The sequence below is a fragment of the Klebsiella sp. MBT K-1 genome (assembly GCF_002556465.1).
Lineage (GTDB): Bacteria > Pseudomonadota > Gammaproteobacteria > Enterobacterales > Enterobacteriaceae > Klebsiella > Klebsiella grimontii.
In genome coordinates this window covers 115344-171975 of the sequence record NZ_PDEL01000006.1, presented here as the reverse complement: position 1 = coordinate 171975, position 56632 = coordinate 115344, and the positions used below count along the sequence as shown (strand labels likewise).

General features: G+C 57.9%; 52 protein-coding genes and 1 pseudogene (2 of these 53 only partly in view). 29 read left to right on the top strand and 24 right to left on the bottom strand.

What is annotated here, in order from left to right:
* The 3 genes in view from efeB to efeU are tightly spaced (at most 52 nt apart) and all read right to left on the bottom strand, a layout consistent with a single transcriptional unit that may run on beyond the window.
* Window positions 1-872, bottom strand: partial view of an iron uptake transporter deferrochelatase/peroxidase subunit gene (efeB, locus tag CMQ96_RS10635; RefSeq protein WP_098066788.1) — the 5' portion only. It extends 409 nt beyond the left edge of the window; only the first 872 of its 1281 coding nucleotides appear in the window; its start codon is at window positions 870-872; the stop codon falls past the left edge of the window.
* A 4-nt stretch (window positions 873-876) separates the two neighbouring features.
* Window positions 877-2004 (bottom strand): iron uptake system protein EfeO, encoded by a 1128-nt coding sequence (gene efeO, locus CMQ96_RS10630; RefSeq protein ID WP_024359574.1) that lies wholly within the window; start codon window positions 2002-2004, stop codon window positions 877-879.
* A gap of 52 nt (window positions 2005-2056) precedes the next feature.
* The gene (efeU, locus tag CMQ96_RS10625; protein ID WP_004131307.1) at window positions 2057-2887 is read right to left on the bottom strand and encodes an iron uptake transporter permease EfeU; all 831 of its coding nucleotides are present in this window, start codon (window positions 2885-2887) and stop codon (window positions 2057-2059) included.
* Between the two features lie 273 nt (window positions 2888-3160).
* Here efeU and CMQ96_RS10620 point away from each other — a divergent pair, with 273 nt between their 5' ends.
* On the top strand, window positions 3161-4345 hold the full coding sequence (locus tag CMQ96_RS10620; protein WP_024359575.1) for a NupC/NupG family nucleoside CNT transporter: 1185 nt from the start codon (window positions 3161-3163) through the stop codon (window positions 4343-4345).
* Window positions 4346-4414: 69 nt separating this feature from the next.
* Here the strand turns inward: CMQ96_RS10620 and CMQ96_RS10615 are convergent, their stop codons facing one another.
* Together CMQ96_RS10615 and putP are read right to left on the bottom strand one after the other, a co-directional pair.
* Window positions 4415-4849 carry a DUF3574 domain-containing protein gene (locus tag CMQ96_RS10615; protein WP_024359576.1) on the bottom strand — a complete coding sequence of 145 codons (435 nt, stop codon included), beginning with the start codon at window positions 4847-4849 and terminating at the stop codon, window positions 4415-4417.
* Between the two features lie 112 nt (window positions 4850-4961).
* Window positions 4962-6470 (bottom strand): sodium/proline symporter PutP, encoded by a 1509-nt coding sequence (gene putP, locus CMQ96_RS10610; RefSeq protein WP_004871280.1) that lies wholly within the window; start codon window positions 6468-6470, stop codon window positions 4962-4964.
* Between the two features lie 427 nt (window positions 6471-6897).
* On the opposite strand from putP, the gene putA reads away from it, so the two are divergent.
* On the top strand, window positions 6898-10860 hold the full coding sequence (putA, locus tag CMQ96_RS10605; protein WP_098066787.1) for a trifunctional transcriptional regulator/proline dehydrogenase/L-glutamate gamma-semialdehyde dehydrogenase: 3963 nt from the start codon (window positions 6898-6900) through the stop codon (window positions 10858-10860).
* 193 nt (window positions 10861-11053) lie between these two features.
* Window positions 11054-11449 carry a lysozyme inhibitor LprI family protein gene (locus CMQ96_RS10600; protein ID WP_004849815.1) on the top strand — a complete coding sequence of 132 codons (396 nt, stop codon included), beginning with the start codon at window positions 11054-11056 and terminating at the stop codon, window positions 11447-11449.
* On the opposite strand, the gene rutR is transcribed toward CMQ96_RS10600, so the two are convergent.
* Complete coding sequence (rutR, locus tag CMQ96_RS10595) at window positions 11446-12084, bottom strand: HTH-type transcriptional regulator RutR (RefSeq protein ID WP_004871292.1); 639 nt, start codon at window positions 12082-12084, stop codon at window positions 11446-11448. The two genes, CMQ96_RS10600 and rutR, sit on opposite strands and share 4 nt — an antisense overlap.
* Window positions 12085-12370: 286 nt before the next feature.
* On the opposite strand from rutR, the gene rutA reads away from it, so the two are divergent.
* The 7 genes from rutA to rutG are packed head-to-tail and all read left to right on the top strand — an operon-like array spanning window position 12371 to window position 17792.
* A complete protein-coding gene (rutA, locus tag CMQ96_RS10590; RefSeq protein ID WP_064342450.1) occupies window positions 12371-13462 on the top strand; it encodes a pyrimidine utilization protein A in 1092 nt (363 codons plus the stop codon).
* Window positions 13462-14172 (top strand): pyrimidine utilization protein B, encoded by a 711-nt coding sequence (gene rutB, locus CMQ96_RS10585; RefSeq protein WP_098066786.1) that lies wholly within the window; start codon window positions 13462-13464, stop codon window positions 14170-14172. Before rutA ends, rutB begins: the two co-directional genes overlap by 1 nt.
* A complete protein-coding gene (gene rutC / locus CMQ96_RS10580; RefSeq protein ID WP_004871301.1) occupies window positions 14165-14557 on the top strand; it encodes a pyrimidine utilization protein C in 393 nt (130 codons plus the stop codon). The genes rutB and rutC overlap by 8 nt, the downstream gene beginning before the upstream one ends.
* Complete coding sequence (rutD, locus tag CMQ96_RS10575; RefSeq protein ID WP_024359580.1) at window positions 14554-15357, top strand: pyrimidine utilization protein D; 804 nt, start codon at window positions 14554-14556, stop codon at window positions 15355-15357. Before rutC ends, rutD begins: the two co-directional genes overlap by 4 nt.
* Complete coding sequence (locus CMQ96_RS10570) at window positions 15354-15944, top strand: malonic semialdehyde reductase (protein ID WP_024359581.1); 591 nt, start codon at window positions 15354-15356, stop codon at window positions 15942-15944. Before rutD ends, CMQ96_RS10570 begins: the two co-directional genes overlap by 4 nt.
* 9 nt (window positions 15945-15953) lie before the next feature.
* The gene (gene rutF, locus CMQ96_RS10565; protein WP_024359582.1) at window positions 15954-16448 is read left to right on the top strand and encodes an NADH-dependent FMN reductase RutF; all 495 of its coding nucleotides are present in this window, start codon (window positions 15954-15956) and stop codon (window positions 16446-16448) included.
* A 21-nt stretch (window positions 16449-16469) separates the two neighbouring features.
* A complete protein-coding gene (rutG, locus tag CMQ96_RS10560; protein ID WP_004131289.1) occupies window positions 16470-17792 on the top strand; it encodes a pyrimidine utilization transport protein G in 1323 nt (440 codons plus the stop codon).
* A gap of 231 nt (window positions 17793-18023) precedes the next feature.
* Here the strand turns inward: rutG and CMQ96_RS10555 are convergent, their stop codons facing one another.
* Window positions 18024-18197, bottom strand: a complete 174-nt coding sequence (locus CMQ96_RS10555) for a general stress protein (RefSeq protein WP_004131287.1) — start codon at window positions 18195-18197, stop codon at window positions 18024-18026.
* A gap of 374 nt (window positions 18198-18571) precedes the next feature.
* Between CMQ96_RS10555 and wrbA the strand changes: the two genes are divergently transcribed.
* Both wrbA and CMQ96_RS10545 read left to right on the top strand, forming a co-directional pair.
* Window positions 18572-19168, top strand: a complete 597-nt coding sequence (gene wrbA, locus CMQ96_RS10550; protein ID WP_004131278.1) for an NAD(P)H:quinone oxidoreductase — start codon at window positions 18572-18574, stop codon at window positions 19166-19168.
* Window positions 19169-19187: 19 nt separating this feature from the next.
* Window positions 19188-19415: a YccJ family protein gene (locus CMQ96_RS10545; RefSeq protein ID WP_004131277.1), complete on the top strand. Its 228-nt coding sequence runs from the start codon at window positions 19188-19190 to the stop codon at window positions 19413-19415.
* Between the two features lie 147 nt (window positions 19416-19562).
* Here the strand turns inward: CMQ96_RS10545 and agp are convergent, their stop codons facing one another.
* Both agp and CMQ96_RS10535 read right to left on the bottom strand, forming a co-directional pair.
* Window positions 19563-20810: a bifunctional glucose-1-phosphatase/inositol phosphatase gene (agp, locus tag CMQ96_RS10540; protein ID WP_004131275.1), complete on the bottom strand. Its 1248-nt coding sequence runs from the start codon at window positions 20808-20810 to the stop codon at window positions 19563-19565.
* 139 nt (window positions 20811-20949) lie between these two features.
* Window positions 20950-21174, bottom strand: coding sequence for a hypothetical protein (locus CMQ96_RS10535; RefSeq protein WP_049131429.1), 225 nt, complete (start codon window positions 21172-21174; stop codon window positions 20950-20952).
* Between the two features lie 271 nt (window positions 21175-21445).
* On the opposite strand from CMQ96_RS10535, the gene CMQ96_RS10530 reads away from it, so the two are divergent.
* Window positions 21446-21568: a small membrane protein gene (locus CMQ96_RS10530; protein ID WP_004131271.1), complete on the top strand. Its 123-nt coding sequence runs from the start codon at window positions 21446-21448 to the stop codon at window positions 21566-21568.
* A gap of 122 nt (window positions 21569-21690) precedes the next feature.
* Here CMQ96_RS10530 and CMQ96_RS10525 read toward each other — a convergent pair.
* Together CMQ96_RS10525 and puuA are read right to left on the bottom strand one after the other, a co-directional pair.
* Window positions 21691-23081: pseudogene (locus CMQ96_RS10525) on the bottom strand (APC family permease).
* 349 nt (window positions 23082-23430) lie between these two features.
* Window positions 23431-24849 carry a glutamate-putrescine ligase gene (puuA, locus tag CMQ96_RS10515; protein ID WP_098066785.1) on the bottom strand — a complete coding sequence of 473 codons (1419 nt, stop codon included), beginning with the start codon at window positions 24847-24849 and terminating at the stop codon, window positions 23431-23433.
* 224 nt (window positions 24850-25073) lie between these two features.
* Between puuA and puuD the strand changes: the two genes are divergently transcribed.
* The 4 genes from puuD (at window position 25074) to CMQ96_RS10495 (ending at window position 29425) form a co-directional block, all read left to right on the top strand.
* Complete coding sequence (gene puuD, locus CMQ96_RS10510) at window positions 25074-25826, top strand: gamma-glutamyl-gamma-aminobutyrate hydrolase (RefSeq protein ID WP_162685309.1); 753 nt, start codon at window positions 25074-25076, stop codon at window positions 25824-25826.
* A gap of 25 nt (window positions 25827-25851) precedes the next feature.
* A complete protein-coding gene (puuR, locus tag CMQ96_RS10505; RefSeq protein WP_004849766.1) occupies window positions 25852-26409 on the top strand; it encodes an HTH-type transcriptional regulator PuuR in 558 nt (185 codons plus the stop codon).
* A 245-nt stretch (window positions 26410-26654) separates the two neighbouring features.
* Window positions 26655-28142 carry an aldehyde dehydrogenase PuuC gene (puuC, locus tag CMQ96_RS10500; protein ID WP_024359584.1) on the top strand — a complete coding sequence of 496 codons (1488 nt, stop codon included), beginning with the start codon at window positions 26655-26657 and terminating at the stop codon, window positions 28140-28142.
* A 2-nt stretch (window positions 28143-28144) separates the two neighbouring features.
* Complete coding sequence (locus tag CMQ96_RS10495; protein WP_098066784.1) at window positions 28145-29425, top strand: FAD-binding oxidoreductase; 1281 nt, start codon at window positions 28145-28147, stop codon at window positions 29423-29425.
* Here CMQ96_RS10495 and CMQ96_RS10490 read toward each other — a convergent pair.
* On the bottom strand, window positions 29422-30399 hold the full coding sequence (locus CMQ96_RS10490) for a LysR substrate-binding domain-containing protein (protein WP_162685308.1): 978 nt from the start codon (window positions 30397-30399) through the stop codon (window positions 29422-29424). The two genes, CMQ96_RS10495 and CMQ96_RS10490, sit on opposite strands and share 4 nt — an antisense overlap.
* An 82-nt stretch (window positions 30400-30481) precedes the next feature.
* Between CMQ96_RS10490 and CMQ96_RS10485 the strand changes: the two genes are divergently transcribed.
* Window positions 30482-31591: a tartrate dehydrogenase gene (locus tag CMQ96_RS10485; RefSeq protein ID WP_098066855.1), complete on the top strand. Its 1110-nt coding sequence runs from the start codon at window positions 30482-30484 to the stop codon at window positions 31589-31591.
* Window positions 31592-32002: 411 nt separating this feature from the next.
* Here the strand turns inward: CMQ96_RS10485 and ptsP are convergent, their stop codons facing one another.
* Entirely contained in the window at window positions 32003-34504 is a 2502-nt protein-coding gene (ptsP, locus tag CMQ96_RS10480) for a phosphoenolpyruvate--protein phosphotransferase (protein WP_098066783.1), read from the bottom strand.
* Window positions 34505-34812: 308 nt separating this feature from the next.
* Here ptsP and CMQ96_RS10475 point away from each other — a divergent pair, with 308 nt between their 5' ends.
* From CMQ96_RS10475 to CMQ96_RS10455, 5 genes are read left to right on the top strand one after another with little or no spacing between them, the layout of a single operon-like run.
* Entirely contained in the window at window positions 34813-35889 is a 1077-nt protein-coding gene (locus tag CMQ96_RS10475; RefSeq protein WP_004131253.1) for a PTS fructose transporter subunit EIIC, read from the top strand.
* A gap of 20 nt (window positions 35890-35909) precedes the next feature.
* Complete coding sequence (locus tag CMQ96_RS10470) at window positions 35910-36230, top strand: PTS fructose-like transporter subunit IIB (protein ID WP_004871348.1); 321 nt, start codon at window positions 35910-35912, stop codon at window positions 36228-36230.
* A 51-nt stretch (window positions 36231-36281) separates the two neighbouring features.
* Window positions 36282-38579, top strand: a complete 2298-nt coding sequence (locus CMQ96_RS10465; protein ID WP_098066782.1) for a formate C-acetyltransferase — start codon at window positions 36282-36284, stop codon at window positions 38577-38579.
* Complete coding sequence (locus CMQ96_RS10460) at window positions 38545-39420, top strand: [formate-C-acetyltransferase]-activating enzyme (RefSeq protein ID WP_024359590.1); 876 nt, start codon at window positions 38545-38547, stop codon at window positions 39418-39420. The genes CMQ96_RS10465 and CMQ96_RS10460 overlap by 35 nt, the downstream gene beginning before the upstream one ends.
* A 15-nt stretch (window positions 39421-39435) precedes the next feature.
* Window positions 39436-39777, top strand: a complete 342-nt coding sequence (locus tag CMQ96_RS10455; RefSeq protein ID WP_004871359.1) for a PTS fructose-like transporter subunit IIB — start codon at window positions 39436-39438, stop codon at window positions 39775-39777.
* 125 nt (window positions 39778-39902) lie between these two features.
* On the opposite strand, the gene CMQ96_RS10450 is transcribed toward CMQ96_RS10455, so the two are convergent.
* Window positions 39903-40670: a phytanoyl-CoA dioxygenase family protein gene (locus CMQ96_RS10450; RefSeq protein ID WP_049130919.1), complete on the bottom strand. Its 768-nt coding sequence runs from the start codon at window positions 40668-40670 to the stop codon at window positions 39903-39905.
* A 251-nt stretch (window positions 40671-40921) separates the two neighbouring features.
* Here CMQ96_RS10450 and CMQ96_RS10445 point away from each other — a divergent pair, with 251 nt between their 5' ends.
* Window positions 40922-41755 carry a helix-turn-helix transcriptional regulator gene (locus tag CMQ96_RS10445; RefSeq protein ID WP_004871363.1) on the top strand — a complete coding sequence of 278 codons (834 nt, stop codon included), beginning with the start codon at window positions 40922-40924 and terminating at the stop codon, window positions 41753-41755.
* 1 nt (window position 41756) lies between these two features.
* On the opposite strand, the gene CMQ96_RS10440 is transcribed toward CMQ96_RS10445, so the two are convergent.
* Window positions 41757-42659, bottom strand: a complete 903-nt coding sequence (locus CMQ96_RS10440; RefSeq protein ID WP_004871366.1) for a GGDEF domain-containing protein — start codon at window positions 42657-42659, stop codon at window positions 41757-41759.
* 415 nt (window positions 42660-43074) lie between these two features.
* Here CMQ96_RS10440 and CMQ96_RS10435 point away from each other — a divergent pair, with 415 nt between their 5' ends.
* The 3 genes from CMQ96_RS10435 (at window position 43075) to CMQ96_RS10425 (ending at window position 46034) form a co-directional block, all read left to right on the top strand.
* Entirely contained in the window at window positions 43075-44148 is a 1074-nt protein-coding gene (locus tag CMQ96_RS10435; protein ID WP_004871369.1) for a helix-turn-helix transcriptional regulator, read from the top strand.
* 200 nt (window positions 44149-44348) lie between these two features.
* The gene (locus CMQ96_RS10430) at window positions 44349-44921 is read left to right on the top strand and encodes a hypothetical protein (RefSeq protein ID WP_098066781.1); all 573 of its coding nucleotides are present in this window, start codon (window positions 44349-44351) and stop codon (window positions 44919-44921) included.
* A 48-nt stretch (window positions 44922-44969) separates the two neighbouring features.
* Window positions 44970-46034, top strand: coding sequence for a hypothetical protein (locus CMQ96_RS10425; RefSeq protein WP_004871377.1), 1065 nt, complete (start codon window positions 44970-44972; stop codon window positions 46032-46034).
* A 130-nt stretch (window positions 46035-46164) separates the two neighbouring features.
* Here the strand turns inward: CMQ96_RS10425 and CMQ96_RS10420 are convergent, their stop codons facing one another.
* Window positions 46165-46461, bottom strand: a complete 297-nt coding sequence (locus CMQ96_RS10420; RefSeq protein ID WP_098066854.1) for a chorismate mutase — start codon at window positions 46459-46461, stop codon at window positions 46165-46167.
* A gap of 182 nt (window positions 46462-46643) precedes the next feature.
* The gene (locus tag CMQ96_RS10415; RefSeq protein WP_024359593.1) at window positions 46644-47192 is read right to left on the bottom strand and encodes a helix-turn-helix transcriptional regulator; all 549 of its coding nucleotides are present in this window, start codon (window positions 47190-47192) and stop codon (window positions 46644-46646) included.
* A 693-nt stretch (window positions 47193-47885) separates the two neighbouring features.
* On the opposite strand from CMQ96_RS10415, the gene CMQ96_RS10410 reads away from it, so the two are divergent.
* A complete protein-coding gene (locus CMQ96_RS10410) occupies window positions 47886-48587 on the top strand; it encodes an oligogalacturonate-specific porin KdgM family protein (protein WP_004871401.1) in 702 nt (233 codons plus the stop codon).
* 71 nt (window positions 48588-48658) lie between these two features.
* On the top strand, window positions 48659-50368 hold the full coding sequence (locus CMQ96_RS10405; RefSeq protein ID WP_064371672.1) for a pectate lyase: 1710 nt from the start codon (window positions 48659-48661) through the stop codon (window positions 50366-50368).
* Between the two features lie 55 nt (window positions 50369-50423).
* Here the strand turns inward: CMQ96_RS10405 and hpxK are convergent, their stop codons facing one another.
* The 7 genes from hpxK to hpxU form a co-directional block, all read right to left on the bottom strand.
* Window positions 50424-51686: an allantoate amidohydrolase gene (gene hpxK / locus CMQ96_RS10400; protein ID WP_049130922.1), complete on the bottom strand. Its 1263-nt coding sequence runs from the start codon at window positions 51684-51686 to the stop codon at window positions 50424-50426.
* Window positions 51683-52924, bottom strand: a complete 1242-nt coding sequence (locus CMQ96_RS10395; protein ID WP_064342443.1) for an alanine--glyoxylate aminotransferase family protein — start codon at window positions 52922-52924, stop codon at window positions 51683-51685. Before CMQ96_RS10395 ends, hpxK begins: the two co-directional genes overlap by 4 nt.
* A gap of 10 nt (window positions 52925-52934) precedes the next feature.
* On the bottom strand, window positions 52935-53675 hold the full coding sequence (locus CMQ96_RS10390) for an amino acid ABC transporter ATP-binding protein (protein WP_004131222.1): 741 nt from the start codon (window positions 53673-53675) through the stop codon (window positions 52935-52937).
* Window positions 53656-54312 carry an amino acid ABC transporter permease gene (locus tag CMQ96_RS10385; RefSeq protein ID WP_004871411.1) on the bottom strand — a complete coding sequence of 219 codons (657 nt, stop codon included), beginning with the start codon at window positions 54310-54312 and terminating at the stop codon, window positions 53656-53658. The genes CMQ96_RS10390 and CMQ96_RS10385 overlap by 20 nt, the downstream gene beginning before the upstream one ends.
* Window positions 54312-54977: an amino acid ABC transporter permease gene (locus tag CMQ96_RS10380; RefSeq protein ID WP_004871413.1), complete on the bottom strand. Its 666-nt coding sequence runs from the start codon at window positions 54975-54977 to the stop codon at window positions 54312-54314. The genes CMQ96_RS10385 and CMQ96_RS10380 overlap by 1 nt, the downstream gene beginning before the upstream one ends.
* A gap of 9 nt (window positions 54978-54986) precedes the next feature.
* Complete coding sequence (locus tag CMQ96_RS10375) at window positions 54987-55772, bottom strand: transporter substrate-binding domain-containing protein (RefSeq protein ID WP_004871415.1); 786 nt, start codon at window positions 55770-55772, stop codon at window positions 54987-54989.
* A 214-nt stretch (window positions 55773-55986) separates the two neighbouring features.
* Window positions 55987-56632: the 3' portion of a MurR/RpiR family transcriptional regulator HpxU gene (gene hpxU / locus CMQ96_RS10370; protein WP_004849708.1), read on the bottom strand. It continues 194 nt past the right edge of the window; the window shows 646 of its 840 coding nt (coding positions 195-840); its start codon lies beyond the right edge, outside the window; its stop codon occupies window positions 55987-55989.

Sequence of the window (56632 nt, the reverse complement as noted above, 5' to 3'; positions counted from 1 at the left end):
TTCAGCGGCGTACGATCCCAGAACTCAACGTGGAACTGAATAATCCGCGCCGCCTGATAGCTGCCGCCCGTCGCCCACGCGGGCTCTCCCTGGTCGGCAGTTACCCACACCACCTTATCCATTAGCGCCTTATCGGTGCTCACCGGATTCGCGGTGCCGTCTTTGAAGCCCAGCAGGTTAACCGGCGTCTCTTTACCCTTGCTGCGCGCGGCGCTGTCGGAGATAAACCCTTCCCGCTTCCAGCGCACGCTAAGCAAATCCGGGGTGTGCTTAATCACGTCGCGCAGGGCGTGAATCACCGTATCCTGGGTGTTGGCGCAAATTTGCAGCAGCAGATCGCCGTGGCACAGCGCTGCATCCAGCGAATCGTTCGGAAAACGCGTCATCTTCTGCAGCGTCTTCGGCGCCTGATTAGCCAGGCCGAAACGCTCGTCAAACAGCGAATGCCCTACCGAGACGGTGATCGTCAGGTTATCCGGCGCGATCCACGGTCCGAGAATGCCTGAGTCCATCGGTGGCAGGCGCGGGTTCGGCGTCTCCGGCGCACGACCGCCTTTGGTCAGAAAGGCGATACGCCCGGTCAGCAGGCGAAACAGGCGCTCAAGGTCCGCTTTATCGCTGGCGAGCACGTCAAAAGCGACAAGCATCATCGACGCCTGCTGCGGCGTCAGCACGCCGGCCTGATGCGGACCGTAAAACGGCTGCGCTTCCATACGCGCGTTTGGCGACAGCGTGCCCGGAGAGCTGTTGTCTTTAGCCGCGTGCGCCACCGGACAGCCGCCGGTTATCGCCAGCGCGCCGCCAAGCGCGCCGATCCCTTTTAACAACCGCCGCCGGGACGGTTCATTAACATCATATTTTTGCTCAGCCATCGACTTAGTCCAGACCCAGGATCCCGCGCAGCTGGGCCAAATCTTCCGCCAGCGTGGTGATCGGGCCTTTCAGCGCGTTGCGATCGGCATCCGTCAGCTTGTCATAGGTCTCGAAGCCGTCTTTGGTGCGGTATTTGCTGAGAATGGTATCCACTTTTTTGAAGTTGGCGTCCACCTTCGCCAGCAGAGCGCTGTTCTCTTTCTGCAGCTGCGGACGCAGCAGGTCGACGATTTTCTGCGCGCCGTCAATGTTGGCCTGGAAATCCCACAGGTCGGTATGGCTGTAGCGATCTTCTTCGCCGCTGATTTTGCTGGCGGCCACTTCTTCAATCAGCCCGGCAGCGCCGCCGACCACTTTTGACGGCGGGAACGCCAGTTCGCTAATGCGTTTTTGCAGCTCGAGAACGTCGGCGTTCAATTGATCGGCATAGTTATCCATTCCCTTGACGCTGTTATCGCCAAACAGCGCTTTTTCCAGCCGGTGGAAACCGGTGAATTTCGGATCTTCGGCTTTTTTCTCGTAGTCATCCTCGCGGGCGTCAATGCTGCCATCGAGGTCGGAGAACAGCTCGGCGATCGGTTCAATACGTTCGTAGTGCTGGCGCGTCGGCGCGTACAGCGCTTTCGCCTTCTCGATATCGCCCGCTTTCACCGCATCGGTAAAGGCTTTGGTGCCGCTAACCAGCTCCGCGGTCTCGGCGGTAACGTAGGCTTTATAGGCGGTAATGGCTTCACCCAGGCTGAGCAGCGCATCGGCTTTGGCGGCATCTTTGGTCGCCTCGCCGGTCACCGTCAGTTTGCCTTTCGGGTTGGTCAGCAGACCGCAGGTCATATCATATTCGCCCGGCTGCAGGTTGGCCGTCAGCTTTTGCGTAAAGCCGGGAGCGATATTCTCCCGCTCTTCCACCACCATCACCCCTTTCAGAATCTCCCACTCCAACGCTTTCTGGCTGTGGTTCTGAATGATGAACTGGGTTTTACCCGCCTTCACGGTGACGTTCATCGGCTCGCACTGTTTGTCGGTGACGGTCACTTTGACCTGCGGAATATCGGCCGCCTGGGCGTAAAAAGCCGAGCTGAACAGCGCAGCGAGCGTAAGCTGCAGCGCATTACGACGAAAATGATTCATCATGACCATCCCTTTCGATAAGTATGTTGTCACTATTGCAATCCGCGATGCCCGACTACGCTGCCCGGGATGCGGTGGTTTTTTTTCCCGGCGGCGAGACGTACAGCGCCAGCGCCGGGATCAAATAGATAAAGTAGACCGCCACTTCGCTGACGGTCGGCGTTTCCTGATAGCCAAAGATCCCCTCCAGCAGCGTGCCGAATAGCGTGTGCGTCGAAATGACGTTGCTCAGGTCGAAGGCGACCTCCTGAAAATGGTTCCACAATCCGGCCTCATGGAAGGCGCGGATAGCTCCTGCGGCGAGGCCTGCGGCCACCAGTAAAATAAACAGGCTGGTCCATTTGAAGAAGACGCCGAGATTCATGCGGATACCGCCCCAGTAGATCAGGAACCCTAAAACGATGGCCGTCGCCAGGCCGAGCATCGCCCCAATGGGCGGCCAGATCCCGACATCCTGCTGGAAGGCGGCGAGCAGGAAAAAGACCGATTCCAGGCCTTCACGCGCGACGGCGAAAAAGACCATCATCACCAGCGCCCAGCCGTGATTGTTCCCGCGCTGGAGGGCATTATCGACCGCCTGCTCAAGCTGCTGTTTGACGTTGCGCGACACTTTACGCATCCAGAACACCATCCACGTCAGAATGCACACTGCCACCACTGCCACGATGCCCTCAAACAGCTCCTGTTCGCGCTGCGGAAACTCACCGGTGGTTTCGTTGATGAAGATGCCCAGGCCCAGGCACAGCGCCGCTGCAAGCAGCACCCCAATCCACATTACGCCAATCCAGCTGCCGCGCTGGGTGCGTTTCAGATAGCTGGCAATCAGGCTGACAATCAGCGCAGCTTCCAGGCCTTCACGTAACATGATGAGAAATGGGACAAACATGCCAACACCCTTAAATGTGAACCGCAGTCAACTGATGCAAAGATAGGTAAATATTTCTGATAGTGATTATCATTACAATAATCAGAAACACAAGTGAAATGTGGAGTGAATGATGACGATTTGTAAATTAATCGCGAACAAATAATGACTTGCGCGATTATCTCGCAGCCCTGGCCCCACGGGGCAGGAGAAGGGGATTTTTTGCGGTGGATATTTACCCGGCTGCGCAGCTGTGGCTAAATGGCGGCCTTATTGACCTGCGAAATAAACGACATGACTCAATTCTTGCACTTCCTGCTGGCGCTGGTGGTTATCCTCGCCCTTGCCTGGCTCGCCAGCTATGACCGTAAAAAAATCCGCATTCGCTATATTATCCAGCTAATTGTTATTGAAGTTGCCCTGGCTTTCTTTTTTCTCCACGCCGAAAGCGGCCTGTGGCTAGTGAAAAATATTGCTTCCTTTTTTGAATCCCTGCTCGGTTTTGCCGCCGAAGGCACCAATTTTGTATTTGGCGGCATGAGTGAAAAAGGGCTGGCGTTTATTTTCCTTGGCGTGCTGTGCCCCATCGTCTTTATCTCCGCGCTCATCGGTATTCTTCAGCACTGGCGTATTCTGCCGATTTTCATTCGCCTGATTGGCACCCTGCTGTCAAAGGTTAACGGTATGGGCAAGCTGGAGTCCTTCAACGCGGTCAGTTCGCTGATCCTCGGACAATCAGAGAACTTTATTGCCTATAAAGGCGTGCTCGGCGACCTCTCTTCACGCCGCCTGTTCACCATGTCGGCCACCGCGATGTCGACGGTTTCGCTCTCCATCGTCGGCGCTTATATGAGCATGCTCGACGCGAAATACGTCGTCGCCGCGCTGATCCTGAATATGTTCAGCACCTTTATTGTGCTGTCGATCATTAACCCGACGCGTCCGGGCAGCGAGGAGGAGATCAAGCTTGAAAAGCTGCATGAGTCCCAGAGTTTCTTTGAAATGCTCGGTGAATATATTCTGGCCGGTTTTAAAGTCGCGATGATTATTCTGGCCATGCTGATCGGTTTTATCGCCTTAATTAGCGCGATTAATGCCCTCTTCGCCACGATATTTGGCCTGAGCTTCCAGCAGATCCTCGGCTACGTCTTTTATCCGCTGGCGTGGCTAATTGGCATTCCGCTTAGCGATGCGCTGAACGCCGGGAGTATTATGGCGACGAAACTGGTGGCCAATGAATTTGTCGCCATGATTGAGCTGCAAAAAATAGCCGCCAGCATGACGCCGCGCGGGCTGGGAATTTTATCCGTGTTTCTGGTTTCCTTCGCCAACTTTGCCTCTATCGGCATTATCGCCGGGGCGATTAAAGGCCTGAACGAGCAGCAGGGGAATATCGTTTCCCGCTTCGGCCTGCGCCTGGTGTATGGCGCAACGCTGGTCAGCCTGCTCTCCGCCAGCTTCGCGGGGCTGGTGCTGTAAATACAGCGCGTTGGCCTGTTATCCCGGGTAAGGCGTTAGCCGCAACCCGGGAATGTCATCGGATTCAAGTTAAAAATGTACGCACACCGGCTGGTCAACGCGCATCACCGACTCCTGCGCAAAGCGTGATTTATAGGTAGTGCGCAGCGCCTCAATCCCTTCTTCGCTCTTCGCATCTTTACCGTGAATCAGCATCAGCGCTTTGCTCTGCTCGCGCGCCACGGTACCGTCATTGCCCAGCCACTGCCCGCGCGCGTCAAAGACCGTCAGGCCATCGCGAAAGCGCGGCGTCACGTCGCGGTCAACGAACTGCTGCCACTCCTGAGCGGTGATATCCTTCCCGGCCGGACGGCTTAAGCCGAAATAGAGCGTGGTTTGTACCATCGCGTTATCCGCCGGGCAAGCGCTAGCATCGACCGCCGGGGTGGTCTTCGCGGCAGGCGCTACGCAGCCGCTCAATAATCCTGCCAGCACCAGCGCCACTGCACCCTGTCTGAAACTCATTTCGCTACCCTCATTGTTATTTGTGCTGAGATATCAGCGTATTTTCAAACGATTAGCAAGAGGCATAAATAACAAAGCCCGCAGAGCGCGGGCTTGATGAGGCTGCAGAGGCTTACTCGGCGGTCGCGCGTACCGGCGGCGCGGAGTGATAATGGGCGTCCGCTTCGGCGAAGCGTCGCTGCATCTCAGAGGAAGGCGCTTTACCCAGCAGGCTGAAGACCACAATCCCCAGGCTACCAAAGATAAAGCCAGGGATGATTTCATACAGGCCCAGCCAGCCGAACTGCTTCCAGACGATGACCGTGACCGCGCCGATGATCATCCCGGCCAGCGCGCCGTTACGGGTCATTCGTGACCACATCACCGAGAACAGCACCACCGGGCCAAACGCCGCGCCAAAGCCTGCCCATGCGTAGCTCACCAGACCCAGCACGCGGTTCTCCGGGTTGGCTGCCAGGGCGATAGACACCAGCGCCACAACCAGCACCATAAAGCGTCCTACCCATACCAGCTCTTTCTGACCGGCATTTTTACGCAGAAACGCTTTATACAGATCTTCGGTAATCGCGCTGGAGCACACCAGCAGCTGGCAGCTCAAGGTCGACATCACCGCCGCCAGAATCGCCGACAGCAGGATCCCGGCAATCCACGGATTGAACAGAATCTGCGCCAGCTCGATAAATACGCGTTCGGCGTTCTGGTTGACCGCCCCGGCAACGCCCGGGTTGTTATTGAAGTAGGCAATACCAAAGAAACCGACGGCAACGGCGCCCGCCAGGCAGAGGATCATCCAGGTCATGCTGATACGACGAGCGTGAACGATGCTGTGGTGCGAGTCCGCCGCCATAAAGCGCGCCAGAATATGCGGCTGACCAAAATAACCCAGCCCCCAGCCCATCAGCGAAATAATCGCAACAAAGTTCAGGCCCTTGAGCATATCGACGTTCTCAATACTCTTTTGCTTAATCACTTCCAGAGAATCGCCAAAACCGCCGACGGAAATGACCACCATCACCGGCGTCAGGATCAGGGCGAATATCATCAGGCTGGCCTGGACGGTATCGGTCCAGCTCACCGCGAGGAAGCCGCCGACGAAGGTATAAATAATGGTTGCCGCCGCGCCGGCCCACAGCGCGGTTTCATAACTCATGCCAAAGGTGCTTTCAAACAGACGCGCGCCGGCCACAATCCCGGAAGCGCAATAGATGGTGAAAAATAACAAAATCACCAGCGCCGAGATAATTCGCAGCACGCGGCTTTGATCTTCAAAGCGGCCGGTAAAATAATCCGGCAGCGTCAGGGCGTTATTATTGACTTCGGTATGCACCCGCAAACGCCCCGCCACCAGCTTCCAGTTAATCCATGCACCTAACGTCAGGCCAATGGCAATCCAGCTTTCGGAAATACCGGAAATAAATATCGCCCCTGGCAGCCCCATCAGCAGCCAGCCGCTCATATCGGAGGCCCCGGCGGAGAGCGCCGTGACGAATGGGCCAAGGCTGCGGCCGCCGAGAATATAATCATCAAAGTTCTTCGTCGAACGCCAGGCAATAAAACCGATGAGTACCATGCCAAAAATATAAACAATAAAAGTCACCAACATGGGTGTGCTAATAGCCATGTAAAAATCTCCAGAATTTTTGTCGACAGCGTCCAAATTTGTCGTTTTATCCACTACCGGAACGGGGCAATGGCCTATTGGTTGTATTGGGCGACCGTATCCTGACGGAAGCTTTGTTTTTTCACAAACGATTTAACACAGCATTTACACGAAATGCTTCCGGGACCAAACTTCATTTTGTTATAGGTTGCACTCTCTCACGTTTTTAGCGGTTGCACCACGCAAAAGTGTTAAGTGACGCATAGAAATACCTTATTAGACAGGGGATAAATATCTGTTATTTTCGTCATTATTTTTAACAATCCCGGCGTTTTACTACCTGCCACACAATTCTCAATTAACAAGGTTGCACAAAGTTGCAACATGGTAGATATTTCTACGCAACCTCATCTTGGCACGAAGACGTTCTATTACAGGAGTTCCTGACATGGGCACCACCACCATGGGTGTAAAACTTGACGACGCGACGCGTGAACGTATTAAATCCGCGGCGAGCCGTATTGACCGCACGCCGCACTGGCTGATTAAACAGGCCATTTTCAACTATCTGGAAAAGCTGGAAAACGACGAGACGCTGCCGGAGCTGCCGGCGCTGCTGTCCGGCGCGGCCAACGAAAGCGATGAGGCCGGTAACCCGGCTGACGAACCTTATCAGCCCTTCCTCGATTTCGCCGAGCAGATCCTGCCGCAGTCCGTTTCCCGCGCGTCGATCACCGCCGCCTGGCGCTGGGCCGAAACCGACGCCGTACCGATGCTGCTGGAGCAGGCTCGCCTGCCGCAGACTCTCGGCGAACAGGCGCACAAGCTCGCGTATCAGCTGGCGGAAAAGCTGCGCAATCAGAAAACCGCCAGCGGCCGCGCCGGAATGGTGCAAAGCCTGCTGCAGGAGTTCTCGCTCTCCTCACAGGAGGGCGTGGCGCTGATGTGCCTGGCGGAAGCGCTGCTGCGCATTCCGGACAAAGCCACCCGCGACGCCCTGATCCGCGACAAAATCAGCAACGGCAACTGGCAGTCGCATATCGGCCGCAGCCCGTCGCTGTTCGTCAACGCCGCCACCTGGGGGCTGCTGTTTACCGGCAAGCTGGTCTCGACCCATAACGAAACCAGCCTGTCGCGTTCGCTGAACCGCATTATCGGCAAGAGCGGCGAGCCGCTGATTCGTAAAGGCGTCGATATGGCGATGCGCCTGATGGGCGAGCAGTTCGTCACCGGCGAAACCATCGCCGAAGCGCTGGCCAACGCCCGCAAGCTGGAAGACAAAGGCTTCCGCTACTCCTACGATATGCTCGGCGAAGCGGCGCTGACCGCCGACGATGCCCAGGCCTATATGGTCTCCTACCAGCAGGCGATCCACGCCATCGGCAAAGCCTCCAACGGACGGGGCATTTATGAAGGACCGGGCATTTCGATTAAGCTCTCCGCGCTGCACCCGCGCTACAGCCGCGCCCAGTACGACCGCGCGATGGAAGAGCTTTACCCGCGCCTCAAGTCGCTGACCCTGCTGGCGCGCCAGTACGATATCGGCATCAACATTGACGCCGAAGAGGCCGATCGGCTGGAGATCTCTCTCGATCTGCTGGAAAAACTCTGCTTTGAGCCGGAGCTGGCGGGCTGGAACGGGATTGGCTTTGTCATTCAGGCCTACCAGAAACGCTGCCCGTTCGTGATTGACTACCTGATCGACCTCGCCACCCGCAGCCGCCGTCGCCTGATGATTCGTCTGGTAAAAGGCGCCTACTGGGACAGCGAAATCAAACGCGCGCAGATGGATGGCCTCGAAGGCTATCCGGTCTATACCCGCAAGGTCTACACCGACGTCTCCTATCTGGCCTGCGCGAAAAAGCTGCTGGCGGTGCCGAACCTGATCTACCCGCAGTTCGCGACCCATAACGCCCACACCCTGGCGGCGATTTATCAGTTGGCCGGGCAGAACTACTACCCTGGACAGTACGAATTCCAGTGCCTGCACGGCATGGGCGAGCCGCTGTACGAGCAGGTCACCGGTAAGGTCGCCGATGGCAAACTGAACCGCCCGTGCCGTATTTACGCGCCGGTTGGCACCCACGAAACGCTGCTGGCGTATCTGGTGCGCCGTCTGCTGGAGAATGGCGCCAACACCTCGTTTGTTAACCGGATCGCCGACAGCACCCTGCCGCTGGACGAGCTGGTTGCCGACCCGGTCGCCGCGGTGGAAAAACTGGCCCAGCAGGAAGGTCAGGTGGGCCTGCCACACCCGAAAATCCCGCTGCCGCGCGATCTCTACGGCAAGGGGCGCAGTAACTCAGCTGGCCTGGATCTGGCCAATGAGCATCGTCTGGCCTCCCTCTCCTCCTCGTTATTAAACAGCGCGCTGCACAAATGGCAGGCGCTGCCGATGCTGGAGCACCCGGTGGCCGAAGGCGAAATGCAGCCAGTCATCAACCCGGCGGAGCCAAAAGATATCGTCGGCTACGTGCGCGAAGCCAGCGATGACGAAGTTCAGCAGGCGCTGACCAGCGCGGTTAACAACGCGCCAATCTGGTTCGCCACCCCGCCGCAGGAGCGCGCAGCGATCCTCGAACGCGCCGCGGTGCTGATGGAAGGCCAGATGCCGACCCTGATGGGCATCCTGGTACGCGAAGCGGGGAAAACCTTCAGCAACGCGATTGCCGAAGTGCGCGAAGCGGTGGATTTCCTCCACTATTATGCCGGCCAGGTGCGCAACGATTTTGACAACGAAACCCATCGCCCGCTGGGCCCGGTCGTCTGTATCAGCCCGTGGAACTTCCCGCTGGCGATCTTTAGCGGACAAATTGCCGCCGCGCTGGCGGCAGGCAATACCGTGCTGGCAAAACCGGCCGAGCAGACGCCGCTCATCGCCGCTCAGGGCGTGGCGATCCTGCTGGAAGCGGGCGTGCCGCCGGGCGTTATTCAACTGCTGCCGGGCCGCGGGGAAACCGTCGGCGCCGCGCTGACTTCCGACGAGCGCGTACGCGGCGTGATGTTCACCGGCTCAACCGAAGTCGCCACCCTATTGCAGCGCAATATCGCCAGCCGCCTGGACGCTCAGGGCCGCCCGACGCCGCTGATCGCCGAAACCGGCGGCATGAACGCGATGATCGTTGACTCTTCAGCATTAACCGAACAGGTGGTGATCGACGTTCTCGCCTCGGCGTTCGACAGCGCCGGACAGCGTTGCTCCGCCCTGCGCGTACTCTGCCTGCAGGATGATATCGCCGACCATACGCTGACCATGTTGCGCGGCGCGATGGCCGAGTGCCGGATGGGCAACCCGGGGCGTCTGACCACCGATATCGGGCCGGTGATTGACGCCGAAGCCAAAGAGAATATCGAGCGCCACATCCAGACGCTGCGCGCCAAAGGGCGCAAAGTCTTCCAGGCGGTGCGCGAAAACGGCGAAGATTCCCGCGAGTGGGCCAGCGGTACTTTCGTTCCGCCGACGCTCATTGAGCTCGACAGCTTCGACGAGCTGAAAAAAGAGGTCTTCGGCCCGGTGCTGCACGTGGTGCGCTATAACCGCAACGAGCTGGAGGGGCTGGTCGAACAGATCAACGCCTCCGGCTACGGCCTGACCCTCGGCGTACATACCCGTATTGACGAAACCATCGCTCAGGTTACCGGCAGCGCCAACGTCGGCAACCTGTACGTCAACCGCAATATGGTCGGCGCCGTGGTCGGCGTGCAGCCGTTCGGCGGCGAGGGCCTGTCGGGTACCGGTCCAAAAGCCGGCGGCCCGTTGTATCTGTACCGACTGCTTTCCAGCCGCCCGCAGAACGCCGTCGGGATCACCCTCGCCCGTCAGGACGCGGAGTACCCGCTGGACGCGCAGCTGAAGACGCTACTGGAAAAACCGCTGGTTGCTTTACAGCAGTGGGCGGCGGATCGCCCGGAACTGCAGGCCCTGTGCCAGCAGTTCAGCGAGCAGGCACAGGCCGGAACCCAGCGTCTGCTGCCCGGGCCAACCGGCGAGCGCAACACCCTGACCTTTATGCCGCGCGACCGGGTGCTGTGCGTGGCCGATAACGAGCAGGACGCGCTCACCCAACTGGCGGGCGTGACCGCCGTTGGCTGCGAAGTGCTGTGGCCGGACGCCCCTCTGCAGCGCGAGCTGGCGAAAAAGCTGCCGCGCGAGGTCAGCGAGCGGATCCACTTCGCCAAAGCGGAAACCCTGACGACCGAGCCTTTCGATGCGGTTATCTACCACGGCGATTCCGATCAGCTGCGGGAGCTGTGCGAACAGGTGGCGGCGCGCGATGGCGCGATCGTTTCGGTGCAGGGCTTCGCCCGCGGCGAGAGCAATCTGCTGCTGGAGCGCCTCTATATTGAACGTTCGCTCAGCGTCAATACCGCCGCGGCCGGCGGCAACGCCAGCCTGATGACGATTGGCTAAGACCGCTCCCCGGGTCGCGGCTAACGCCTTACCCGGGCTACCCCAACGCAGGCCGCGCGTACCCGTAGCCCGGGCAAGGCGCTCCGCGCCGCCCCCGGGAAAACGGACGGCACAACGTCAGCTAATGACACCAGGCGCAGGCTGTGGTTAATTAAGGCTCCCGGACGGGAGCTTTTTTTATGGGAGTTGACCAATGAAACGCACTTTACTCGCTTTTGCCGCGCTGCTGGCAAGCACCCATGCGCTGGCGGACGAATGCAGCAACGCCAGCAATCAAACGGAAATGAACCAGTGCACCGCCGAGCAGTACCAGGCTGACGACAAAAAATTAAATGAAACGTATCAGGAAGCGCTGAAGCGCGCCTCCGGCAAGCAGCAGGAATTGCTGAAAAAAGCGCAGCTGTCGTGGATTGCCCTGCGCGACGCCGACTGTCAGTTCCTCGCCTCCGGCGCTGAGGGCGGCAGCGTACAGCCGATGCTGATCAACCAGTGCATGTCCGATAAAACCGTCGAGCGCGAGTCGTTCCTCGCCTCGCTGCTGCAGTGCGAGGATGGCGATCAGAGCTGCCCGCTGCCGCCCGCCAATTAACGCACGCGGATCCCTTCAATAATCATCCGCTGGACGTTATCAACGGTTTGCTGAAAAAACGCCTCATCGCGCAGCGTCGCGCCGGTTACCGCCTCAACCTGAGTGGCGAAATCGGCGTAATGCTGTGTGGTCGCCCAGATCATAAAGATCAGGTGCTGCGGGTCAACCGGCGCCAGCCTGCCGCTCTCGACCCAGCCGGAAATAATCGCCGACTTTTCATCCACCAGCGCTTTCAGATCGCCGGTCAGTTCACCCATCAGCAGCGGCGCGCCCTGCAGCATCTCCAGGCAGAACAGCCTTGACGCCTGCGGGTGATCGCGGGACACCTCCAGCTTGAGGCGAATATATTCGCCGATAGCCACCAGCGGGCTGATATCTTCGCGAAAGGCCTTCAGCGGCGCCAGCCAGATAGCCAGAATCTGCTGCAGCACGGCAATATACAGCGCCTCTTTCGACGGGTAGTAGTAGAGCAGGTTCGTTTTTGATACCCCGGCCAGCTCGGCGACCTGCTCAAGCCGCGTACCGTGGATACCAAACTGCGAGAACGCGTCCAGCGCGGCGGCCAGGATCGCCTCTTTTTTCGCGCTCACCGCCAGTGAACGTTTGCCGATCTTTTTCACGCTGCCCTGTGCCATTCATCATCTCCTTCTTTTCACGCCATCAGCATAGCAAAAGCCCAGCGCCGACACGACTCTCTGCACCCTGATTGCGCACGACTGCGGTTTTTTCGTGCACCGATTTTGACCATTCAGTCCACTTTTATTGCTGCTATTTTCGGCAACCATCCAGTAACACCCTAATAACATTAACCTTTGTAAAACTGGCATCGCCTTTGCTTTATCTTTCAGGCGAGGTGATTGAGGGAGATGCAGGATGCAGCGCCGCGCGCCTTCTTGTTCAACGACATGCAGAGAGGTAGGTATGAAAATTGGTGTCTTCGTTCCGATTGGTAATAACGGCTGGCTGATTTCCACCCATGCTCCCCAGTACATGCCAACGTTTGAGCTGAATAAGGCCATCGTGCAAAAAGCCGAACACTACGGCTTCGATTTCGCGCTGTCGATGATTAAACTGCGCGGCTTCGGCGGCAAGACCGAATTCTGGGATCATAATCTGGAGTCCTTCACCCTGATGGCCGGACTGGCGGCCGTCACTTCGCGCATTCAGATCTACGCCACCGCCGCTACGCTGACGCTGCCCCCGGCGATCGTCGCCCGCATGGCCTCGACCATCGACTCCATTTCCGGCGGCCGCTTTGGCGTCAATCTGGTGACCGGTTGGCAAAAACCGGAATACGAGCAGATGGGCATGTGGCCGGGCGACGACTACTTCGCCAGCCGCTACGACTATCTCACCGAATATGTCCAGGTGCTGCGCGACCTGTGGGGAACCGGACGCAGCGACTTTAAAGGCGACTACTTCACCATGAACGACTGTCGCGTCAGCCCGCAGCCGTCGCAGCCGATGAAAGTGATCTGCGCCGGGCAAAGCGACGCCGGTATAGCGTTCTCCGCCCAGCACGCGGACTACAACTTCTGCTTCGGCAAAGGGGTCAATACCCCTACCGCCTTCGCCCCCACCGCCGCGCGCATGATGCAGGCGGCGGAAAAAACCGGCCGCGACGTCGGCTCCTACGTCCTGTTTATGGTGATCGCCGACGAGACCGACGAGGCGGCCCGCGCCAAATGGGAACATTACAAAGCCGGCGCCGATGACGAGGCGCTGGCGTGGCTTACCGAACAGAGCCAGAAAGACACCCGCTCCGGCAGCGATACCAACGTGCGCCAGATGGCCGACCCCACCTCGGCTGTCAACATCAATATGGGTACCCTTGTCGGCTCTTACGCCAGCGTCGCCCGCATGCTCGACGAAGTGGCGGCGGTTCCCGGCACCGACGGCGTGCTGCTGACGTTTGATGATTTCCTGATCGGAATCGAAGCCTTTGGTCAGCGTATTCAGCCGCTGATGCGCTGCCGCGACCATATCGCCACCATGACTCAAGAGGTTGCCTGATGATTACCCTACCCGCTCGCCCGGAATCCCTGACCTTCGCGCCGCAGCAGAGCGCGCTGATCATCGTCGATATGCAGAACGCCTACGCCAGCCAGGGCGGCTATCTCGACCTCGCCGGATTTGACGTTTCCGCCACCCGACCGGTTATCGACAATATCAACCTCGCCGTGGCCGCCGCGCGCGCCGCCGGGATGCTGATTATCTGGTTCCAGAACGGCTGGGACGACCAGTACGTAGAAGCAGGCGGCCCCGGCTCGCCGAATTTTCATAAATCCAACGCGCTGAAAACCATGCGTAAGAACCCGGAGCTGCAGGGCAAGCTGCTGGCGAAAGGCGGCTGGGACTACCAGCTGGTCGATCAGCTGAAACCGCTGCCCGGCGATATCGTGTTGCCAAAACCGCGTTACAGCGGCTTCTTTAACACCGCGCTCGACAGCATCCTGCGCAGCCGCGGCATCCGCCATCTGGTGTTTACCGGTATCGCCACCAACGTCTGCGTGGAATCAACCCTGCGCGACGGCTTCTTCCTCGAATATTTCGGCATCGTACTGGAGGACGCCACCCATCAGGCCGGTCCGGCGTTTGCCCAGCAGGCGGCGCTGTTCAATATTGAAACCTTCTTTGGCTGGGTCAGCGATGTCGCCAGCTTCTGTACCGCCCTTGAGCCCGCCGCGCCGCACGCCTTTACCGAGGAGAAACGTTATGCCTAAACAGGTGATTATTCCGCCAGGCACCACCACGCCTATCGCGCCGTTTGTCCCCGGTACGCTGGCCGATGGCGTGGTTTACGTCTCCGGCACCCTGCCGTTCGATAAGCAAAACAACGTGGTGTATATCGGCGACCCAAAGGCGCAAACCCGCCACGTGCTGGAAACCATCAAGAGCGTTATCGAGACGGCGGGGGGCAGTATGGAGGATGTGACCTTCAACAGCATTTTTATCACCGACTGGAAAAACTACGCCGCGATTAATGAGGTCTACGCGGAGTTCTTCCCCGGCGACAAACCGGCGCGTTTCTGCATACAGTGCGGGCTGGTGAAGCCCGATGCGCTGGTGGAGATCGCCACCGTCGCCCATATCGGGAAACCGGCATGATGAAGCTGAACATCTCCCCGGCGCCTTATCCGGGCGCGCCGGCGGTGGTTCTGAGCGCCGGGCTCGGCGGCGCGGGCGGCTACTGGCTACCGCAGCGGGCGGCGCTCGAACCGCACTATCAGCTGGTGAGCTATGACCATAACGGCACCGGCGAAAACGGCGGCCCGCTGCCGACAGGCTACAGCATGGCCGCCATGGCGCAGGAGCTTTACGCGGCGCTGCAGGCGGCAGGGATTGAGCGTTTTGCGCTGGTCGGCCACGCCCTGGGCGCGCTGATTGGCCTACAGCTGGCGCTGGATTATCCCGCAGCGGTAAGCGCCCTGGTGCTGGTAAACGGCTGGCTGACGCTCTCCCCGCATACCCGCCGCTGCTTCCTGGTGCGCGAACGCCTGCTGCACGCGGGCGGCGCGCAGGCATGGGTGGAGGCGCAGCCGCTGTTCCTCTACCCGGCGGAGTGGATGGCCTCGCGCCTGCCGCGGCTGGAGGCCGAAGACGCGCTCGCCATCAGTCATTTCCAGGGCAAAGAGAATCTATTGAAAAGACTGAACGCCCTCAAGCAGGCCGACTTTTCACGCCGGGCGGCAGCGATAACCTGTCCGACGCTGATCATCAGCGCCGCTGACGATCTGCTGGTCCCGGCCTCCTGCTCCCGGGTGCTGCAGGCGGCAATCCCCGGCAGCCAGCTGGCGGAAATGGCCTGGGGCGGCCACGCCTGCAACGTCACCGATACCGCCGCCTTTAACCCTATTTTATGCGACGGGCTTGCCGCGATGCTGCCCGTCCCCCAGGAGAACCTATGAGCGAAGCCATTAGCCCGGCCGCCTGCGCCGCGCTGTTTACCGAGGCCCGAACCCACAACGGCTGGCTGGATAAGCCGGTCAGCGACGAGCAGCTGCGTGAAATCTACGACTTGCTGAAAATGGGGCCGACCTCCGCCAACTGCTCCCCGGCGCGCATCGTCTTCGTGCGCACGGCGGAAGGCAAAACGAAGCTGCGCCCGGCTCTGTCGAGCGGCAATGTCGAGAAAACCATGCAGGCGCCGGCCACCGCTATCGTCGCCTGGGACCGCGCATTTTACGATCGGCTGCCGGAGCTGTTCCCCCACGGCGACGCCCGCAGCTGGTTTACCTCCAGCCCGCAGATGGCGGAGGAGACCGCTTTTCGCAATAGCTCACTGCAGGCGGCATACCTGATTTTCGCCTGCCGCGCGCTGGGCCTGGACACCGGCCCGATGTCGGGCTTTGACCGCGAAATGGTCGATGCGGCGTTTTTTGCCGACGGCGGCTGGAAAAGCAACCTGCTGATCAATATCGGCTACGGCGATCCCGGCAAGCTGTACGGCCGCCTGCCGCGTCTGCCTTTTGATGATGCCTGCCAGCTGGCATAAGGAGCCCGTATGTCTATTGCCGATAAACAAAGCTTTCGCGACGCCATGGCCCACGTCGGGGCGGCGGTGAACATTATCACCACCGATGGTCCGGCAGGCCGCGCCGGCTTTACCGCCAGCGCCGTCTGCAGCGTCACCGACGCGCCGCCCACGCTGCTGGTCTGCCTGAATCGCTCCGCCTCGGTGTGGCCGATCTTCAGCCAGCACCAGGCGCTGTGCGTCAACACCCTGGCGGCCGGCCAGGAAGAACTCTCGAACGTTTTCGGCGGTAAAACGCCGATGGCGGAGCGCTTCGCCGCCGCCGACTGGCAAACCGGCGCGACCGGCTGCCCGCGTCTGGAAGCGGCGCTGGTCAGCTTCGACTGCCGTATCAGCCAGATCGTCAGCGTCGGGACTCACGATATTCTTTTTTGCGAAGTGGCGGCGATTGTACGCCATCCGGAACCGCGCGGACTGATGTGGTTCGACCGCGGCTACCACACGCTGATGCGTCCAGCCTGTTAACCTTTAACCCAGGATCTCATCATGGCTCTCTTCGATTTTCCTCGCTGGCAGTTAACCTCCCCCTCCGCCGCCTCCGGCGTCGTGGCCCCCGATGAACGGCTGTCGGTCGGGCAAACCGTGGTGATGGGCGTTCAGCACGCGGTGGCGATGTTTGGCGCGACCGTTCTGATGCCAATCCTGATGGGGCTGGATCCCAATCTGTCGATCCTGATGTCCGGCGTCGGCACCCTGCTGTTCTTTTTGGTTACCGGCGGGCGCGTGCCGAGCTACCTGGGCTCCAGCGCCGCCTTCGTCGGCGTGGTGATCGCCGTCACCGGCTTCAACGGCCAGGGACTTAACCCGCACCTCAGCGTCGCGCTGGGCGGGATTATTCTCTGCGGGCTGGTTTATACCCTGATTGGCCTGGTGGTGATGAAAATCGGCACCCGCTGGATCGAGCGGCTGATGCCGCCGGTAGTTACCGGCGCGGTGGTCATGGCGATCGGCCTTAACCTCGCGCCAATCGCGGTGCGCAGCGTGTCAGCGACGCCGTTCGACGGCTGGATGGCGGTGCTGACGGTGCTGTGCATCGGTCTGGTGGCGGTGTTTACCCGCGGAATGCTGCAGCGCCTGCTGATCCTCGTCGGGCTGATTATTGCCTGCGCGCTGTACGCGCTGCTGGCCAACGGCCTCGGGCTGGGCAAACCGCTGGATTTTAGCCTGCTTGCGCAGGCGGCGTGGTTTGGCTTGCCGCAGATAACCGCCCCGACCTTTAACGGCCAGGCAATGATGCTGATCGCCCCCGTGGCGGTGATTCTGGTGGCGGAAAACCTCGGTCACCTGAAGGCGGTAGCCGGGATGACCGGTCGCAATATGGACCCGTACATGGGGCGGGCGTTCGTCGGCGACGGGCTGGCCACGATGCTCTCCGGCTCGGTCGGCGGCAGCGGGGTGACCACCTACGCGGAGAATATCGGCGTGATGGCGGTCACCAAAGTGTACTCAACGCTGGTGTTCGTCGCGGCGGCGCTGATTGCGATGCTGCTTGGATTTTCACCGAAATTCGGCGCGCTGATCCATACCATTCCGGGACCGGTGATCGGGGGCGCATCGATTGTGGTGTTCGGCCTGATTGCCGTCGCGGGCGCGCGGATTTGGGTGCAGAACCGCGTGGATTTGAGCCAGAACGCGAATCTGATTATGGTGGCGGTGACGCTGGTGCTGGGGGCGGGCGATTTCGCGCTTTCTCTCGGCGGCTTCACCCTCGGCGGGATCGGTACGGCCACCTTCGGCGCAATTCTGCTGCACGCTCTGCTTAACCGCCGTCCGCGTGAGGCCGGGCAAACTAACGTCACCCCAGTATGAAAGCGTGTGCTGCTACGGAAGCTGCGTTGCTTCCCGGAGGCGGCGCTTAACGCGCCTTGTCCGGGCTACCGGTCCGCAGGCAACGGTAAACCCGTAGCCGCGAGCCGGGAGTTCCTCCCGCTCAACGGCCGCGGCAAAGAGACAAAAAAAACCGCCGACGTAACGTCGGCGGCGAGGGCGATGGGGTCGGGCCCGGGAGATTAACCCCCATCAGCAAACAATCAGGGGACGCTAGCTTTCGCGGCTACCATGACTGTTTTTACCCCCTTTCTTACCCGCTTCGGATGCGCGTTGAGGATCGTTTTTAAAGTTCCCCCCGCTGTGCTGGCCACCTTTACGACCTGCTTCTGATGCTCTTTCACGGTCTTCGGCAAAGTTGCCGGCGCCGCCACGATGGTTTGCCATTACTGACCTCCATTTAGGTTAGACATCATGCTGCATTAGGTGAAACACGAGGCTTTAGCCTCCGCGATACGGGTTGCGTATCACGTGCTTTTAAGGTTAGCGAAGGAAAGCCGTGCCGGGTGGATATCGTCACATCCTGAAATAGATTTTGTATAAGAACTGCCGCTATTACGCCGGACGCGCGCTAAGCGGCTCTTATGACAGCCTAAAATGGCGCCACTAAAGATGTATCTTTTTGCAACAGTCCTCGTTTTTTGCAATTTTGTTATAAATCAAATAAATGATTGTTGCATTTGCACTCTTCGTCACAGGTCTTATCTTTAAAGATAGCCAGTCGACTGGCTGGCTCATAACGCAACCGAGGAGTGATGCAAATGGCTAAGATTCTGGTGCTTTATTATTCTATGTACGGACACATCGAGACCATGGCGCATGCCGTCGCCGAAGGGGCAAACAAGGTGGATGGCGTTGAAGTGGTCGTGAAGCGCGTGCCGGAAACCATGCAGGCAGAGGTTTTTGCCAAAGCAGGCGGGAAAACGCAAAACGCGCCCGTCGCCACGCCGCAGGAGCTGGCGGAGTACGACGCCATCATCTTTGGTACCCCTACCCGTTTCGGCAATATGTCCGGACAGATGCGCACCTTCCTCGATCAGACCGGCGGTCTGTGGGCATCCGGGGCGCTGTACGGCAAGCTGGCCAGCGTGTTTAGCTCGACCGGCACCGGCGGCGGCCAGGAACAAACCATTACCTCAACCTGGACCACCCTTGCCCACCACGGGATGATTATTGTGCCGATCGGCTACGGCGCCCAGGAGCTATTTGATGTCTCGCAGGTTCGCGGCGGTACGCCTTACGGCGCCACCACCATTGCCGGCGGCGACGGCTCGCGTCAGCCGAGCGAAGAGGAGCTGGCGATTGCCCGCTATCAGGGAGAGCACGTTGCGGGCCTGGCAGTAAAACTACACGGTTAATCTTCAGCAGGAGGAAAGCATGCCGAATCAAGAAGCAAAGGCCCACCGCGTCGGTGAATGGGCAAGTCTGCGCAATACGTCTCCTGAAATTGCCGAGGCGATTTTTGAATTAGCCCATTACGATGAAAAGCTGGCGGAGAAAATCTGGGAGGAAGGCAGCGATGAAGTCCTGCCCCTCGCCTTCGCCAAAACGGATAAAGACTCCCTGTTCTGGGGCGAACAAACTATCGAACGCAAAAACGTGTAGCCCGGACAGGTACGCAATACCGCCTCCGGGAGTTCTTGCATGAGCTTCCCGGGGGCGGCGCAGAGCGACTTGCTCGGGCTACATCAGCGGAGCGCCTGCGCCCGCCATAACCGAAAACCCGGATTGCTCCGGGTTTTTTATGCTCTGTTATTTTGTCGCCTCGGCCATCACTTTTTTGAAGGTGTCCATCGGGCAGAAGCCGTTATCATCGACCGGACAGCCGTTCAGCGCCAGCGTCACCCGCTGCGGCGGCGACTGCAGGGTTAACGCATCGGCATTGCGCAGCTGCTCGGTGCTTTGATAGACGTACTCAATCTTCATCAAATCACGATTGCCGCCGTTATCATGCCAGCGCTGGAACACCAGCTTGCCGCCGATAGGCGTGCGCTCATATTGGTTATGCAGCTGATAGGGTTTAAAATCCAGCGCCGTCAGCAGCGAAGCGATGTTGGAGTCGTGTCCCACCAGCAGCGTCACTTTCGCCGCCTTCGCCGCATCGCCCACCAGCGCGTTGTCAATATATTTCACCAGCGGCTTAGCCACGTTGCGCGCCACTTCAGGGGAAGTAAACAGGCTATCCTGATAGCCGTTTTTCAACTTCGACAGCACCTGCCACTGCTTATCGGTTTTGATTTCGCCCCAGGCGACCTGGTCTTTCGGGAATCCCTCGTAATACTGCAGCGTAAAGGCGTCAACCAGCGAGTTACCGACCTTAAGCGGCCCGGAAACGCCAGGCTCCTGCTGATATTTGGCGCTAAAGGTATCCTTCCCTTCGCTCAGCGAGCACTGCTGCTTCTCTTTACAGGACGGAGAATTGCGGTAGTCGGTTATCGCCTCCAGCAGCTTATAGCTTTCGCCCAGTTGCATCCCCTGCCGCTCTTTCTCCATCGCCTGCACCGCCTTTTCGCTGAAGGCGGCGGAATCGTCGACGATCACCGGATTAAACGTTGGGTCCATGGTGCCCATTTTTTCCTGATGGTGCACCGTCACCCCGCAGCCGGGAAACGCGCCGGTAATAAAGAACTGCGCGGTCGCGACGGTGCGCTGCAGGCTATTGGCATAGGCGTAGACCGCGTTCTCCGGCGGGCATTCGCCGCTGGTCACCAGCCCCTGCTGCGCCAGCCATTCACGCATATAGTGCCCCATATAGACTTCCAGCACCCCGCCCTTGGTCGTCAGCTGGCCGCCGGGAACATCCCACTCCGGCCAGGACTTCGGCGTGGATTGCTCCAGCACGCTGCCGTTGTTCGCCAGCGGCGCGCGCAGGTTATGGCGGCTCATGATCAGCACCTGCTGAAGCTGATACCCTTCCGGTGCGGCCTGTTCCTGCGCCTGGACGCCAGCGGACAGTAAGACAACGCCGGCCACGGCGGCGGCGAGTAGACTTTTTCTCATCCCTTAACCCTCAGTCAGTGATTATCATCGCCTTAATTGTGACAAATTTATGACATTTTTCCGGGCAATGGCTCGCAAAGTGCGGAAAGAAATACGCTTTCCGCCGTGACGCAGGAAGCGTGAAATCAGAGGGATGGCGTTACTCCGGCAGCGGCACCGCCGCGAGGGTGCAGATAGCTTCATGCTTGCCGCCGCGATGGTCGACGATCAGCACTTTATCGCCAGCTTTTTTACCTTCGCAGGGTTTTAAAACCTGATCGACAATACGTTCGCGAATTGACGGGTTCCCGGGCTCGGCCAGGCTATTGAACGACGTCAGAACCAGCAGCGGCCCAACAACAGCGATGATTTGCTTATTAAACATTTGTGACTCTCACCCCTTATTTAGCGGGCCAAGGGTAGCAGCCCGTCGCGCTCTCGTCTGTAAATTCGCTTAAACGAGTGTTACTCGTTCATTTTTTCACCATCATCGCGCTTTACTCTTCACATTTATTCATGTAAATAATAATTTCAGTGCACTGCTGGCAGTCTATTCTCGTCTGATTCATCGGGTCATCTTTAAGAAATATCCCGATGCTATTATCCCGATATCACGGTATTTTTTCTTCATGTTAAACATAACATTAGGTTAATCTATGTCAGGTATCCTGCTCTTTATCGTCGCGGTGGTTTTGCTGGGAGTAGCCATCTACAGCCTGGTCTCCTATGTCAAGGATCGGCGCTCCGCACAGCTGCCAACTCATAAGAAAAAGAAATAATTCATCCTCACTATTCTTACCTTCTGCCCCTGCTATTTCTCCCCGACCGCCTGATTTCAAACGAGAATGACAAAAAGAAGGCAGGCTCGCCGGCCTGCCTTTATGTCTGAACTAAAAAATCGTTACGATTCCCAGGCCTGTTCCGCTTTAGCCCCGTCAAACTGCGGCGGCGGCTTACGGAAGCGGCGGGTCAGATAAGTCAGATACAGCAAACCCAGGCCCGCCCATATCAGACCGAGCGTCAGCGAGGTCGCCTCCAGGTTAATCCACAGAACGCCCACCGTCAGCGCGCCGACCATCGGCAGCAGCAGATAGTGAAAGCGATCTTTCCAGGTTTTGTTAAAGCCCTTCCGCCGCCAGAAGTGATTAAACACCGACAGGTTAACGAAGGTGAACGCCACCAGCGCGCCAAAGTTAATCAACGCCGTGGCGGTGACCAGGTCGAAGAACAGCGCCGACAGCGCGACGATGCCCACCATGATCACGTTCAGCGCCGGAGTCCGCCATTTTGGATGGACATAGCCGAAAATGCGCTCCGGGAAAACGTTATCGCGGCCCATGACGTACAGCAGGCGCGAAACGCTGGCGTGTGAGGCCAGGCCTGACGCCAGGGTATTCACAAAGGTGGTGCACAGGAAAATCGACTGGAACAGCTTGCCGCCGACGTAGAGGGCGATCTCCGGCAGCGCCGCATCCGGGTCTTTAAAACGGCTAATGTCGGGGAAAAGAGCTGCATAAAGAACGAGGCGGCAATAAAAATCACCCCGCCGTAGACCGCGGTCAGGAAGATAGCTTTCGGGATCACCCGCGCGGCGTCCGGCGTCTCTTCGGAGAGGGTCGTCACCGCATCAAAGCCGAGGAACGAAAAGCAGACTATCGTCGCCCCGGTAATAATCGGGATCAGGTGCGCGTTCTGGCTAATAAATGGCTGGAGCGACCAGACGGTACCGACGCCCTCCCCTTTATGCAGCCCTTGCACCACCAGCACGATAAAGACCACCATGATTGAGATCTGCACCAGCACGAACAGGGTATTGAAGTTCGCCACCAGATTGACGCTTTTCAGGTTCGCCGCGGTCAGAATGGCCACAAACGTCACCACCCATACCCAGGGCGGCACGTCCGGAAACAGCGCGGAAAGATAAATCTTGGCCAGCAGAACGTTGATCATCGGCAGGAACAGATAATCCAGCAGCGAAGACCAGCCCACCATAAACCCGACGTGCGGGCTGATCGACTTCTGCGCGTAGGTATACGCCGATCCCGCCTGCGGAAACTGGCGTACCAGCTTACCGTAGCTAATGGCGGTAAACAGCACGCCGGCCAGCGCCAGCAGATAGGAGGCCGGAACGTGGCCGTTGCTGATGCCGGAAACGATGCCGAAAGTATCAAAAACCGTCATCGGGGTCAGATAGGCGAGGCCCATCATCACCACCTGCCACAGCTTGAGAGACTTGCGCAGCCGCGGTTTGCCCGCTTCAGAGGCGTTATCGAGAGAGGTGTTAATAGCCATGGCCATTTCCCCCGCTGCACATCCGGGTTTGCGGTCGTAGAGACCGGGAAACCAACCTGCTTCGCAACGGGGTTAATGGCAAATCAAAAGGTAAAAAGAACCGACGAGCGGTGGCGGCGCACTCCATGCGGCCATGACGGCCCCCTTCTCCCTGCGGATATTTAAACATCTGCATCATTTCCTACCTCGTTACACACTGTGTCGTTAACTGAAGCCCCGTTGCCGCCTGCGCTCCTTAACGCGGCATCCGGGAATGGCTGGGCTCCCAGCAAAAACGTCCGACCAGGCTCCGCTCAGGCCGTATGATGCTACTCGTGATAACGCTAAGCTGCCCCCTGCGGGGCGGCAATCAGGCGTTTTTCAACATCCACTCGATTTCGGTTTCCGTGATCAGCCGCTCAAACTGCAGTAATTCGTCGTTTTTACAGGCGTGATAAACGTGGCAGAAACGTTCGCCAAGCCGCTCGCGCAGGTGATCGTTTTGCATAAACTCCCACAGCGCATCGCTCTGGCGAATCGGGAACGGCAGCCCCTCCTGCTCAAGGCCGTTGCCTTCCACCTCTTCCTGTAGCGGCAGCGGATTATCCAGACCGTGGAGGATGCCGGCGAAAATCGCCGCCATCACCAGGTACGGGTTGGCGTCCGCCCCGGCCACGCGATACTCGACGCGGTGGTTGTGCCGATCGCCGCACGGAATGCGCAGCGCCACCGTCCGGTTGTTGTGCCCCCACGACGCCTGGGTCGGCACGTACATTCCCGGCTGGAAACGACGATACGAGTTGACGTTCGGCGCCAGCAGCGCCATCGACGCCGGCATCAGGTCAATCATCCCGGCGAGCGCGCGTTTTAACATCGCGGAATCTTCGCCGTCCGCGTCCGCCAACACGTTCTCGCCTTTGTTGTTCTGCATGCTGATATGGATATGCATCCCGCTACCGGCGTGCTCTTCATAGGGTTTGGCCATAAAAGTGGCGTGCATCTTATGCTTCTCCGCCATCAAACGCACGAGACGTTTTAACGCCAGCGCGTCATCGCAGGCGTCGAGCACGTTATCGGTATGGTGGAGGTTGATTTCAAACTGACCGGGAGAGGCTTCCGCCACCGCGCCGTCCGCCGGGATCAGCTGGAGCCGGGCGATCTCATCGATTTCGTTCAGCACGTCGGCAAAGTGGTTGAGGTTGTCGACGGAGTAAACCTGACTCTGGGTATTGCGATCGCCGGTTCCCGGCGCGCACGGCGGCTGCAGGTAGCCTTCCGCGTCGCGCTTGCGGTCAAGTAAATAGAACTCCAGCTCTACCGCTACCACGGGGAACAGCCCGCGCTGGCGCAGCTGCTGCCAGAGCCGGTTCAGAACGTTCCGCGGCTCAACGTCAAAGGGAGCGCCATCTTCATCAACCATGGTCAGCAGAACCTGACCGATGTATTCCGGGTCCGCCGCTGACGGCGTTAAGGTTCCCAGCACCGGTACGCAGGTGCGATCCGGTTCGCCCATCTCCTGGCCGAGTCCCGCCTCTTCCACCACGTTGCCGAGAATGTCCATCGCGAACACCGAAGCCGGGAAATAGCAGCCCTTCTCCAGTTTGCTCAGGCCGGACACCGGGATCCGCTTACCGCGGAAGCAGCCGTTCAGGTCGGTTAACAGTACATCTACGTATTGCGTATTGGGGTAACGCTCGAGGTAGCGCTTCACTTCCCAGGTGAACGCGCTTACCCGTCTCTCTTCCGACTGCTGAACAAAATTCTCAACTTCTACGATATTGGTTTCCATGATTCACCGCCGTTGTTTTAGTTTCGGACCCTGAATGGCACTGTTAAATATAATGTCCACTCTTCGAATGTGTATGCAAACAAATTGTTTGTCAAATGTTAAATTAAGTTTGCAAAGGGCTATATCCACTGCTAGATTGAGAAAATATTGAACGAAATGGCCGTTTTACCCGCTAATCCGGTCATAATTTAGTCCACTTTGTGAGGGCGATCATGGAAAATATAATGTACAAGCCAGTTATTGGCGTGGTGATGTGTCGAAACAGGCTTAAGGGTCACCAGACCCAGACTCTGCAAGAGAAGTATCTGAACGCGATTGTTAACGCCGGCGGCGTGCCGATTGCCCTGCCGCACGCGCTGGCGGAGCCGGAACTGCTTTCCGCGCTACTGCCAAAACTGGATGGTATTTATCTGCCCGGCAGCCCGAGCAACGTACAGCCGCACCTCTATGGTGAAAACGGCGATGAGCCTGACGCCGATCCCGGGCGTGATCTTCTGAGCATGGCGCTGATCGACGCCGCGCTCGAAAGGCGCATCCCCATTTTCGCCATCTGCCGTGGACTACAGGAACTGGTTGTCGCCACCGGCGGGACTCTGTATCGTCGTCTGTTCGAGCAGCCTGAGCTTCTTGAACACCGCGAGGACCCCGAACTTCCCGTCGAGCAGCAATATGCGCCCTCGCATGAAGTTCAGGTTCAGGAAGGAGGATTACTTTCTCAGTTAATACCGGGCTGCAACACGTTTTGGGTAAACTCGTTACACGGACAGGGAGCGAAAACCACGGGTCCACGGCTGCGCGTGGAGGCGCGTTCTCCGGACGGGCTGGCGGAAGCGGTCAGCGTTAACGACCATCCTTTCGCCCTCGGCGTGCAGTGGCATCCTGAATGGAACAGTAGCGAATACGCCCTGTCGCGAATGTTGTTTGAGGGTTTTATCACCGCCTGTCAGAACTATGTCGCCGAAAAACAGCGACTCTGACCACTACCGTTAAGGAAATGCAAATATGAGCGATGACGGACTGGCGCCAGGGAAACGTCTGTCAGAGATCCGCCAACAGCTGGGTCTCTCACAGCGTCGTGCCGCCGAACTGTCTGGGTTAACACATAGTGCCATCAGCACCATAGAACAGGACAAAGTCAGTCCTGCCATCAGTACGCTGCAAAAGCTGCTGAAAGTCTACGGGCTGTCGCTCTCGGAATTCTTTTCTGAACCAGAAAAACCGGCTGAACCCCAGGTGGTTATCAATCAGGACGATCTGATTGAAATCGGCAGTCAGGGGGTGTCGATGAAGCTGGTTCATAATGGCAATCCGAACCGCACGCTGGCGATGATTTTTGAAACGTACCAGCCTGGAACCACAACCGGGGAGAGGATCAAGCATCAGGGTGAGGAGATAGGCACCATACTGGAGGGTGAAGTCGTGCTGACCATTAACGGTCAGGCGTATCACCTGGTGGCTGGGCAAAGCTATGCCATTAACACCGGCATACCGCATAGCTTCAGCAACACCTCGGCGGGTATCTGCCGAATCATTAGCGCCCATACTCCCACCACATTCTGATTTTTTAGCCTGAGGTTTTCTCAGGCTTTCTTCAGGCCTGCGCCGCCGGGGATTCATTCCGGCGGCGCGAAGAAAACGCTAGTTCACCTTGCGCAATGCGGAAAAAGGTATTCCGCTGGCCCCGGATAATTCACGCCCGTTAACGGGCAATTTACACGGTAATCAACCCCGGGGACGCCCTGCGCCCTGAGGGTCAGAAATAGCCAATTTTTATCTTTTCCCGATTACGTTATTAAGGAGTCATGATGGATTTTCACAACCTGGCTTACTGGCAACAAAAAGCACGCGAACTGACGATTGAGACACGCTTATTTATTAACGGCGAATACAGCGCCGCCGCCGATAATAGCGTGTTTGCCACCATCGACCCGGCAGCGCAGCAGACCCTTGCCGAGGTCGCGCGCGGCAAAAAGGCCGACGTCGATCGCGCGGTCCAGGCCGCCCGCGGCGTTTTCGATCGCGGCGACTGGTCGCAGGCGTCTCCTGCCCAGCGCAAAGCGGTGCTGACAAAATTCGCCGACCTGATGGACGCCCATCGCGAAGAGCTGGCGCTGCTGGAAACCCTCGACACCGGCAAGCCGATTCGCCACAGCCTGCGCGACGATATCCCCGGCGCCGCCCGCGCGATCCGCTGGTATGCCGAAGCTATCGATAAAGTCTACGGCGAAGTCGCCCCCACCGGCGGCAACGAACTGGCCATGATCGTCCGCGAACCGATTGGCGTGATTGCGGCGGTGGTGCCGTGGAATTTCCCGCTGCTGCTGGCCTGCTGGAAGCTTGGCCCGGCGCTGGCGTCCGGCAACAGCGTGGTGCTCAAGCCGTCGGAAAAATCCCCGCTTACCGCCCTACGTCTGGCGGGCTTAGCAAAACAGGCCGGACTGCCGGACGGCGTATTTAACGTGGTGAGCGGTTTCGGCCATGAAGCCGGTCAGGCGCTAGCGCTGCATCCGGACGTCGAAGTGATTACCTTTACCGGCTCCACCCGCACCGCTAAACAACTACTGAAGGACGCGGGCGACAGTAATATGAAACGCGTCTGGCTGGAGGCGGGCGGCAAAAGCGCCAATATCGTCTTTGCCGACTGCCCGGATCTACAAAAAGCAGTCAACGCGACCGCCGGCGGTATTTTTTACAACCAGGGCCAGGTCTGTATCGCCGGTACCCGCCTGCTGCTGGAAGAGAGCATCGCCGACCGCTTTCTCGATCTCCTGAAAGAGCAGGCAAAGGGCTGGCAGCCGGGCAATCCACTCGACCCGAATACCACTATGGGCATGCTGATCGACAACACCCATGCCGATAGCGTCCACAGCTTTATTCGCGCCGGCGAAGCGCACAGCACGCTGCTGCTGGACGGGCGCAAAAATCCGTGGCCCGCGGCGGTCGGCCCGACCATCTTCGTCGACGTCGACCCCGCCTCCCCGCTCAGCCAGGAGGAGATCTTCGGCCCGGTGCTGGTGGTGACCCGCTTTAAAAACGAGGAGCAGGCGCTGGCGCTGGCCAACGATAGCCGCTACGGCCTCGGCGCGGCGGTCTGGACCCGCGATCTCTCCCGCGCTCACCGCGTCAGCCGCCGTCTTAAAGCCGGCTCCGTCTTCGTGAACAACTACAACGATGGCGATATGACCGTGCCCTTCGGCGGCTACAAGCAGAGCGGCAACGGACGCGATAAGTCCCTGCACGCGCTGGAAAAATTCACTGAACTGAAAACTATCTGGATTGCCCTGGAGTCTTAATCATGAGCGAACATACCACCAGCTATTACGCCGCCAGCGCCAACCGCTATGAGCCGTTCCCGACGCTGGACGAATCAATCAGCTGCGACGTCTGCGTCGTCGGCGGCGGCTATACCGGCCTCTCATCGGCGCTGCATCTGGCCGAAATGGGCTACGATGTGGTGCTGCTGGAAGGCGCGCGCATCGGCTTCGGCGCCAGCGGGCGTAACGGCGGCCAGCTGGTTAACTCCTATAGTCGCGATATCGACGTTATCGAAAAAACCTACGGTCCGGACGCGGCAAAAATGCTCGGCAGCATGATGTTTGAAGGCGGCGACATTATTCGCGCGCGCATCCAGCGCTATCAAATCCAGTGCGACTATCGCCCCGGCGGGCTATTTGTCGCGCTGAACCATAAACAGCTGGAGACGCTGGAAGAGCAGAAGGCGAACTGGGAGCGCTACGGCAATACCCAGCTGGAGCTGCTGGATGCCAGCGCCATTCGCCGCGAAGTGGACAGCGACCGCTACGCCGGCGCCCTGCTGGACCACAGCGGCGGCCATATTCATCCGCTGAACCTGGCGATTGGCGAGGCGGACGCCATTCGGCTAAACGGCGGTCGGGTTTACGAACAATCACCGGTCACCCGCATTCAGCACAGCAGCCCGGCGGTGGTGACTACCGAACGCGGGCAGGTTACCGCCCGCTATGTGATCGTCGCCGGTAACGCCTATCTCGGCGATAAGCTCGAGCCGGAGCTGGCGAAACGCAGCATGCCGTGCGGCACCCAGGTGGTCGCCACCGCGCCGCTGGCTGAGGATCTGGCGCGCTCGCTGATCCCGAAAAACTACTGCGTGGAGGATTGTAACTACCTGCTGGATTACTACCGTCTGACCGCCGATAACCGCCTGCTGTACGGCGGCGGCGTGGTGTACGGCGCGCGCGATCCGGACGACGTTGAGCGGCTGATTATGCCGAAGCTGCTGAAAACCTTCCCGCAGCTGCAGGGGGTGAAAATCGACTATCGCTGGACCGGCAACTTCCTGCTGACCCTCTCAAGGATGCCGCAGTTTGGCCGCCTCGATAACAATATCTACTATATGCAAGGCTACAGCGGCCACGGCGTCACCTGTACCCACCTCGCCGGACGGCTGATTTCGGAGCTGCTGCGCGGCGACGCCGAACGTTTCGACGCCTTTGCGAAGCTACCGCACTATCCGTTCCCCGGCGGGCGCAGCCTGCGCATTCCATTTACCGCCATGGGCGCGGCCTACTACAGCCTGCGCGACAGGCTCGGCGTTTAATCCCCCCGGCCGACGGCGCCTGCCGTCGGCAATGTTGCCTCGTCGTCCTGCTGCGGAAAGCGCTGGCGGAAGTAGCGGCGTAAAAACTCCACGGTGGTGCGAATTTTGGCCGAGGTCGCCAGCCGCGAGACGTATACCGCCCAAATATTGGCAGGCTGGTAATACTCCGGCAGCAGATGCACCAGGTTGCCGCTGGCGATATTTTCCCTGACGTCCCACCACGAGCGCAGCGCGATCCCCTGCCCCTCGAGGCACCACTGATGGACGATTTCGCCGTGGTTTGACGACAGCGGCCCGGTCACCTTGATGGCGTGCTCGCCCTCTTTATCGCGCAGCTGCCAGACGCCAAAGGGCCGGTCGCGCTCTTTGATCACCAGGCAGGGTAAGGCGGCAAGGTCGCTAAGCTGCTTTGGCGCCGGGTGACGGGCGATAAATTCCGGCGAAGCACAGAGAATTCGATGGTTGGTAGCAAGCTGGCGGGCAATCAGGTTAGGAGCGATGTCGTCGCCGACGCGAATATCCAGATCGACGCCTTCATTGGCTAAATCCACCAGCCGGTCGGCGACGTCGAAACGGATCTCCAGCTGCGGGTAGCTACGGGCCAGCTCGGAGAGCGCCGGCGCGACTACCCGCCGGCCAAAGCCAAAGCTGCTGATAATCCGCAGCGTCCCCTGCGGCACCTGCCGCGCATCGGAGAGCTCATCCATCATCTGATCGACGTCCTGCAGGATGCGCAGCCCCCATTCGTAGATGCGCTCCCCCTCTTCGGTGATAGCGACGCGTCGGGTGGTGCGGTGCAGCAGCTGGACGTTGAGCGTTTGCTCCAGCAGCGACACGCGCTTGCTGACGAAAGCCGGAGAGACCCCCAGCTCTTCAGCGGCGGCGGCAAAACCGGCGCGGCGGGCAACCAGCATAAAGACGCGCAAATCGTTCAGCAGCGGCAGATTATTCATGATTCGTGTTTTATGTTTCACCAGTTGGCGGGATTAATTATGAATCAGTCAATTATAGGATAGAGATGAAGTCAATTTCCCTTACCTGAAACTGAGAACAATGATGAATAAAACCTTACGTATTGCCGCCATCCCCGGCGATGGCATCGGTAAAGAAGTGCTGCCGGAAGGCGTCCGCGTGCTGCAGGCCGCCGCCGAACGCTGGGGGCTGGCGTTAAGCTTCGAGCACTTTGAGTGGGCCAGCTGCGACTATTACGCGCAACACGGCGCCATGATGCCCGACGACTGGCGCGCACAGCTGCAAACGTTCGATGCGATCTACTTCGGCGCGGTCGGCTGGCCGGATATCGTGCCGGATCACATCTCCCTGTGGGGCTCGCTGCTGAAGTTCCGCCGCGAATTTGACCAGTACGTCAACCTGCGTCCGGTGCGCCTGTTCCCCGGCGTCCCCTGCCCGCTGGCGGGTAAGCAGCCCGGCGATATCGATTTTTACGTGGTGCGCGAGAATACCGAAGGGGAATACTCCGCCCTCGGCGGGCATGTGAATCCGGGGACCGAACATGAAGTGGTGATTCAGGAGTCGGTATTTACCCGCCGCGGCGTTGACCGCATTCTGCGCTACGCTTTTGAATTAGCGCAAAGCCGCCCGCGCAGAACGCTAACGTCGGCGACCAAATCCAACGGTCTGGCCATCAGCATGCCCTTCTGGGACCAGCGCGTCGAAGCGATGGCGCAGGAATACCCGGAGGTGAAATGGGATAAACAGCATATTGATATTCTGTGCGCCCGCTTCGTGCTGCAGCCTGAGCGTTTTGACGTGGTGGTCGGCTCCAACCTGTTCGGCGATATTCTCTCCGACCTCGGTCCTGCCTGTACCGGCACTATCGGCATTGCTCCGTCGGCGAATCTCAACCCGGACCGCACCTTCCCGTCGCTGTTTGAAGCGGTGCACGGTTCCGCGCCGGATATCTACGGCAAAAATATCGCCAACCCGATTGCCACCATCTGGGCCGGCGCGATGATGCTCGACTTCCTCGGCAACGGCGACGCGCGCTATCAGGCCGCCCATGACGGCATTCTGGCGGCGATTGAGCAAACCATCGCCAGCGGACCGAAGACGCCGGATATGCAAGGCACCGCCTCCACCCAGCAGGTGGGCGAAGCGATTTGTCAGGCGATTGCCGCACACCAGGTCGCCCGGACAGGCGCGTAAGCGCCGCCTCCGGGAAAGCATGCAGGGGTTCCGTTCACCGCTATCCCGCAGAAAATGTCTCACCGTGGTACGTGAACGGGTAAAGGGGGAGAAAACCGTCTCCCCCTTTACAATCCCCGCGGTCCCGCAAAGAAATCGGTGCTGCGCACTGCGCTCATCTCCCGGTTCGCCGATTTCAGCGGGGACCAGGGCATCGCTACATATCACGTCGTTTCAGAGACATATCCACAGCTGCATAAAAATCTCCCCGGAGGCGGCGCTTACGCGCCTGTCCGGGCTACCCAATCTTGCTCCCTCAGGCGCCGAACCCGAAAATCCCGGGTCGCGGCGTAAACGCCTTACCCGGGCTACTCCTTCGCAGACGGCTGGTAACCCGTAGCCCCGGTAAGCGCAGCGCCACCGGGGAGATAACTACAGCTCCAGCTCGCGCTGCAGCAGCGCCGCGATCGCCTCGCTGCTCTGCGCCGTCACCAGCGATTGCCGGAACTCCGCATGCATAATGCGCCGCGCCAGCCGCGAGAAAATACGCATATGCTGATCGCCCGCCGAATGTTTGTTCAGCGTCAGCATAATCACAAACTGCACCTCGTCGTCGCCCCACGCTACCGGCTGCGCCAGGCGGGCGACGCTGATGGTCGACTGCTCGATATGCTCCGATTTACTGTGCGGAATGGCGAAGCTAAAGCCCAGCCCGGTGGAGAACACCGCTTCGCGGGCCCACAGATCGGCTTCCAGCTTACGCGGATAGCGGCAGCGCCCGGCCAGCAGCAGATTGTCGGTCATGCCCTTAATCACCTCCTCTTTACTGCGCCAGTCGCTGTTCAGCGTAATGCACTGAGGGGTAATCAGCGGCGCGTCCTGCTGGGTCATGCGGAACTGGGCCAGCAGGTGCTCGACCTCCAGCGAAGTACGGCACTGCATCGCCTGATTCAGCAACTGACGGCAGGCGCGGCTATCGAGCTGCGCCAGACGCGCCTTGGTCGCGGGGATCGACGGCGCGCTCATGCTTAGCTCATCGAGCCCCAGCCCTACCAGCAGCGGCAGCACCGAGCCTTTGGCCCCCAGCTCGCCGCACAGGCCGATCCATTTACCCTGACGATGCACCGCCTGAACCGCATAATCCAGCGCGCGCAAAAAGGCCGGGTTAAGGCTGTTGTAGTGGCGCGTCACCTTGGCATTATCGCGATCGACCGCCAGCAGATACTGGGTCAGGTCGTTACTGCCGATACTAAAGAAATCAATCTCTTCGCAGCACTGATCGATGATAAACATCACCGACGGCACTTCGAGCATAATGCCCAGCGGGATCTTCTCATCAAACGGAATATGTTCGCTGCGCAGCGACTGTTTGGCATCCGCCAACTGCTCCTTCACCCACAGAATCTCCTCCATCGAGGAAATCATCGGGATCATGATTTTCAGCGCGCCGTGCGCCGAGGCGCGCAAAATCGCCCGCAGCTGGGTGCGGAACAGCGCCTGAAACTCTGCGTAAATACGCACCGCCCGGTAGCCGAGAAACGGGTTGTTCTCCGCCGGAATGTTGAGGTAGGCCACCGGCTTGTCGCCGCCGATATCCATAGTGCGGATGATAATGCTGCGCCCGTTGGCCGGCTCCAGCGCCTGGCAAAATATGTTGTAGAGCTCGTTTTCCGAGGGCGCGCTGGGCCTGTCCATATAGAGCATTTCGGTGCGGAACAGGCCTACCGACTGCGCGCCGTTGTTGAAGGCCGCCGTCGCCTCTACCGAATGGGCGATATTGGCCGCCACTTCCAGACGAATCCCGTCTTCCGTACGCCCCTCTTTATCCAGCCAGGCCTGCTGCTGGCGGCGGATCTGCGCCTGCACCCAGGCCTCCTGCTGATAGTAGCGCGCCACCGCTTGATCGGGATTGACCACCACCAGCCCGGCGTTACCGTCAATCTGCACTCGCCGATCGACCCACGGCAACAGCGCCTCCATATCGACGCCTACCAGAGTGGGAATATTGAACGAACGCGCGAGGATCACCGTATGTGAAGTGGTGCCGCCGCTGCGCAGCAGCAGGCCTTTAAGCAGGGTTTTATCCAGCTCAAGAAACTGGCTGGGAGTGAGTTCATCGGCGAGGCAGATGACCTCTTCCGTCAGCTTACCCGGCGCCGGGAAGCGCGCTTCGCCGTAGATATGCTGGAGCAACTGGAAGCAGACGTCGCGAACGTCCAGCACGCGCTCCTGCAAATAACTGTTGCCTGACGCGCTGAACTGGGCGCAAAAATGTTCACCGCTAGCGACCACCGCTTCGGCGCAGCTCAGGCCGCTCAGCAGCCCGTCCAGCAGGTGCTGGTGCAGCGAAGCGTCGGTCGCCAGAGAGCGATGCGCTTCCAGGATCGCGCTGGCGGTGCCGTCGTTATCCAGCAGGCGAAACTCAATGTTTTTCACCAGCAGAGTCAGCCCTTTATCCAGCGCCGCCTGCTCCTGTTCGATGGCACCCGCCGCCGGTAGCGCGCCTAAATCGCGCAGATCGAGGGACTTAAGATGGGTGAGCCTGCCGCCCGCGCTGCCGGCGCAGACCGGTAAGGCGTGAAACAGCGTGGGATTGAGGCGCGAGAGGGATTCAGGAACCGGCTGAACATCCATCTGCTCAGCCGTCGGCAGCGGCGCATCGCAGTGCGGAAATTCGTCGCGGATAAACGCCGATAGCGCGGCGAACGCCTGTTCTTCGTCCTCTCCGCTGACGATCAGCTCACAGCGGTCCCCCTTCAAGGTATTGGTGCCGATAATCGCCAGCGCGCTTTTCGCGTTCCCGCGCCCTTCCGTGCGGATATTTAACCATTCGACCGAAGACGAAAAAGTATTGCACAGCGTTTCGACCAGGCTTGCCGGGCGCGCATGTACGCCGTTGGGCAAATCACATATGAATTCAATTACCAGAGCCATCGCCTTCCTCCTGAATAATGCGTATTAGCCAAAAGGTAAAGAAAGAAGCCGCCCGCCACTACGTGATAAAAGTGGTAATTACTGGATAATTGTATGCCAGACTCTTTTTTATGCTCGTGGTCACAAATCGCCCTATTAACGGCGTCAAAAACCCGCCAGAACTAAGATTTGAGGTGGATCGCAATTTTCTTCTCGTCTTACAAATATCCAGTAAATGCACTTTTTCTCTACTATTTTATGCGCCGCCCTTTTTCTAAGGTTGAGACATCAACTCAGTCACGGGCCACGCAGCGCTCAGGAGAAAAACAATGAATGAACTGGTGCAAATATTAAAAAATACACGCCAGCACCTCATGACCGGGGTGTCACATATGATCCCGTTTGTCGTGTCCGGTGGGATCTTGCTGGCAGTCTCCGTCATGTTGTACGGCAAGGGCGCGGTGCCCGATGCCGCCACCGACCCTAACCTGAAAAAACTGTTTGATATCGGCGTGGCCGGGCTGACGCTGATGGTGCCGTTTCTGGCAGCCTATATCGGCTACTCCATCTCCGACCGCGCGGCGCTGGCCCCCTGCGCCATCGGCGCCTGGGTCGGCAACAGCTTCGGCGCCGGCTTCTTCGGCGCGCTGATTGCCGGGATCATCGGCGGGCTGGTGGTCTACTACCTGAAGAAGATCCCGGTGCACAAAGTGCTGCGCTCGGTGATGCCCATCTTCGTTATCCCGATTATCGGCACCTTTATAACCGCCGGGATCATGATGTGGGGTCTCGGCGAGCCGATTGGCGCGCTGACCGCCAGTCTGACCGGCTGGCTGCAGGGCATGCGCGAAGGCAGCATCGTGATTCTCGCCATCATTATGGGCCTGATGCTGGCCTTCGACATGGGCGGTCCGGTGAATAAAGTCGCCTACGCCTTCATGCTGATTTGCGTTTCCCAGGGCGTTTACAGCGTGGTGGCCATCGCCGCCGTCGGCATCGCCGTGCCGCCGCTGGGCATGGGCCTGGCAACGCTGATTGGACGTAAATACTTCTCCGCGGAAGAGCGCGAAACCGGTAAGGCCGCGCTGGTGATGGGCTGCGTTGGCGTGACCGAGGGCGCGATCCCCTTCGCCGCCGCCGACCCGCTGCGCGTTATCCCGGCCAACATGATCGGCGCAGCCGCCGGTTGCGTGACCGCCGCGCTGCTCGGTGCCCAGTGCTACGCCGGCTGGGGCGGGCTGATCGTGCTGCCGGTGGTTGAAGGTAAAGGCGGATTTATTGCCGGTCTGGCGGTGGGCGCCATCGTCAGCGCCGCCTGCGTCATCCTGCTCAAAGCCCTTGCGAAAAAGAAAACGTCAGACGCCAAAGCCGATGACGAGATGGATCTTGATTTCGAAATTAACTGAAACAGTGGAAGGAATATTGTATGACCAAAATTATCGCCGTTACCGCTTGCCCGTCTGGCGTCGCCCACACCTATATGGCCGCCGAGTCGCTGGAGAGCGCCGCTAAAGCCAAAGGCTGGCAGGTCAAAGTCGAGACTCAGGGCTCCATCGGTATTGAGAATGAACTGACGGCGGAAGACGTCGCCAGCGCCGATCTGGTGATCCTGACTAAAGATATCGGCATTAAGTTCGAAGAGCGTTTTGCCGGTAAAACCATCGTGCGCGTCAATATCAGCGATGCCGTGAAGCGCGCCGAAGCCATTATGAACAAAATCGACAGCCACCTTTCACAGAATGCCTGACCGAAAGCACGGGGCGCGACCTGCGCCCCGCAAAATAACATGGAGTTTGTCATGACTAATCGCACTCAACGCTTAAAAGACCGTCTGTTCGCCAACCCGCGCGAAATCTCCCTCGAGCGGGCCCTGCTCTACACCGCCAGCCATAAGCAGACGGAGGGCGAGCCGGTGATGATCCGCCGGGCGAAAGCGACCGCATGGGTTCTCGACCATGTGCAGATTTCGATTCGTGATGATGAACTGATTGCCGGTAACCGCACGATCAAGCCGCGCGCCGGGATTATGTCGCCGGAGATGGACCCCTACTGGCTGCTTAAGGAGCTGGACCAGTTCCCGACCCGCCCGCAGGACCGCTTCAATATTAGCGAAGAAGATAAGCGCATCTACCGCGAAGAGCTGTTCCCCTACTGGGAGAATCGCTCAATGAAGGACTTCATCAACGGCCAGATGACCGATGAAGTGAAGACCGCCGTCAGCACGCAGATTTTTAGCGTTAACCAGACCGATAAAGGCCAGGGGCATATCATTATCGACTACCCCCGCCTGCTGGAAAACGGCCTCGCCGCGCTGGTGGCGGAGCTTAAGGCGTTGAATAAGCAGCACCCGCAGAACAGTTTTTATCAGGCGGTGCTGATCCTGCTGGAAGCCTCCCAGCGCCATATTCTGCGCTATGCCGCGCTGGCCGATGAGATGGCCGCCGGCTGCGTTGACCCGCAGCGGCGCAAAGAGCTGGAAACCATCGGCGAAATTTCGCGCCATAACGCGCTGCACCGCCCGGAAGACTTCTGGCAGGCCTGCCAGCTCTTCTGGTATATGAACATCATTTTGCAGTATGAATCCAACGCCAGCTCCATTTCGCTGGGGCGCTTTGACCAGTACATGCTGCCGTACTATCAGGCGTCGTTGAATCGCGGCCAGGATCCGCAGTTTCTTCAGGAGCTGCTGGAGTCGCTGTGGGTGAAGTGCAACGATATCGTCCTGCTGCGCTCCACCAGCAGCGCGCGCTACTTCGCGGGCTTCCCGACCGGCTATACCGCCCTGCTCGGCGGCCTGACCGAGACCGGACGCAGCGCGGTCAATATCCTGTCGTTTTTATCCCTCGACGCCTACCAGAACGTGCGCCTGCCGCAGCCGAACCTCGGCGTGCGGGTCAACGAGCTGATCGACCGTCCGTTCCTGCGCAAAACCGCCGAAACCATTCGCCTCGGCACCGGCATTCCGCAAATCTTTAATGATGAAGTGGTGATCCCGGCGTTTCTCAACCGCGGCGTCTCGCTGGAAGACGCGCGGGATTATTCGGTGGTCGGCTGCGTTGAGCTGTCGATCCCGGGGCGCACCTACGGCCTGCACGATATCGCCATGTTTAACCTGCTGAAGGTGATGGAAATCGTGATGCTGGAAAACGAAAGCAATCCTGATATCACCTGGGATGGGTTGATTAATCAAATCCGCGACAAGATTCGCTATTACATTAAGCTGATGGTCGAAGGCAGCAATATTTGCGATATCGGCCACCGCGACTGGGCGCCGGTTCCCCTGCTCTCTTCCTTTATTGAAGACTGCGTGCAGCACGGCCAGGATATTACCGAAGGCGGCGCGCGCTATAACTTCTCTGGGGTGCAGGGTATCGGCATCGCCAACCTCAGCGACTCGCTGCACGCGCTCAAAGGGATGGTGTTTGAGCAAAAACGCCTGAGCTTCGCCGAGCTGATCGCGGTGCTGAAAGCCAACTTCCAGACGCCGGAAGGCGAAAAGATCCGCGCGCGCCTGATCAACCGCTTCGAGAAATACGGCAACGATATCGACGAAGTGGACAACATCAGCGCCGATCTGCTGCGCTTCTACTGCAAAGAGGTTGAGCGGTATCAGAACCCGCGCGGCGGTCATTTCACGCCGGGCTCCTATACCGTCTCCGCCCACGTGCCGCTGGGGTCGGTGGTTGGCGCGACGCCGGACGGACGCCTGGCCGGGGAGCAGCTGGCGGACGGCGGGCTGTCACCGATGCTCGGCCAGGACGTGCAGGGGCCGACCGCGGTGCTCAAGTCGGTCAGCAAGCTGGATAACTTTCTGCTCTCCAACGGGACGCTGCTGAACGTCAAATTCACCCCGGCGACCCTTGCCGGCGACAGCGGCCTCAACAAGCTGGCCGACTTTCTGCAGGCCTTCACCAAGCTGAAGCTACAGCATATTCAGTTCAACGTGGTCAACGCCGACACCCTGCGCGAAGCCCAGCAGCGGCCGCAGGACTTCGCCGGTCTGGTGGTGCGCGTCGCCGGCTATAGTGCCTTTTTTGTCGAGCTGTCGCAGGAGATTCAGGATGACATTATCCGCCGCACCGCGCATCAGCTGTGAGGTGATGGAAACGCGCGCCGATAAGGCGCGCATTTTTAACATCCAGCGCTACTCTTTGAATGACGGTCAGGGGATCCGCACCGTCGTGTTTTTTAAAGGCTGCCCGCACACCTGCCCGTGGTGCGCCAATCCGGAATCGATCTCGCCGAAAATTCAGACCGTACGCCGTGAGAGCAAGTGCCTGCGCTGTTCCCGCTGCCAGCAGGACGTGGTCGAGTGCCCCTCCGGCGCGTGGGAGCAGATTGGCCGCGACGTCACCCTGGATAATCTGCTTAAAGAGGTGCTGAAGGATGAGGTCTTCTTCCGCGCCTCCGGCGGCGGCGTCACCCTGTCGGGCGGCGAGGTGCTGATGCAGGCCGAGTTTGCCGCGCGTTTTCTGCGCCGCCTGCGCGAATGGGGAGTGAGAACGGCGATTGAAACGGCGGGCGATAGCGCCTTCAGCCGTTTTTTTCCGCTGGCGCAGGCGTGCGACGAAGTGCTGTTCGATCTGAAAATCATGGATGAAGCGCTGGCCCGCGAGCAGCTGCGGATGAATATGCCGCGGGTGCTGGATAACTTCGCCCGTCTGGTGGACGCGCATATTCACGTGATCCCCCGGGTGCCGCTGATTCCGGGGTTCACGCTTAACGAAGAGAATTTCCGCCAGATTCTGGCGTTTTTGGCCCCCTTTAAGCTGCCCGAAATTCATCTTCTGCCGTTCCATCAGTACGGCGAACCCAAATATCACTTACTGGGAAAAACATGGTCGATGTCGATGATTAAAGCGCCCGCGGAATCTGAGATTCAACCATTCAAGACGCTGGCCGAACGGGCCGGTTTTAGCGTGACCGTCGGCGGATAACGCCTGGAGGATGCTATGGATTTCACTATCGTTGCCGTCACGGCCTGCGTCAGCGGCGTCGCTCACACCTATATGGCGGCCGAGCGGCTGGAAAAAGTCGGCCACCAGGAGAAATGGAATATCAAAATAGAAACCCAGGGCGCGTTGGGGGTGGAGAACAAAATCACCGCTGAGGATATTGCCCACGTCGATGTCGTTCTGCTGGTGACGGATATTGAAATTGACGATGCCCAACGTTTTCACGGCATCCGCACCATTAAGACCAGCATTAAAACCTTTCTGCTGCAGCCGCAGCAGATTGTCGAGGCGGTGAAATGCATTATGAAAAAACCGGTGGTGTATATTGAGATCCCGTGAGCGCACCTGTGATTTTGTAGCCCGGGCAAGGCGCTTGCGCCGCGGCCCGGGGAAATAACACTTCGGCAGTTTCAGGTTTTCCCCGGTCACGCTGCGCTTACCGGGGCTACAATTCCACGCGATTCTTACTCCACGTCCAGCAGCCATTTCTGCGCGGGCGTCAAGCGACTGGCGGTTTCCGGCGTCAGCCAGCGCTGCTGATCCTGCTGTGCGGTATCCGCCCTGTCGATATATAAACCGTGCAGCACGCGCCTTCTGCTGCCGACGCGGTTGCGCGTCCCGCCGTGCCAGGCGTGGGCGTTATAAATCATCACGCTGCCCGCCGGCGCGGCGAACACCACCTCATCAGGATGCGCCAGCTCCGGGTCGTCCAGCACTTCTTCCGGCAGCTCCGGGCGAAGATGCGTGCCGGGAATAATGCGCGGCGCGCCGTTTTCCGCGCTCAGGTCATCAATGGCCCAAATGGTATTCACCAGATGCACTTTCGGAAAATCGGGACGCGGCTTTTTCCAGTCCGCATGCAGCGGCTGATGGCCGCCGTTAAACAACGCTTCCCGCGCGTTCAGGCTGGAGACTTTAAAATCGCCCTGAAAAACATGCCGACAGGCGGAGAGAATCAGCGGGTGGGACCAGACCTTTTCCCAAATCGCGCCTTTGTTAATCAGGTTGGCGATGCGGGTTGCCGTCGCTTCCTGGTGGTGCTCCATCGCCAGATTATCGCCCTCTCTCTCGACGATGGCGTCGATAAGCGCGCGCATCGCCGCCAGCCACTCCGCGTCCGCCACGTTATGCACGACGGTGTAGCCCAGGGTATCCAGCTCCTGTTTCATTGTCGGGCTCAGCGCAACGTTCGCCCCCAGCGCATCCAGATAAACCGCAGATTGTTGTTCCATATTTATATTCCTTAACTTATCGATAACACAAAACAAACTCTAATCTGCGGCGGGCGGGAATACATGAGGCCAAAACTACGAAAAACTGGACAAGCGTACGCGGCAGAAAAAAGTGTGATGGCCATCAAAATCCAGCTTTTCCGCCTTCCAGCAGGGCCATCATTCGCGAAGTCGCCTGATACAGAACAAACCTGTGCAGATAAAATAGATTATAATCAACAGGATAATTGCTCTCTTCTAAGGCGTACGGAATGATTGACGATCTGGCGGATATTTTAAATCGTTTAGTAAATCAGAAAGATAATCTGCACGTCAGGTTCCCCGACCCGGATATCTCCGAGCCCGCGCTGGCGTTTAAGGTGCCCTTTCCACGGCTGGAAATTGTGCTCGAGGGTGAGCTTAAGGAGAGCGGGCTGCCGCTGTCGGAGACGATGCTCTCCGCCTCGCAGGTACTCTACGTTCAGGCGGGTAAATGGACGCTGCCGGAATGGACCGCGCCGGCATCGACGTTAAGCATTCTGTTTGGCCGCCAGAAGCTGGGGTTTTGCGTTCAGCACTGGGACGGCAGGCAGCTGCGCACGGAAAAGCAGAACGTCGCCCGCCTGGGGCCGCGCGTGGGCTCCTACCTGCTGCTGTCGCTCAATGAAATCTGCCTGCAGCCGGACCCGGTGACCGCCCGGCTGGTCGTCTCTGCGCTGTTAAGCCACTGCCTTGAGCAACTGGTCGGGCTGGAGATGCGCGTCAGCCGCAGCCGCGATCTGTTTCTGGCGGTACAGGATTATCTCGAAGAGCATCTCAGCCAGCCGCTGACCCGCGAGTCGGTGGCGAAACGCTTTCACATTACGCCCAACTATCTTTCGCATATATTCCAGAAATCCGGCTCCGTCGGTTTTAACGAGTTTCTCACCAGCGTCCGCCTGGAAAAGGCGAAAAAACTACTCCGCGGCTACGACCTTAAGGTCAAAGAGATCGCCCACAACTGCGGGTTTGTCGACAGCAACTATTTCTGCCGGGTGTTTAAACGCTATACCGAGCGCTCTCCGTCCGAATATCGCCGCCACTGCCGCAGCGCGCAGCAGGGATAGTTCACACGGCCCATTCCACTCGCCCGCGGCCGTTATTTTTTGCCTTATAGAGCGCGTCATCGACCTTTTTAATAAACTGATTCTGCGGCTCGTCTTTATGCCGCAGGCCAACGCCAATGCTAATCGACAGCGGGTTGTCGTGGTTGATCAGGATTGCCCGGGCGTTTTGCAGAATAGACTGCGCCAGTTCATCCACTTCCTGCGCCGACAGGCCATCAACGATAATGGCAAACTCTTCGCCGCCAATCCTCGACGGCAGTACCTTATCGCTGGTGAGTTTCGCCAGCTGTTTGCCGAGGGCAAACAGCACTTCGTCCCCCACCAGATGACCGTAGGTGTCATTAATTTTCTTAAAGTAGTCGATATCAACAATCATCAGCGCCTGCGTATTCCCCGCCTTTTCGCGGACGGTATCGATAAAGAAGCGGCGGTTTGGCAACTGGGTCAGCTCATCCTTAAGCGATTGAGAACGCGCGTCGACGTACAGGAGATTGATGCGCTCAATGATTTTGTAGACCCCGACCGCGCTCAGCAGCATGCCGGTCAGACGCAGCAGATCTTCACAGTAGTATCCCATCCAGCGCGGCTGGCGGAAGATTTCGTCCATCAGATCGAACGTGCCTCCGGCAATCCATAGCAGCAGCCCGTAGCGTACCCAGTTGACCGCCACGTGGTTCATGCGCACCTTGGTTGAGCTCCAGAGCATAAACAGCAGAAAAAGCAGCGCCAGAAGATCGATATACATACCGGGATTAGACAAAATCACGCGCCACGGTCCCAGCGGCGGCGAGACGAACGCGCACAGACCCGATACGGCGGCGATCGCCAGCAGCGCCGGAAAGATATGGGTTCGGGAAATAGAAGACGAGGGTTGAATATGGATGTTTTTTTCGCGTTCGGCCATGGTCAGGTCTCTTTACAGCGCGGCTTGCCAGGGCGTTAGCATAACAGCGGAAAGCGTTTGCGCGAACTGTAAAGGCGCGCGGGCGGGCGACAGGGAGCGGATTTCCACTTATCCCGCGTAGCGTATTAGATGAAATTGTTATCGAAGCGGGTTCGCGCAAAAGCGGTAGTCTAAACGTACAGGTTTAAATCAACAGGCGGTGGGAGAATATTCATCAAAACCACGCCAGGATCAGGGAGAAATTTCATAAACCGCAGGAAGTCCGCCGCAAAATAAGGAATTCAGCGCCCTTTGCGCATTTCCCTACCAACTGGCTGAGCGGGGATTGCCATCATTTATCTCCCAGGACTATGCTAATAGCACCAGCCTCATCAGTCATGCCCTGCGGGTTAAGCGATAAATATAAGGTGTCGTTATGGCCATTGATCCGGAACTATTATATATAGAAATTCTGGAGACTATTCTGTTGGCTACGCTGGATTCTCAATTCTGGAAACCCGCGCTGCAGAAACTGTCGTTACTGACAGGACATCAGTACGCGGCATTGCTTTATTATGACAAAGGTAATGCGCATCTTATGACGGATTCATTACTTTTTGATGAAAAAGTCTTTACGGCCTACCGGGATGTTTTTCTGGCAATCGATCCTGCCGAAAAAATATTGACGGGGTTGCCTGTAGGGCAGATGTACAGAGACAGGGAGTTTTTAGGCGATAAATTTATTGCTAATAGTATTTATTATAATGAATTTCATCACCCTAATGATTTAAATTATCTTACCAGCGTCAAACTAGGTACCGTCAACGGTTATGCCACTTATTTATCGCTGATGACGGCTAATGAAGCGGCCTATCCACAGCCCACGCAATTTGACCTGTTCCGGCGCCTCATCCCCGCGTTAATTACCGCCAGCCAGCTTCATGCCAGATTTGAACACCTTCGTGACACGATTAAATATCAGGGTGCCGTCATGGACAACGGTATTTACCCGGTCTGGCTTGTGGGTCATGCCGGTAAAATCCTTTACGCCAACACCCGGGCCGAAAATTACCACCGCGCGAGCCATAGCGCGATCTGGTCTGTCGGCGCTGACACGCTAAGCCTGAACACAGACAGCAAAAAACTGCGGCATGCCATTGAACAGGCCACCCGGACGGAGGCGCGCCCCCGAGCAGGATTATGCTACACCGCCGGGCGGCAAGCAAAGCCGATCCTGGTCATCCCGTCCCCCAGCATTCCCGGTGCGGCTTGCATTATCATCCCCGAGCCTTTCCTCACCGGCAGCGCATTCATGGAGCTCTTTAATGTCAAACCCGCCGAGAATGCGGTAGCAGAACTGCTGGTCAGAGGGATGACCCCGGATGAATGCGCCCTGCATCTCGGCGTCTCCATCACCACCGTCAGAACCCACCTTAGTGCGCTGTACCGGAAAACGCATACCCGTAATCAATCCGAGCTGCTGCTCATTATCAGGGCTATTCATAGCTAATTTATTTTACCCACTCATTCATTTGAATGAATGTGGATGCCATGACCACCACTATACTGAACCTTATCTGCGGGGACGCGTGTCAGTATAACCCCGTGGGTATAAGATGACCCCTTGTTGTAAATAGAAATACCTGCGTATATTAGTTTATCTTCACATGCCAGACATAAAATAATTTTATCCTGGCGAGGAGCGCATTTATGTTTTTACTAAAAACACACGCATCAGTAATTGTTTTATTTTTTATTTCCGCCGCCGCTCACGCTAATGAAGCCTCCTGTCAGGCTCAGCAGTCCTGCGGTGAGCAGGTCAACAAATATTTAATTTACCTTGTGTTTTTCATCGTTATCTTTGGTACCTTGCTTTCTATTTTAGTCATCCGCAATTCACTTCCTAAAGCGTGGTCTTTAGCCGATGCGCTTTCTGAAGATGTTGAATTATCCGCTACCGAAGAGGTTAAAGCCACCAGGGACGGCACTGATACCATGACAAAGAAGCCTCTTTATGACGATGCAGGCAGGCCGCGTCTGGTCAAAGAAATGAAAGCCAGTTCGAGCCGGCTCATTGCGCTAATCGGCATGCTGGTTATTTTGTTTATGTATATTGGCTTCGGCTCGTTATTGCTACTTGACTTTGGCCGCAATGGAAAAATATCCAATCCTGACGCTCTGAGTGAAATCATTAAATTCCTGATAGCCGGAATGACATTATTTGCGCCTTACCTGGTAAATAAAGTCTCTTCTCTCTTTCAGGGCTTAACCTCGAGTAAATAGACCTAAGACACTATCTCAACATTCGTCACCGTCATGAAGGAGAGTTTTATGGATACTATCAACAAGCGTATATTCATCGCGACTCGCTATCCTGTCAGCACGCAGCATGGTCGCCCACCGATAGCGTTTTTAGAACAGTTAGTCGATACTTTAAATGCTTTACCTGATGAGGTTTTTGCTGAAAATAAGCTTCATGATATCTATGCCGTAATGAAAGGGGCTCTCGGGCCTTACACCAGCCTTTTACACCGTAAAGCCGTCATGTGTGAAGTGCTTCGCGTTCAGGCGGGGTTTGAATCAGACTGGCGTTGGGATGCCGGCGTTGATTCCGAAAACGCGCATTCAATGGCTCACATGGAAAGCGAGGAAACCGGGGCGTTTCAGGTGTCATTTGACAGCATCGGCAATGGAAAGGCGGAACTCCTGAGTTTTGCTAAACAGCATGGCATTGATACAGCTGAAAAATTCATTACAAAAATGAAAACAGACCACCCGCTGGCGATAGAGTATTGTGCCCGATTGTTGCGTTTCAGCACCAGCTGGTGCGGTACCATCGTAAACCCCGCGATGGTTATCTCTCACGTGCGACGCGATGCCGTGGAAGAATTCCAGACATTTGTTACGCTACATACGCCTCCTGTGATGTTTGCCGATAGCATCACGCCGCTGAGCGACAAAGAAAAAATGCTCGACGTAGTCAATATTGCCACAACGCCGGATCGTTATGAAAAAGTTCAGGCCATCGCTGCGATTGAGCTTTTCAAATTAGCCCATGAGCAGTGGCCGCATGATGGTTGCGCCCTGAACCTGGCTAACCTGTTACAGGCCGGAGGGATTGCCGTTCCCGATATTACGCAGGCATTAGCTTTGGGTAACTATCTTCGTGATAAACGACAATGGAAAGTCATTTCTGTGGGTGATCAACAGCCCGGCGATGTCGGTTCCACCTGCGGTCCCGTAGCACACCACGGTTACGATCATATTTATCTGGTGCTGGAATGCGAAGGTAACGACATAATGCTCATTGCCGATAATCAAAAACCAGTCCCTCATCAACGACTAGCCAGTGGAAATGGCAAAACACCCACAACTTTCTTTTTGCGGCCAGTCTGATTCAACCCGGAAAAAACTTACCGCGTACTGAATCCCGTAACAGCAACGCTTTGGGTATTGCACGGGGTCGGATAGCCCGGGCAGGTGTGCGCCACCTCCGGGTATATCCGGCCTGCGTCGCGATAATCCGTTACCTTTTTTGCCGCTGTCGCTGATTATGCTGCTCAAGCTCATACTCAATAAAGGCATCTATCATGGACCGATATACTTTCTCAATAATCACTTCGGGCAACCCTGCCGCAGCCGCTTTTTCGCGAACCCGATCAATAACCTGCTGCACGCGTTCTGGCGCGCGTACGGCTGAGTGGTCTGTTTTAAATGCGGCGGCGGCTTGAACACACGTAGCACGCTGAGCAATCAGGCTAACCAATTCGCTATCAATCGAATCGATCTGGCTTCTGACATCGGCAAGGGTGGAAAACGTCATTATTTGAACCTCCAAACTAGTACATAGGATCGGCATGATATAATAAATTTCGCCCGATTCCACGCCTGGCGTCTATTCAGGCAGCGTTGACCAGCTTTTTTTCAAAGCCGATGCCGGCGGCGAGCTGCAGATGCGACCTTTCGTTTTTATCCGCGGACGCGCGTATTTGTTAGTGATAAAGCTTAGCCGGACAGCGGTGGTCGCTGGGTACGCATAGCCGCATACAGCGAGCATAGCTCCTGCAGGCTGTTGGTCCCCATACGCTTCATCAGCCGGGTACGCTGGACGCTGACCGTGGACGGACTGACCCCGCGGATACGGGCAATATCATCCAGAGAATGGCCGCGTAAACTGAGCCTCATGATCTGTTGCTCGGCGTGGGTAAAATTAAACGTATCGGGCAGATAAGCAACGCTTTGGTTCTGGGCCGAAAACAGGCCCATCACTTTTAACGCCTGACGCAGCTCTTCGACCGTCAACCTCTCTGACAAACAGAGCTTTAGCAGGCCCGGAAACAGCCGGTTGATAGCCTCAAAATGGCGCTCAGAGGTGATGAAGATGGCGTAGTGCTCCGGCGGATGGCGAAAGAACAAAGCGTATATCTCCTGGATATCCATCCCGCAGGTGACATACACGCAGTTGCTTAACCCTGCATCCGCGCCATCGTTCAGCTCCTGCAATAGAGTCTCTACGCCAGAAATAAATACACGATCCTTTCCATGAATAGTCATCTTGAAGTCCCGAGGTTACTGTCTTTTATTATCCTTCCATATGGATGCTTTTCTGAGAGTGTTATGTCGTCAGTCTGGCAGATCAATAGCGCAATCTTTTCCGTTTAGCTTTCGTTTAGGTTAAAGGAATCGGAAGCATGGGCTTCAGTTTAACCATTGAAACCGACGGAGTATTTTTTAAGTTTTAACAAATTGAGCGCTTTAAAATATAGGAATACGATTACTGCCAATTCAAAGAAAAGCTTAAATTCACGCATAAAACGGCGTAAAAAAACCAGAAACAAATACATAACACCATGATACATATGGCAAATATAGAATTAGGATTATCTTTATAAATAACATAAAAAATATTTACCCTCTCTTTTTAATATTCAGATCTCGATCTCAAAACATCATTTCATTTTGTGTAAAAGTTATTTTCAATAAAATTACAAGCAGTGCGAATTAGCCATCAACAGGGAATAAAGAATAATGTGTGGTGAATCCCCCTAAGCGGCGGGGTCAAGCTGAATCGAGGAATACCCTCATCTACGTTTCGTTTTTATTGACGAATCAGGAAGTCAGCGCCTGATTCACTGGGAGGCACCCGGCACCACACCACCCTCTAATAATTTAATGTGTATCGTTCTGCCTGCTTTACGGCAGGTAATTTCTTGTACCTTTGGAAAATATAAAAAGTAGAGGCACTCTATGTTTCGCTCATTATTATTAGTCACGATTCCTTTTATCAGTATTGCTGCCCACGCGGTGACCTTTGATTACCGTCATGAAACCAATGACAAAGCCGGCAATAATCATAAAGACAGACTGTTGATGTCTCACCGTTTTGCTAATGGTTTTGGCTTGTCGCTGGAAGGGAAATGGAAAGGTTCGCAGGATAAAAATAAAGCCTATGATGAAACCGTTAGTAACGGCACCGAAGTGGTGGCGAGCTATGTGCATAAAATAAATAAAACCTTTCAGATTGAGCCTGGCTTCTCTCTGGATACCAGCTCGTCTTCAAATAGCTACCGCCCTTATCTGCGCGGCAAAGCCAACCTGACAGATGACCTCAGCGCCTCACTGCGTTACCGCCCTTACTACAAGCGCAATTCAGGTAATATCGGCACGTCTAAAGACACCTCGGAGAACGGTTATAACCTGACCAGCGTTATTTCCTGGAAATTCCTCAAAGATTATCAGCTGGATTATGAACTGGACTATAAAAAAGCCAACTCCGCAGGGGTTATTTTAGCGGATAACGAAAGCTACGACTGGACCCATGATTTTAAGCTGACCTATAAATTTGATAAAAACTGGTCGCCTTATATGGCAATAGCGAATGTTTCCGGCAGTAAAGCCACCGATGAACGCCAGACGCGTTATCGCGTTGGCGTGAAATACTCCTTCTGATAACTTCCTGTCAGCCAGATAAAAATAAATAAGGGTTTCATTAAACCCTTATTTTCATTAAGAGGAAAATAATGAAGATTGCAAAAATCACCCTGGCATTGGGCGCTCTGAGTCTCTTTTCCCTGAGTGCTGGCGCCCAGGAGAACGCGCGTCTGAGCAGCGTAAAGCAGTTCGCCGAGGTCGTGCTGGATAAAGCGGGGGATCGGTACGGCCATCACTCTCCTCTGCTGGCAAACGGCGTGGATCCTCGCACCGGCAAGCAAATGGAATGGGTTTTTCCGGACGGTAAAGTTACCGTGCTGTCGAACTTCTCCGCCCAGCAAAATTTAATGCGGGTGCTGGTAGGGTTAAGCAACCTGACCGGCGAAGCAAAATATAAGCAGCGGGTCGCGGAGAATATTCGCTACTACTTTGACCACTATCAGGACGCCAGCGGGCTACTGCTGTGGGGAGGCCATCGCTTTGTTGATTTGAAAACGCTGCAGCCTCAAGGCCCGAGCGAAAAGGAGATGGTCCATGAACTTAAGAACGCGTACCCCTATTACGACATGATGTTTGCCGTCGATGACAAGGCCACCGCGCGCTTTATCAAAGCGTTCTGGAATGCCCATGTTTACGACTGGAAAACGCTGGAAACCAGCCGTCACGGGGAGTACGGCAAAGCGATGGGCGCGCTCTGGCAAAATGATTTTGTCCAACAGCCGCCGTTTTTCGCCACCAAAGGCCTGAGCTTTCTCAATGCCGGCAACGACCTTATCTACTCCGCATCGCTGCTCTATAAATACGATGGCGACGCAGGCGCGCTGACGTGGGCGAAGCGTCTGGCCGAACAGTACGTTCTGCCGCGCGATAAGAAGACCGGGCTCGGCGTCTACCAGTTTACCCAAGCGCTAAAACGCGCCGACACTACCGATGATAGCGATACGCACTCGAAATACGGCGACCGCGCGCAGCGTCAGTTTGGTCCCGAACTGGGGCCCGATGCGCTGGAAGGCAATATGCTGCTGAAGGGCCGGACCAGCACCCTCTACTCAGAAAATGCGCTGATGCAGCTTGCCCTGGCTAAATCGCTGGGCACCGCCGGCGACGATCTCAAAAAATGGACCCTTGATGGCCTCAAGGCCTTCGCGACCTACGCTTACGATGAGCAGAACAATACCTTCCGCCCTCTGCTGGCCAACGGCACGGACCTCTCCGGCTATGCGTTAAAACGCGATGGCTATTATGGGAAAAAAGGCACGGTGCTGAAAGCCTATCCGGCGGGAAATGAATTTCTTCTCTCCTATGCCCGCGCCTGGACGCTTGAACCGGATCGTGCCATCTGGAAAGTCGCGCGAGGTATCGCCAAAGGCCAGGGACTGGGCGATATTGGCGAACCCGGCGGCGCGAACCGCAGGCTGAATAACCAAACGGAGAATCATCAGCCGTATGCGATTTTCGCGCTTATCGACCTGTGGCAGGCCACCGGGCAGCAGGACTATTTGACGCTGGCGGATCGTATCGGCGCTAACATCATCAACAAGCAGCGCATCAACGGCTTTTTTGTCGATAACCCTGAGGCCGAATATGCCAGTATCGATAGTATCGCCCCCTATGCGCTTCTCGCCCTGGAAGCCGCCTTCCGCAATACGCCGGACGCGGTGGCGCCGTTCCTGAACGGCGCGGGATTCACGGAGGGTGCTTATCGGATAGCTGACGGGACGGTTCGCTACTCCACCCGCGATGACGAGCTGTTCCGCCTTAAACCCGGCGAACAGCTCAAACCGAACGGCAAAAAATAAAACGGTCCCCCACCGCCACCGGTGGGGGACCGTACCGCGCCGGACCGCCCGGCGCTTACTTTCCGGCATCCAGCGCCGACACCGCGCGCGAATAGGCGTCTATCGCCAGCGCCACATCATCGGCGGTGACCGACTCGGCGGGATGATGGCTGATGCCGCCTTTGCAGCGGACAAACAGCATCGCTGACGGCCAGCGTTCGGCAATGGCGATGGCGTCATGCCCGGCGCCGCTCGGCAGCGTTAGCGAACGCCCCTGCACCGCCTGCACCGCCTCGCTCAATACCTGCTGCAATCCGCTATCGCAGGCGGTAGCGGCAATCCGGTAAAACTCTTCGGCGCTGAACCGCAGCTGGCGACGAGCGGCAATGGCCTGCGCCTCCGTCAGCAGCGTATCCAGCAGCGCATCCAGCGGCTGGTCTTTCGGCCCGCGAATGTCGAGGGTCAGCGCGACTTCGCCGGGAATGACGTTAACCGCGCCGGGCGCGCAGCGCAGCGTCCCCACCGTGGCGACCAGGTTTCCGCCCTGTTCGCGGGTCAGCGTCTCTATCAGCACCATCCACTCGGCGGCGGCGGCCAGCGCATCTTTCCGATGGCTCATCGGCACGGTCCCGGCGTGTCCCGCCTCGCCGGTAAAGCGGCAGTTCAGACGACGCGCGCCGTTAATCGCTTCCACTACGCCTAAGGCCAGTCCTTCCTGCTCCAGGCACGGCCCCTGCTCGATATGCAGTTCCAGATACGCGGCGATCTCCTCCTGGCTGCGGGCGGCCAGGTGAACGCGCGCCGGATCCAGCCCGGCCAGCACCATCGCCTGCGCCACGCTGACGCCATCGGCATCGGTCTGCGCCAGCCAGCTCTCGGGCCAGGTGCCGGTCAGCCCGCGGCTGCCGAGCAGCGTAATACCGAAACGCGTCCCTTCTTCATCGCAAAAGCCGACAATCTCGATCGCCTTTTTCAGCCTACGCCCCTGTCGATGCAGGCTGTCCACCACCTCGATCGCCGTCAGGACGCCGAGCATACCGTCATAGCGCCCGGCGTTGCGCACCGTATCAAGGTGCGAACCCAGCAGGATGGCGGGCGCTCCCTCCTGCTCTCCCTCATAGCGCCCGCATATATTGCCGACGCTGTCCTGCCAGACGGTCATCCCGGCCTGGGTCATCCACAGCGCCGCCCGCTGGTTGGCCGCAAGATGCTGAGGAGAGAGATAAACCCGGGTCAGGGCGTCCGGGGTTTCGCTGATCGCCGCCAGCTCGTCGGCGCGGGCCATCACCCGGGCCGCGGCCTGCTGCATATCCGCCTGCTGGCGTTGTGTTTGACTCATTGCGCGCGCTCGCTGCGATAGTGGTCCCACGCGGCCTGCATCGCGGCGCCCTGGGTGGTCGGGAATTTGAGATAGTTCAGCACCGACTCCAGGGCGCTGAGCGTAGTCATCACGCAATCTTTCCGCGCGTTATAGCCCATGGTGCCGATCCGCCATACCTTGCCGTGCAGCGGGCCAAACGAGGTGCCGATTTCAATGCCGAAATCTTCCAGCATCAGCTTGCGCGCCTGGTCGCCGTTGATGCCCTGCGGGATGACGACGCCAAGCACGTTGTTCATCTTGTGTTTCAGGTCGCCGAAGGTCTCCAGCCCCATCGCCTGGATGCCTTTAACCAGCGCATCGCCGTGCAGCTTATGCCGGGCAATGCCGTAATCCAGGCCTTCCTGGAGGATCAGGCGGGCGCATTCGCGGGCGCCGAACAGCGCGGTAGTGGCCTCGGTATGGTGGTTAAGGCGCTCCGGCCCCCAGTAGTCCATCACCATGCCGAGATCGAAGTAGTTGGAGTAGATCATCTCCTCGTCGCCGTCGCGGTGGGCATCGGTGCGGATCCCCTCTTCCACGCATTTGCGGCGGCGAATCGCCTCTTCCATGCGCGCGCTGAGGGTAATCGGCGAGGTGCCGGACGGGCCGCCAAGGCATTTTTGCATCCCGGCCGAGACCGCATCCAGTCCCCAGGCGTCGGTTTCCAGCGGGTTGCCGCCCAGCGAGGCGGTGGCGTCGGTGTAAAACAGCGCGTCGTAGCGGCGGCAGATCTCCCCCAGCTCCGCCAGCGGCTGCAGCATGGTGGTCGAGGTATCGCCCTGCACCGTCAGCAGCAGGCGCGGACGAATACGTTTGACGGCATCCTCCACCTGGTCCGGGGTGAACACTTCGCCCCACGGCACTTCAATGGTATGCACTTCCGCCCGGCAGCGGCGGGCGATTTCGCACAGCAGATGGCCGAAGCGGCCAAATACCGGTACCAACACCTTGTCGCCCGGCCGAATAGCCGAAACCAGGATCGCCTCAATCCCGGCCCTTGAGGTTCCGTCCACCAGCATCGTCCAGCGGTTTTCGGTACGAAATACGCCGCGGTACAGCGCCATCACTTCGTTCATATAGTGGGTCATCGCCGGGTCGTACTGGCCGATAAGCTGGCTCGACATGGCGCGCAGCACGCGCGGGTCGGCGTTAATCGGGCCGGGCCCCATCAGCAGGCGCGACGGCGGGTTGAGTTGCGGAAACTGGGTGATATCCATCTTTAAGTCCTTATTGATTGAGGCCGCGCACGGATGAAATAAACTGCTTCAGTTCGCTGGTCTGCGGGTTGGCGAACAGCGTTTTGCTGTCGCCCTGCTCCCAGACGCGCCCCTGATGCATAAACACGACGCGGTCGCCCACTTCGCGGGCAAAATTCATTTCATGGGTCACGAGAATCAGCGTCATGCCCTCCGCCGCCAGCTGCTCCAGCACCTTGAGCACTTCGCCCACCAGCTCCGGATCCAGCGCCGAGGTGATCTCGTCACAGAGTAAAACTTTTGGCGACATCGCCAGCGCGCGGGCAATCGCCACGCGCTGCTGCTGGCCGCCGGAGAGACTCGATGGGTAGTAATCGAGCCGGTCGCCCAATCCGACCTTTTCCAGCATCCGCTGGGCCAGTTCACGGCACTCGGCGGCGCTCTTCTTCAGCACCCGACGCGGCGCCAGCATCACGTTTTCCAGCGCCGTCATATGCGGGAACAGGTTAAAGTTCTGGAACACCATGCCGATAGAGCGGCTGATCTCACGCGCCTGCGAGTCGCGGTCGGTAATGGTCATCCCGCCGAGCTTAATGCTGCCTTCCTGATAGCCTTCCAGCCCGTTGATGCAGCGCAGCAGCGTGCTCTTGCCGGACCCGCTGCGGCCGATAATCGAGATAACTTCGCCCATATCGATATCCAGATCGACGCCCTTGAGCACGTGGTTATCGCCGTAATACTTCTGCATCTGATTAATGGTGATGAGAGGCATTGAATTTGTTCTCCAGATAACGGCTGTAGCGGGACAGCGGATAACACAGAATGAAGTAGCCCAGCGCAACCAGCGCAAAGACTTTAAACGGCTGATAGGTGACGTTGGTCAGCATGGTGCCCGCTTTGGTCAGCTCGACGAAGCCGATAATCGACGCCAGCGCCGTGCCCTTGATCACCTGCACGGCAAAGCCGACCGTCGGGGCGATGGCGATCCGCAGCGCCTGCGGCGCGACGACGCGATACAGCGTCTGGCCAAAGCTCAGCCCCAGACAGCGCGACGCTTCCCACTGCCCTTTTGGCAGGGCGCGAATGCTGCCGAACCAGATATCGAGCAAAAAGGCGCTGGTGTACAGCGTCAGCGCCAGCGAGGCCGCGGTCCACGCCGAAACGTCGATGCCGAACAGCGCCACGCCGAAAAAGGCGAGAAACAGCTGCATCAGCAGCGGCGTCCCCTGGAACAGTTCGATATAGCCGCGGATCAGGCGTTTTACCTGGCGCCCGCCGGTCATGCGCAGCAGCAGGAGCGGCAGCGTCACCAGCGCGCCGCCGAGAAACGCCACCAGCGACAGCAGCACCGTCCAGCGCCCGGCCAGCAGCAGATTGCGGACAATGTCCCAATCGGTAAAGGTGGTCATCATGCCTGTACCCCCAGCCATTTACGTCCCGCCGCCAGCAGCAGCTGGCGCATCGTTATCGACAGCGCTAAATAAATCCCCGTCGTCACCAGATAGACCTCAAAGCTGAGGAAGGTGCGCGACTGAATCAGGTTGGCGGCGAAGGTCAGCTCTTCATAAGAGACCTGCGACACCACCGACGAACCGAGCATGACGATGATGCACTGGCTCACCAGCGCCGGATAAATGCGCTGTAGCGCGGGCGGCAGAATGACCTGAATGAAGGTCTGCGTCCGGGTCAGCCCGAGCACGCGCCCCGCCTCCCACTGCCCTTTCGGCGTCACCTGAATACCGGCACGTACGATCTCGGTACTGTAGGCCCCGAGGTTCACCACCATCGCCAGCAGCGCGGCCTCGCCCGCCGTCATCTTCAGCCCCAGGTTCGGTAAGCCGAAGACGATAAAAAACAGCTGTACCACAAACGGCGTGTTGCGAATCAGTTCGACATACCCGCCCCATATCCGGCTGAACCACGTCGGACGCCCGCTGCGAACGGCGGCGCCGAAAATGCCAATCGTCAGGCCGCCTATCGTCGCCAGCACGGTCAGCTGAATAGTCACCCACAGCCCCGCCAGCAGCTCCGGCCAGTGCGGCCAGAGCTCAGAGAAATGAAGTTGCTCCGTCATGCCCGAACCTTAGGCGCCGAGGCTGGCAGGCAGCGGCGCTTTCAGCCACTTCTCAGACAGCCCGTTGAGGGTGCCGTCTTTCACCCCCTGCTCAATCAGCGCATCCACTTTCGCCTTCAGGGCCGGTTCATTTTTCTTCAGGCCGATAAAGCATGGCGAGTCTTTTAGCATAAAGCTCGGCACCGGGGCTTTGTCAGCGTTCTGCCGGGAGATGGCCGCCACCACCAGGTTTCCGGTAGCGACGTACTGCACCTGGCCGGAAAGATACGCCGACAGCGTGGTGTTGTTGTCTTCGTAGCGCTTAATCTGCGCCTCTTTCGGCGCCACGCTGGTCAGCACCATATCTTCCACCGCGCCGCGGGTCACGCCAACGCTTTTACCACTCAGCGCCGCCGGGTCTTTCAGCTCTGCGCCCTTCGGACCAAATACGCCGAGGAAGAACGGCGCGTAGGCGCGGCTGAAATCGATCACCTTCTCGCGCTCGGCGTTTTTACCGAGGCTGGAAATCACCAGGTCCACCTTATCGGTTTGCAGATAAGGCACGCGGTTGGCGCTGGTGACCGGCACCAGCTGCAGCTTGAGCTTCATCTGTTTGGCGAGGTAGCGCGCCATATCGATGTCGTAGCCCTGCGGCTGAAGGTCGGTCCCCACCGAGCCAAACGGCGGGAAATCCTGCGGCACCGCAATGCGGATCGTGCCGCGCTTTTCAATATCCTGGAGCTGGTCAGCCTTCGCCGCCGAGAGGTTGGTTAACAGACAAGCGGCCCCGGCCAGTGCGATCAACAGTTTTTTCATGGTGTTTACCCGTTACGTTAACATGAAACAAAAGATTCTTTAAAGTCACTTTTGCAACTAATGTGCCAGATAAATCGCCGCGCATCGGGTGAGTCCGCCGTTTGGCTAAGCGAAGGTAAAACAAGGGAAAGTGAGGAATTAAGAGGAAACGACCGCGCGTTCCCCCATTATTTTGTCGCACCAAAATCATGCAAGGCACCACGCTGGCGCCCCATTATCGTTGTTCCAGCTCGTCCAGCTGCTGATAGAGGGTGGCAATATCGTGAATACGCGGGCGGCCTTTATCGAGAATTTCGTGCAGAAACGCGTTCGACAGTAGATTGATCAGGCTATTGACCGACGCGTAGCTATCGTAGGCCGATACGCTATCCAGCGGCGCGCAAAGCCGCCAGCGCGCCAGCGGAAACAGGCCGTGGGCCTGCGGCTCGCACATCAGCAGCGCCGGAATACCGCTGCTCTGTAGCTGCTGCAGCAGCGGGCGAATAATGCGCGGGCGGCGGCGAAACGCCATCACCACCACCAGATCGTCCGCGGTTAAATCCACCAGCTCCTCGCTTAAGCTTTGTCCCGGCTGCGGCAGCACCAGCACCTGCCCGCGCGCCTGAAGAAGCTGCTGGCGCAGATGCAGCGCCGCCGGATAAGCATTGCGCATGCCGATAATCACAATACGCCGGGCGCTTACCAGCGCCTGAATCGCCTCGGCGAACTGCTGGACATCAAGGGCGTTAACCCACTGGGTCAGGTTGGCCATCTCCTGTTTATAGTGGCGCGCCAGCAGCGTGTTGCCCTGCACCGCATCGCGATTATCGGTCAGCGGCATTCCGCTCTGGCGCAGGGTGCGCAGCTCATCGCGCATATCT

What these genes read in the sequence shown, in the direction of transcription:
- efeO (WP_024359574.1), bottom strand. Translation starts at nt 2,004, where the DNA reads ATGATGAATCATTTTCGTCGTAATGCGCTGCAGCTTACGCTCGCTGCG.
- efeU (WP_004131307.1), bottom strand. Translation starts at nt 2,887, where the DNA reads ATGTTTGTCCCATTTCTCATCATGTTACGTGAAGGCCTGGAAGCTGCG.
- CMQ96_RS10620 (WP_024359575.1), top strand. Translation starts at nt 3,161, where the DNA reads ATGACTCAATTCTTGCACTTCCTGCTGGCGCTGGTGGTTATCCTCGCC.
- CMQ96_RS10615 (WP_024359576.1), bottom strand. Translation starts at nt 4,849, where the DNA reads ATGAGTTTCAGACAGGGTGCAGTGGCGCTGGTGCTGGCAGGATTATTG.
- putP (WP_004871280.1), bottom strand. Translation starts at nt 6,470, where the DNA reads ATGGCTATTAGCACACCCATGTTGGTGACTTTTATTGTTTATATTTTT.
- putA (WP_098066787.1), top strand. Translation starts at nt 6,898, where the DNA reads ATGGGCACCACCACCATGGGTGTAAAACTTGACGACGCGACGCGTGAA.
- CMQ96_RS10600 (WP_004849815.1), top strand. Translation starts at nt 11,054, where the DNA reads ATGAAACGCACTTTACTCGCTTTTGCCGCGCTGCTGGCAAGCACCCAT.
- rutR (WP_004871292.1), bottom strand. Translation starts at nt 12,084, where the DNA reads ATGGCACAGGGCAGCGTGAAAAAGATCGGCAAACGTTCACTGGCGGTG.
- rutA (WP_064342450.1), top strand. Translation starts at nt 12,371, where the DNA reads ATGAAAATTGGTGTCTTCGTTCCGATTGGTAATAACGGCTGGCTGATT.
- rutB (WP_098066786.1), top strand. Translation starts at nt 13,462, where the DNA reads ATGATTACCCTACCCGCTCGCCCGGAATCCCTGACCTTCGCGCCGCAG.
- rutC (WP_004871301.1), top strand. Translation starts at nt 14,165, where the DNA reads ATGCCTAAACAGGTGATTATTCCGCCAGGCACCACCACGCCTATCGCG.
- rutD (WP_024359580.1), top strand. Translation starts at nt 14,554, where the DNA reads ATGATGAAGCTGAACATCTCCCCGGCGCCTTATCCGGGCGCGCCGGCG.
- CMQ96_RS10570 (WP_024359581.1), top strand. Translation starts at nt 15,354, where the DNA reads ATGAGCGAAGCCATTAGCCCGGCCGCCTGCGCCGCGCTGTTTACCGAG.
- rutF (WP_024359582.1), top strand. Translation starts at nt 15,954, where the DNA reads ATGTCTATTGCCGATAAACAAAGCTTTCGCGACGCCATGGCCCACGTC.
- rutG (WP_004131289.1), top strand. Translation starts at nt 16,470, where the DNA reads ATGGCTCTCTTCGATTTTCCTCGCTGGCAGTTAACCTCCCCCTCCGCC.
- CMQ96_RS10555 (WP_004131287.1), bottom strand. Translation starts at nt 18,197, where the DNA reads ATGGCAAACCATCGTGGCGGCGCCGGCAACTTTGCCGAAGACCGTGAA.
- wrbA (WP_004131278.1), top strand. Translation starts at nt 18,572, where the DNA reads ATGGCTAAGATTCTGGTGCTTTATTATTCTATGTACGGACACATCGAG.
- CMQ96_RS10545 (WP_004131277.1), top strand. Translation starts at nt 19,188, where the DNA reads ATGCCGAATCAAGAAGCAAAGGCCCACCGCGTCGGTGAATGGGCAAGT.
- agp (WP_004131275.1), bottom strand. Translation starts at nt 20,810, where the DNA reads ATGAGAAAAAGTCTACTCGCCGCCGCCGTGGCCGGCGTTGTCTTACTG.
- CMQ96_RS10535 (WP_049131429.1), bottom strand. Translation starts at nt 21,174, where the DNA reads ATGTTTAATAAGCAAATCATCGCTGTTGTTGGGCCGCTGCTGGTTCTG.
- CMQ96_RS10530 (WP_004131271.1), top strand. Translation starts at nt 21,446, where the DNA reads ATGTCAGGTATCCTGCTCTTTATCGTCGCGGTGGTTTTGCTGGGAGTA.
- puuA (WP_098066785.1), bottom strand. Translation starts at nt 24,849, where the DNA reads ATGGAAACCAATATCGTAGAAGTTGAGAATTTTGTTCAGCAGTCGGAA.
- puuD (WP_162685309.1), top strand. Translation starts at nt 25,074, where the DNA reads ATGTACAAGCCAGTTATTGGCGTGGTGATGTGTCGAAACAGGCTTAAG.
- puuR (WP_004849766.1), top strand. Translation starts at nt 25,852, where the DNA reads ATGAGCGATGACGGACTGGCGCCAGGGAAACGTCTGTCAGAGATCCGC.
- puuC (WP_024359584.1), top strand. Translation starts at nt 26,655, where the DNA reads ATGGATTTTCACAACCTGGCTTACTGGCAACAAAAAGCACGCGAACTG.
- CMQ96_RS10495 (WP_098066784.1), top strand. Translation starts at nt 28,145, where the DNA reads ATGAGCGAACATACCACCAGCTATTACGCCGCCAGCGCCAACCGCTAT.
- CMQ96_RS10485 (WP_098066855.1), top strand. Translation starts at nt 30,482, where the DNA reads ATGAATAAAACCTTACGTATTGCCGCCATCCCCGGCGATGGCATCGGT.
- ptsP (WP_098066783.1), bottom strand. Translation starts at nt 34,504, where the DNA reads ATGGCTCTGGTAATTGAATTCATATGTGATTTGCCCAACGGCGTACAT.
- CMQ96_RS10475 (WP_004131253.1), top strand. Translation starts at nt 34,813, where the DNA reads ATGAATGAACTGGTGCAAATATTAAAAAATACACGCCAGCACCTCATG.
- CMQ96_RS10470 (WP_004871348.1), top strand. Translation starts at nt 35,910, where the DNA reads ATGACCAAAATTATCGCCGTTACCGCTTGCCCGTCTGGCGTCGCCCAC.
- CMQ96_RS10465 (WP_098066782.1), top strand. Translation starts at nt 36,282, where the DNA reads ATGACTAATCGCACTCAACGCTTAAAAGACCGTCTGTTCGCCAACCCG.
- CMQ96_RS10460 (WP_024359590.1), top strand. Translation starts at nt 38,545, where the DNA reads ATGACATTATCCGCCGCACCGCGCATCAGCTGTGAGGTGATGGAAACG.
- CMQ96_RS10455 (WP_004871359.1), top strand. Translation starts at nt 39,436, where the DNA reads ATGGATTTCACTATCGTTGCCGTCACGGCCTGCGTCAGCGGCGTCGCT.
- CMQ96_RS10450 (WP_049130919.1), bottom strand. Translation starts at nt 40,670, where the DNA reads ATGGAACAACAATCTGCGGTTTATCTGGATGCGCTGGGGGCGAACGTT.
- CMQ96_RS10445 (WP_004871363.1), top strand. Translation starts at nt 40,922, where the DNA reads ATGATTGACGATCTGGCGGATATTTTAAATCGTTTAGTAAATCAGAAA.
- CMQ96_RS10440 (WP_004871366.1), bottom strand. Translation starts at nt 42,659, where the DNA reads ATGGCCGAACGCGAAAAAAACATCCATATTCAACCCTCGTCTTCTATT.
- CMQ96_RS10435 (WP_004871369.1), top strand. Translation starts at nt 43,075, where the DNA reads ATGGCCATTGATCCGGAACTATTATATATAGAAATTCTGGAGACTATT.
- CMQ96_RS10430 (WP_098066781.1), top strand. Translation starts at nt 44,349, where the DNA reads ATGTTTTTACTAAAAACACACGCATCAGTAATTGTTTTATTTTTTATT.
- CMQ96_RS10425 (WP_004871377.1), top strand. Translation starts at nt 44,970, where the DNA reads ATGGATACTATCAACAAGCGTATATTCATCGCGACTCGCTATCCTGTC.
- CMQ96_RS10420 (WP_098066854.1), bottom strand. Translation starts at nt 46,461, where the DNA reads ATGACGTTTTCCACCCTTGCCGATGTCAGAAGCCAGATCGATTCGATT.
- CMQ96_RS10415 (WP_024359593.1), bottom strand. Translation starts at nt 47,192, where the DNA reads ATGACTATTCATGGAAAGGATCGTGTATTTATTTCTGGCGTAGAGACT.
- CMQ96_RS10410 (WP_004871401.1), top strand. Translation starts at nt 47,886, where the DNA reads ATGTTTCGCTCATTATTATTAGTCACGATTCCTTTTATCAGTATTGCT.
- CMQ96_RS10405 (WP_064371672.1), top strand. Translation starts at nt 48,659, where the DNA reads ATGAAGATTGCAAAAATCACCCTGGCATTGGGCGCTCTGAGTCTCTTT.
- hpxK (WP_049130922.1), bottom strand. Translation starts at nt 51,686, where the DNA reads ATGAGTCAAACACAACGCCAGCAGGCGGATATGCAGCAGGCCGCGGCC.
- CMQ96_RS10395 (WP_064342443.1), bottom strand. Translation starts at nt 52,924, where the DNA reads ATGGATATCACCCAGTTTCCGCAACTCAACCCGCCGTCGCGCCTGCTG.
- CMQ96_RS10390 (WP_004131222.1), bottom strand. Translation starts at nt 53,675, where the DNA reads ATGCCTCTCATCACCATTAATCAGATGCAGAAGTATTACGGCGATAAC.
- CMQ96_RS10385 (WP_004871411.1), bottom strand. Translation starts at nt 54,312, where the DNA reads ATGACCACCTTTACCGATTGGGACATTGTCCGCAATCTGCTGCTGGCC.
- CMQ96_RS10380 (WP_004871413.1), bottom strand. Translation starts at nt 54,977, where the DNA reads ATGACGGAGCAACTTCATTTCTCTGAGCTCTGGCCGCACTGGCCGGAG.
- CMQ96_RS10375 (WP_004871415.1), bottom strand. Translation starts at nt 55,772, where the DNA reads ATGAAAAAACTGTTGATCGCACTGGCCGGGGCCGCTTGTCTGTTAACC.